At 34.9% G+C, this 57,671-nt stretch carries 50 protein-coding genes (1 of these 50 running past the window's edge); 24 read left to right on the forward strand and 26 right to left on the reverse strand.

Features of this window, described 5'->3' with window-relative positions:
• The 3 genes from H5V42_RS10045 to H5V42_RS10055 all read left to right on the forward strand — a co-directional run.
• Nucleotides 1-2,297 (forward strand): gliding motility-associated C-terminal domain-containing protein (locus H5V42_RS10045; RefSeq protein WP_185783039.1); only part of this gene is annotated, 2,297 nt, incomplete at its 5' end.
• 225 nt (nucleotides 2,298-2,522) lie between these two features.
• Nucleotides 2,523-3,428 (forward strand): PorP/SprF family type IX secretion system membrane protein, encoded by a 906-nt coding sequence (locus tag H5V42_RS10050; protein WP_185783040.1) that lies wholly within the window; start codon nucleotides 2,523-2,525, stop codon nucleotides 3,426-3,428.
• 10 nt (nucleotides 3,429-3,438) lie between these two features.
• Nucleotides 3,439-5,415, forward strand: a complete 1,977-nt coding sequence (locus H5V42_RS10055) for an OmpA family protein (protein WP_185783041.1) — start codon at nucleotides 3,439-3,441, stop codon at nucleotides 5,413-5,415.
• A gap of 29 nt (nucleotides 5,416-5,444) precedes the next feature.
• Here H5V42_RS10055 and H5V42_RS10060 read toward each other — a convergent pair whose 3' ends face one another.
• Genes H5V42_RS10060 through H5V42_RS10070 form a run of 3 tightly spaced genes read right to left on the reverse strand, consistent with a single transcriptional unit; the run spans nucleotide 5,445 to nucleotide 7,092 of the window.
• On the reverse strand, nucleotides 5,445-6,263 hold the full coding sequence (locus tag H5V42_RS10060; protein ID WP_185783042.1) for a mechanosensitive ion channel family protein: 819 nt from the start codon (nucleotides 6,261-6,263) through the stop codon (nucleotides 5,445-5,447).
• A 2-nt stretch (nucleotides 6,264-6,265) separates the two neighbouring features.
• Nucleotides 6,266-6,466, reverse strand: coding sequence for a hypothetical protein (locus H5V42_RS10065; RefSeq protein ID WP_185783043.1), 201 nt, complete (start codon nucleotides 6,464-6,466; stop codon nucleotides 6,266-6,268).
• The gene (locus H5V42_RS10070; RefSeq protein WP_185783044.1) at nucleotides 6,466-7,092 is read right to left on the reverse strand and encodes an RNA polymerase sigma factor; all 627 of its coding nucleotides are present in this window, start codon (nucleotides 7,090-7,092) and stop codon (nucleotides 6,466-6,468) included. Before H5V42_RS10070 ends, H5V42_RS10065 begins: the two co-directional genes overlap by 1 nt.
• Nucleotides 7,093-7,154: 62 nt before the next feature.
• Here H5V42_RS10070 and H5V42_RS10075 point away from each other — a divergent pair, with 62 nt between their 5' ends.
• Nucleotides 7,155-7,844, forward strand: a complete 690-nt coding sequence (locus H5V42_RS10075) for a hypothetical protein (RefSeq protein WP_185783045.1) — start codon at nucleotides 7,155-7,157, stop codon at nucleotides 7,842-7,844.
• Between the two features lie 2 nt (nucleotides 7,845-7,846).
• Here the strand turns inward: H5V42_RS10075 and H5V42_RS10080 are convergent, their stop codons facing one another.
• The 3 genes from H5V42_RS10080 to H5V42_RS10090 are packed head-to-tail and all read right to left on the reverse strand — an operon-like array spanning nucleotide 7,847 to nucleotide 10,755.
• Nucleotides 7,847-8,992 carry an MFS transporter gene (locus tag H5V42_RS10080; RefSeq protein ID WP_185783046.1) on the reverse strand — a complete coding sequence of 382 codons (1,146 nt, stop codon included), beginning with the start codon at nucleotides 8,990-8,992 and terminating at the stop codon, nucleotides 7,847-7,849.
• Nucleotides 8,993-8,995: 3 nt separating this feature from the next.
• A complete protein-coding gene (gene kynU, locus H5V42_RS10085) occupies nucleotides 8,996-10,267 on the reverse strand; it encodes a kynureninase (protein ID WP_185783047.1) in 1,272 nt (423 codons plus the stop codon).
• 2 nt (nucleotides 10,268-10,269) lie between these two features.
• Entirely contained in the window at nucleotides 10,270-10,755 is a 486-nt protein-coding gene (locus tag H5V42_RS10090; protein ID WP_229665688.1) for a GNAT family N-acetyltransferase, read from the reverse strand.
• Between the two features lie 28 nt (nucleotides 10,756-10,783).
• On the opposite strand from H5V42_RS10090, the gene H5V42_RS10095 reads away from it, so the two are divergent.
• Nucleotides 10,784-11,425 carry an O-methyltransferase gene (locus tag H5V42_RS10095; RefSeq protein ID WP_185783049.1) on the forward strand — a complete coding sequence of 214 codons (642 nt, stop codon included), beginning with the start codon at nucleotides 10,784-10,786 and terminating at the stop codon, nucleotides 11,423-11,425.
• Here H5V42_RS10095 and H5V42_RS10100 read toward each other — a convergent pair.
• The 6 genes from H5V42_RS10100 to H5V42_RS10125 all read right to left on the reverse strand — a co-directional run bounded on the left by H5V42_RS10100 (nucleotide 11,408) and on the right by H5V42_RS10125 (nucleotide 16,790).
• The gene (locus H5V42_RS10100; protein ID WP_185783050.1) at nucleotides 11,408-11,992 is read right to left on the reverse strand and encodes a phosphatase PAP2 family protein; all 585 of its coding nucleotides are present in this window, start codon (nucleotides 11,990-11,992) and stop codon (nucleotides 11,408-11,410) included. The genes H5V42_RS10095 and H5V42_RS10100 overlap by 18 nt on opposite strands.
• Before the next feature lie 7 nt (nucleotides 11,993-11,999).
• Nucleotides 12,000-12,278, reverse strand: coding sequence for a Sec-independent protein translocase subunit TatA/TatB (locus H5V42_RS10105; protein ID WP_185783051.1), 279 nt, complete (start codon nucleotides 12,276-12,278; stop codon nucleotides 12,000-12,002).
• A gap of 80 nt (nucleotides 12,279-12,358) precedes the next feature.
• Nucleotides 12,359-14,677, reverse strand: coding sequence for a M1 family metallopeptidase (locus H5V42_RS10110; RefSeq protein WP_185783052.1), 2,319 nt, complete (start codon nucleotides 14,675-14,677; stop codon nucleotides 12,359-12,361).
• 61 nt (nucleotides 14,678-14,738) lie between these two features.
• Entirely contained in the window at nucleotides 14,739-15,245 is a 507-nt protein-coding gene (locus tag H5V42_RS10115; protein WP_185783053.1) for a DUF6702 family protein, read from the reverse strand.
• Between the two features lie 29 nt (nucleotides 15,246-15,274).
• Nucleotides 15,275-16,117, reverse strand: coding sequence for a hypothetical protein (locus tag H5V42_RS10120; RefSeq protein WP_194336969.1), 843 nt, complete (start codon nucleotides 16,115-16,117; stop codon nucleotides 15,275-15,277).
• Nucleotides 16,050-16,790, reverse strand: a complete 741-nt coding sequence (locus H5V42_RS10125; protein WP_185783054.1) for a carboxypeptidase-like regulatory domain-containing protein — start codon at nucleotides 16,788-16,790, stop codon at nucleotides 16,050-16,052. The genes H5V42_RS10120 and H5V42_RS10125 overlap by 68 nt, the downstream gene beginning before the upstream one ends.
• A gap of 231 nt (nucleotides 16,791-17,021) precedes the next feature.
• On the opposite strand from H5V42_RS10125, the gene H5V42_RS10130 reads away from it, so the two are divergent.
• The 5 genes from H5V42_RS10130 to H5V42_RS10150 all read left to right on the forward strand — a co-directional run bounded on the left by H5V42_RS10130 (nucleotide 17,022) and on the right by H5V42_RS10150 (nucleotide 24,027).
• The gene (locus H5V42_RS10130; RefSeq protein WP_185783055.1) at nucleotides 17,022-20,987 is read left to right on the forward strand and encodes a hypothetical protein; all 3,966 of its coding nucleotides are present in this window, start codon (nucleotides 17,022-17,024) and stop codon (nucleotides 20,985-20,987) included.
• 3 nt (nucleotides 20,988-20,990) lie between these two features.
• Nucleotides 20,991-22,166 carry a T9SS type B sorting domain-containing protein gene (locus tag H5V42_RS15345; RefSeq protein ID WP_185783056.1) on the forward strand — a complete coding sequence of 392 codons (1,176 nt, stop codon included), beginning with the start codon at nucleotides 20,991-20,993 and terminating at the stop codon, nucleotides 22,164-22,166.
• Between the two features lie 48 nt (nucleotides 22,167-22,214).
• Entirely contained in the window at nucleotides 22,215-22,943 is a 729-nt protein-coding gene (locus tag H5V42_RS10140) for a M15 family metallopeptidase (RefSeq protein WP_185783057.1), read from the forward strand.
• Between the two features lie 42 nt (nucleotides 22,944-22,985).
• Nucleotides 22,986-23,756: a M48 family metalloprotease gene (locus tag H5V42_RS10145; protein ID WP_185783058.1), complete on the forward strand. Its 771-nt coding sequence runs from the start codon at nucleotides 22,986-22,988 to the stop codon at nucleotides 23,754-23,756.
• Nucleotides 23,757-23,832: 76 nt separating this feature from the next.
• Nucleotides 23,833-24,027, forward strand: coding sequence for a DUF6747 family protein (locus H5V42_RS10150; protein WP_185783333.1), 195 nt, complete (start codon nucleotides 23,833-23,835; stop codon nucleotides 24,025-24,027).
• Nucleotides 24,028-24,120: 93 nt separating this feature from the next.
• On the opposite strand, the gene H5V42_RS10155 is transcribed toward H5V42_RS10150, so the two are convergent.
• On the reverse strand, nucleotides 24,121-24,498 hold the full coding sequence (locus H5V42_RS10155; RefSeq protein WP_185783059.1) for an ankyrin repeat domain-containing protein: 378 nt from the start codon (nucleotides 24,496-24,498) through the stop codon (nucleotides 24,121-24,123).
• Between the two features lie 202 nt (nucleotides 24,499-24,700).
• Between H5V42_RS10155 and gpmI the strand changes: the two genes are divergently transcribed.
• The 5 genes from gpmI (at nucleotide 24,701) to H5V42_RS10180 (ending at nucleotide 35,397) form a co-directional block, all read left to right on the forward strand.
• A complete protein-coding gene (gpmI, locus tag H5V42_RS10160) occupies nucleotides 24,701-26,203 on the forward strand; it encodes a 2,3-bisphosphoglycerate-independent phosphoglycerate mutase (RefSeq protein ID WP_185783060.1) in 1,503 nt (500 codons plus the stop codon).
• A 43-nt stretch (nucleotides 26,204-26,246) separates the two neighbouring features.
• Nucleotides 26,247-27,062, forward strand: coding sequence for a type I methionyl aminopeptidase (map, locus tag H5V42_RS10165; protein WP_185783061.1), 816 nt, complete (start codon nucleotides 26,247-26,249; stop codon nucleotides 27,060-27,062).
• 2 nt (nucleotides 27,063-27,064) lie between these two features.
• Nucleotides 27,065-27,829, forward strand: a complete 765-nt coding sequence (locus H5V42_RS10170; protein ID WP_185783062.1) for a class I SAM-dependent methyltransferase — start codon at nucleotides 27,065-27,067, stop codon at nucleotides 27,827-27,829.
• A gap of 192 nt (nucleotides 27,830-28,021) precedes the next feature.
• Nucleotides 28,022-32,302: a T9SS type A sorting domain-containing protein gene (locus H5V42_RS10175; protein ID WP_185783063.1), complete on the forward strand. Its 4,281-nt coding sequence runs from the start codon at nucleotides 28,022-28,024 to the stop codon at nucleotides 32,300-32,302.
• A gap of 140 nt (nucleotides 32,303-32,442) precedes the next feature.
• Nucleotides 32,443-35,397 (forward strand): beta strand repeat-containing protein, encoded by a 2,955-nt coding sequence (locus H5V42_RS10180; protein WP_185783064.1) that lies wholly within the window; start codon nucleotides 32,443-32,445, stop codon nucleotides 35,395-35,397.
• Here the strand turns inward: H5V42_RS10180 and H5V42_RS10185 are convergent, their stop codons facing one another.
• The 8 genes from H5V42_RS10185 to H5V42_RS10220 form a co-directional block, all read right to left on the reverse strand.
• Nucleotides 35,398-36,414, reverse strand: coding sequence for an FAD:protein FMN transferase (locus H5V42_RS10185; protein WP_185783065.1), 1,017 nt, complete (start codon nucleotides 36,412-36,414; stop codon nucleotides 35,398-35,400). It lies immediately after the preceding gene.
• Entirely contained in the window at nucleotides 36,392-36,757 is a 366-nt protein-coding gene (locus tag H5V42_RS10190) for a Na(+)-translocating NADH-quinone reductase subunit F (RefSeq protein ID WP_185783066.1), read from the reverse strand. The genes H5V42_RS10185 and H5V42_RS10190 overlap by 23 nt, the downstream gene beginning before the upstream one ends.
• A gap of 82 nt (nucleotides 36,758-36,839) precedes the next feature.
• A complete protein-coding gene (nqrF, locus tag H5V42_RS10195; RefSeq protein ID WP_185783067.1) occupies nucleotides 36,840-38,147 on the reverse strand; it encodes an NADH:ubiquinone reductase (Na(+)-transporting) subunit F in 1,308 nt (435 codons plus the stop codon).
• A 2-nt stretch (nucleotides 38,148-38,149) separates the two neighbouring features.
• Entirely contained in the window at nucleotides 38,150-38,890 is a 741-nt protein-coding gene (nqrE, locus tag H5V42_RS10200) for an NADH:ubiquinone reductase (Na(+)-transporting) subunit E (protein ID WP_185783068.1), read from the reverse strand.
• Between the two features lie 11 nt (nucleotides 38,891-38,901).
• Nucleotides 38,902-39,549, reverse strand: coding sequence for an NADH:ubiquinone reductase (Na(+)-transporting) subunit D (locus H5V42_RS10205; protein ID WP_185783069.1), 648 nt, complete (start codon nucleotides 39,547-39,549; stop codon nucleotides 38,902-38,904).
• A gap of 2 nt (nucleotides 39,550-39,551) precedes the next feature.
• Entirely contained in the window at nucleotides 39,552-40,307 is a 756-nt protein-coding gene (locus H5V42_RS10210; RefSeq protein ID WP_185783070.1) for a Na(+)-translocating NADH-quinone reductase subunit C, read from the reverse strand.
• A 2-nt stretch (nucleotides 40,308-40,309) separates the two neighbouring features.
• Nucleotides 40,310-41,593 carry an NADH:ubiquinone reductase (Na(+)-transporting) subunit B gene (locus H5V42_RS10215; RefSeq protein WP_185783071.1) on the reverse strand — a complete coding sequence of 428 codons (1,284 nt, stop codon included), beginning with the start codon at nucleotides 41,591-41,593 and terminating at the stop codon, nucleotides 40,310-40,312.
• 3 nt (nucleotides 41,594-41,596) lie between these two features.
• Nucleotides 41,597-42,949 carry a Na(+)-translocating NADH-quinone reductase subunit A gene (locus tag H5V42_RS10220; RefSeq protein WP_185783072.1) on the reverse strand — a complete coding sequence of 451 codons (1,353 nt, stop codon included), beginning with the start codon at nucleotides 42,947-42,949 and terminating at the stop codon, nucleotides 41,597-41,599.
• 160 nt (nucleotides 42,950-43,109) lie between these two features.
• Here H5V42_RS10220 and H5V42_RS10225 point away from each other — a divergent pair, with 160 nt between their 5' ends.
• The 5 genes from H5V42_RS10225 to H5V42_RS10245 all read left to right on the forward strand — a co-directional run bounded on the left by H5V42_RS10225 (nucleotide 43,110) and on the right by H5V42_RS10245 (nucleotide 48,605).
• Complete coding sequence (locus tag H5V42_RS10225) at nucleotides 43,110-44,351, forward strand: type IX secretion system plug protein (protein WP_185783073.1); 1,242 nt, start codon at nucleotides 43,110-43,112, stop codon at nucleotides 44,349-44,351.
• Nucleotides 44,352-44,383: 32 nt separating this feature from the next.
• On the forward strand, nucleotides 44,384-45,577 hold the full coding sequence (locus tag H5V42_RS10230; RefSeq protein WP_185783074.1) for a DUF3667 domain-containing protein: 1,194 nt from the start codon (nucleotides 44,384-44,386) through the stop codon (nucleotides 45,575-45,577).
• A 3-nt stretch (nucleotides 45,578-45,580) separates the two neighbouring features.
• Nucleotides 45,581-45,967, forward strand: a complete 387-nt coding sequence (gene apaG / locus H5V42_RS10235) for a Co2+/Mg2+ efflux protein ApaG (RefSeq protein ID WP_185783075.1) — start codon at nucleotides 45,581-45,583, stop codon at nucleotides 45,965-45,967.
• Between the two features lie 80 nt (nucleotides 45,968-46,047).
• Complete coding sequence (gene pruA, locus H5V42_RS10240; RefSeq protein WP_185783076.1) at nucleotides 46,048-47,676, forward strand: L-glutamate gamma-semialdehyde dehydrogenase; 1,629 nt, start codon at nucleotides 46,048-46,050, stop codon at nucleotides 47,674-47,676.
• Between the two features lie 404 nt (nucleotides 47,677-48,080).
• Nucleotides 48,081-48,605, forward strand: a complete 525-nt coding sequence (locus H5V42_RS10245) for a DinB family protein (RefSeq protein ID WP_185783077.1) — start codon at nucleotides 48,081-48,083, stop codon at nucleotides 48,603-48,605.
• Between the two features lie 33 nt (nucleotides 48,606-48,638).
• On the opposite strand, the gene rsmG is transcribed toward H5V42_RS10245, so the two are convergent.
• Nucleotides 48,639-49,274: a 16S rRNA (guanine(527)-N(7))-methyltransferase RsmG gene (gene rsmG, locus H5V42_RS10250; RefSeq protein ID WP_185783078.1), complete on the reverse strand. Its 636-nt coding sequence runs from the start codon at nucleotides 49,272-49,274 to the stop codon at nucleotides 48,639-48,641.
• A gap of 91 nt (nucleotides 49,275-49,365) precedes the next feature.
• On the opposite strand from rsmG, the gene H5V42_RS10255 reads away from it, so the two are divergent.
• Complete coding sequence (locus tag H5V42_RS10255; protein ID WP_185783079.1) at nucleotides 49,366-50,466, forward strand: fatty acid desaturase family protein; 1,101 nt, start codon at nucleotides 49,366-49,368, stop codon at nucleotides 50,464-50,466.
• A gap of 12 nt (nucleotides 50,467-50,478) precedes the next feature.
• Complete coding sequence (locus tag H5V42_RS10260) at nucleotides 50,479-51,666, forward strand: pyridoxal phosphate-dependent aminotransferase (protein ID WP_185783080.1); 1,188 nt, start codon at nucleotides 50,479-50,481, stop codon at nucleotides 51,664-51,666.
• Between the two features lie 72 nt (nucleotides 51,667-51,738).
• Here the strand turns inward: H5V42_RS10260 and H5V42_RS10265 are convergent, their stop codons facing one another.
• From H5V42_RS10265 to trkA, 3 genes are read right to left on the reverse strand one after another with little or no spacing between them, the layout of a single operon-like run.
• Nucleotides 51,739-52,890, reverse strand: a complete 1,152-nt coding sequence (locus H5V42_RS10265) for a glycoside hydrolase family 5 protein (protein ID WP_185783081.1) — start codon at nucleotides 52,888-52,890, stop codon at nucleotides 51,739-51,741.
• A 37-nt stretch (nucleotides 52,891-52,927) separates the two neighbouring features.
• Complete coding sequence (locus tag H5V42_RS10270; protein WP_185783082.1) at nucleotides 52,928-54,418, reverse strand: TrkH family potassium uptake protein; 1,491 nt, start codon at nucleotides 54,416-54,418, stop codon at nucleotides 52,928-52,930.
• Complete coding sequence (trkA, locus tag H5V42_RS10275; protein WP_185783083.1) at nucleotides 54,418-55,767, reverse strand: Trk system potassium transporter TrkA; 1,350 nt, start codon at nucleotides 55,765-55,767, stop codon at nucleotides 54,418-54,420. Before trkA ends, H5V42_RS10270 begins: the two co-directional genes overlap by 1 nt.
• A gap of 171 nt (nucleotides 55,768-55,938) precedes the next feature.
• Between trkA and ubiE the strand changes: the two genes are divergently transcribed.
• Together ubiE and porT are read left to right on the forward strand one after the other, a co-directional pair.
• Nucleotides 55,939-56,667 carry a bifunctional demethylmenaquinone methyltransferase/2-methoxy-6-polyprenyl-1,4-benzoquinol methylase UbiE gene (gene ubiE, locus H5V42_RS10280; protein ID WP_185783084.1) on the forward strand — a complete coding sequence of 243 codons (729 nt, stop codon included), beginning with the start codon at nucleotides 55,939-55,941 and terminating at the stop codon, nucleotides 56,665-56,667.
• 4 nt (nucleotides 56,668-56,671) lie between these two features.
• On the forward strand, nucleotides 56,672-57,367 hold the full coding sequence (porT, locus tag H5V42_RS10285) for a type IX secretion/gliding motility protein PorT/SprT (protein WP_185783085.1): 696 nt from the start codon (nucleotides 56,672-56,674) through the stop codon (nucleotides 57,365-57,367).
• 43 nt (nucleotides 57,368-57,410) lie between these two features.
• Here the strand turns inward: porT and H5V42_RS10290 are convergent, their stop codons facing one another.
• A protein-coding gene (locus H5V42_RS10290; protein ID WP_185783086.1) for a TrmH family RNA methyltransferase crosses the window boundary here: on the reverse strand, nucleotides 57,411-57,671 show its final stretch. Its footprint extends 465 nt past the window's final position; only the last 261 of its 726 coding nucleotides appear in the window; the start codon falls outside the window, past its right edge — the gene reads right to left on this strand; the stop codon is at nucleotides 57,411-57,413.

Here is a 57,671-nt window from a genome sequence, read left to right on the forward strand (position 1 = left end):
AAATTCAGCCCATTACCGTTCCTATTACTGATGATGATATCATTGAAGCTACGGAACAGTTCTTCGTGGACTTGTCAAACCTTGTGACCAACACACCAATTACCATTACAGATAATCAGGCTACTGTTGATATCATTGATAATGACAATATCCCTGGGGTAACTGGTATCAGCTTTGATAATGATAGCGTGGTAGTCAATGAAGGTGATGGTACGGCTACTATAAATGTATTGTTGACAGGTAATGTGCAAGGTGGGGTAACTGTTGATTATACCACTACAGACAATACTGCTGAAGAGGCTTCGGATTATACCCTAACTACTGGTACACTAACCTTTGTGGGGACTGATGGAGAAATTCAGCCGATTACCGTTCCTATTACTGATGATGATATCATTGAAGCTACGGAACAGTTCTTCGTAGACTTGTCAAACCTTGTGACCAACACGCCAATTACCATTACAGATAATCAGGCTACTGTGGATATCCTTGATAATGACAATATCCCTGGGGTAACCGGTATCACAATTAATGATATTACCGTGAATGAAGAATCGGGTACGGCAACTTTAACTGCCACGCTAACCGGTAATGTTCAAGGTGGGGTAACTGTTGACTTCAATACTGTTGATGATACCGCATTCGCAGGTGAAGATTTTGAAGCAACAACAAGTTCTGTATCATTCATTGGAACAGATGGTGAAACACAAGAAGTTGTGATTCCTATCATAAACGATGTGTTATTAGAAGATGACGAAAGTTTCTTTGTGGTACTTTCCAACCTAGGTACCAATACACCAATCACCATTATTGATGATACTGGTATCATTACAATTATTGATGATGAATACGATACAGATGGTGATACCATACCAGATATTGTTGACTACGATGATGATAATGATGGTATACTCGATGAAGACGAAGATGATGGTAATACTGATACTGACAATGATGGATATGCAGATAGCATTGACATTGATTCTGACAATGATGGTATTCCTGATAACGTGGAAGCCCAATCAACTGCAGGATATATTCCACCAACTGGTAACGATTCTGACAATGATGGATTAGATGACGCTTACGAAGGAACAACTGGTAATGAAGGTATAACCCTTGTAGACACGGATAATGACGGCACATTTGACTTTAGAGACTTGGATTCTGACAATGATAATGTACCTGATAACAATGAAGGAAACGACTTCAACTTCGATGGTGAACCAGACCAATTCTTTACCGGAACAGATACTGACGGTGATGGATTAGACGACGGATATGAAGGTAGTGACGTAAACGATGGGTTTGATGTGAATGATGAAATTGACGACCCAGCTAACGACCTACCAGATACTGATGGTATTGACGATGTTAATTATAGAGATATCGATGATGATGGTGATGGTGTTCCAACAATTGATGAAGACCCTGATAATGATGGTGACCCAACAAATAATGATACCGATGGTGATGGTACGCCAGATTATCTTGACCCAGTTGACGATAGATTCAGAGATCCAAACTTTGAAGATATTACCATCATCTGTGGTGATGAGATACCAGCTATACCTGAACTAGGAGACGTTGGTGGATGTGATGATGAACCAACAGTAGTGTTTACAGAAGAAACCATCTTCTTTGATGACACTGCAGATTATATGATAGAGCGTACATGGGAGTTAAGTGATTCTTGTGGTAACACAGGCACATACACGCAAACCATCTTTATAATGCAAGAAGTTCTAGAAGAAATCTATTTAGAAATCTGTGTAGAAGATGACCCAATTGATTTGTATGAATTAATTCCAGAAGGTTACGACAACACAGGTACGTTCACCAGTATAACTCCTGGTACTTATCTAAACAACACTCAATTTGTTCCAAATGGTTTAGAACCTGGAGAATATAGAGTGGCGTACAGTGCAATTGACGGACCGTGTATTGATGAAGTAGAATTCATTGTTACCGTAGACAAAGACTGTGTAGATTGTGATAGAGATGCAATTCAAATTTCAAAAGTGGTAACACCAAACGGTGACTTTATTAATGATGTATTTGAAATCACTGGAACAGATTATTGCGACTTTACATTTGATGTGATGATATTCAATAGATGGGGAGATAAGGTTTATGAAGCCAAAGAATATCAAAATGATTGGGGTGGTGTAGCACCAGGTAACTCTTTCGGAACATCTGGAGTATTACCAGCAGGTACGTACTACTACATTATTACAATTGTAGGTGCGCAAATGGAACCATTAAATGGATACATCTACTTAAACACAGGTAATTAAAAAAAGAAATGGGTGGGTTACTTTATTGAAATCCACCCTATTAAAAAAATAAAAACCAAACCTACTTTTTAGGTGTTTTTAAATTCAATATAATCAATAGAACGATTTTTATTAAGATTTAGACGTTTAAAAAGCAACAAAAACACTAACTAATCGTTTCTTTGTTAAGGATTTAGTCCCCAAACTAATTCCTCCCAAATAAAAAGAAACTTAACTGAAATCAACATGAAACCACTACGTCTCATTGCTATGTGTAGTTTATTTTTTTGTGCCTGCTGCCTTCAGTCACAACAGCTACCACAGTTTACGCAGTACATGTTCAATACCACCTCTATTAATCCTGCATATGCCGGAAGTAGAGAAGCCTTGAATGTAACTGCATTACACAGAAATCAATGGGCAGGTATTGCTGAAAACCCCACAACAAGTACATTTTCATTTCATACACCAATGAACAATGAGCGTGTAGGGTTAGGTTTTTCTTATATCTCTGACCAATTAGGTTATGAGAACACCAATTTTGTTTATGGAGATTTCTCATATACCATTCCCGTTTCTTATGAAGCAAAATTATCATTTGGTTTAAAGGCAGGTTTTACCAACTACAGTAGAGAACTTATAGATGATAGAGATTTTGAAGCACAAGCTGTAAATACTTGGAATCCAAATTTTGGAGCAGGTGTATATTTATCAACCAATAGATGGTATGCTGGTTTTTCATCTCCACGAATACTTAATAATGGTTTAAGTCCAGACGGTATTGAAGCAGTAGAGCGTAATAGTTACTATGCCATTGCTGGTTTGGTATTAGATTTATCCTTAGATATTAAATTTAGACCATCGGTAATTTCAAAGTTTACCAATGGAGCTCCAATGTCTTATGATATTACCTCAGCATTTTTGTTCTACGAAAAATTTTGGTTAGGAGGTTCTTATCGATTTAATGATGCTAACAATTTTGGAGCTTTTATGGATTATCAATTATCAAATACTATACGTATTGGTTATGCATATGATTTACCTACAGGTGATGTTAGAGCATATACCGGAGGTACACATGAAGTAATCCTAATTTTTGAACCAAAATCATTATTTAAATCTAAGATTTATCGTTCCCCTAGATATTTCTAAAAAAACCTACATGAAAACAAAACTACTTCTCTTACTAGCTTTTTTTGGGTTAACTGTAATGAATGCCCAATCTAGAGTGCAAAAAGACGCTGATAAAATCTTCAACAATTTTGCTTTTGCTAAAGCTATACCGGCTTATGAAAAACTAATTGAAGAAGGTACAAATCCTGCTCATGCATATCAACGACTTGCAGAGTGTTATTTGTATATGAGAAAATTTGAGGAGGCAATACCTTACTTTAAAATGTTTATTAATGATGCAGGAACACCTTCTAATTACTATTTAGAATATGCTATGGCCTTGCGTAGTGCAGGTGATGAAGATGGTGCTTTAGATTGGATTAAACGTTATAAAAAATTTAATAAGAATGACCCCAAAGTAAAGCGTTTACTTAAAGATGGAGGTTTGGCTTCTGTGGTCTTTAATAGTAACGAAAAGTACGAGGTAGAACCTGTACATTTTAATACAGAATATAGCGAGTTTGGCGCTCATCAATTTGATGGTGATATTTATTTTAGTTCAAGTAGAATTGGTGAAGACTCAGACAATGAAAATTTATTTGATTGGAATGGCGAACCATGGCTAGATATTTTTGTGGTTCCAGCTGATAATAAATCAGCTAAACCAGAGCGTATGAAAGGGGAAATAAATTCTGAATTTCATGAAGGTTCACTAGCTTTTTCAACGAACTACAAAAACGATACTATATTATATTTTACTAGGAACAATTACTTTGACAATGAAGAATCATTTTTTGTAAAGAAAACAGAGGAAGCTGTTGAAAGTCATAGCAATCTAAAAATATTTATTGCTGAGAAAGAAGATGGTAAATGGAAAACTAGTAAAGAATTAGGAACAAATGCTGACCACTACTCTACTGGTCATCCGTCTGTAAACTCAAACCGTTCTTATATCTATTTTTCATCTGATAGACCAGGTGGCTACGGTGGCGCAGATATCTACTATGCTCAAATACACGAGCGTGGTGGTATAATGTCTATTAAAAATGCTGGACCCGTTGTAAATACACCAGGAGACGAGTTGTTTCCTTTTGTAAATAATGACGGACAGTTGTTTTTTGCTTCTGATGGTCATCCAGGATATGGAATGTTAGATGTTTTTGGAACAGTTCTCAATGATAACGAGGAAATCATCGATGTCATCAACCTTGGCAAACCCTTAAATAGCGAGAAAGATGATTTCGCTTATTTTGGTCTCGATAATGGTATAGACGGTTACATTAGTTCAAATAGAAAAGGTGGTAAAGGTGGAGATGATATTTACAAATTTAGATACTCACCAACCCTTACAGTTGAAGGCCAGGTTACAGATGCTATTAACTTTCAACCTTTAGATAGTGTTTCAATTTCATTAGTAAATAAGAGTACAGGTAATGTAATTGCTTCTACCATGACAGATGCTGAAGGCAACTACAATTTTTTTGTGAATAGAAATCGAAATTATAATCTAGTAGCTAATAGAAAAACGCATCCTGAAAAAACAGTACCGTTTTCAACCGTTGGTGTTGATAGGTCTACAAAACGCGTATCAAAAGATATTGTTTTAGAGCCCGTATTAGACGTAAAAATTCTAGCAGGTCTTAACAAAATTTACTTTGACTACGATAAAAGTAATATACGACCAGACGCCGCTAGAGAATTAGATAAGGTAATAAAGCTTTTAGTAGAAACGTATCCTGGTTTAGTTATAAGTTTAGAATCACACACTGACCCCGTTGGTGGAGATGATTATAATTTGGTCTTGTCAGAAGAAAGAGCCAGGTCAACTTATGAGTATTTAGTTGCAAATGGTGTACCAAGAAACCGAATTTTAGAATATAAAGGCTATGGAGAATCAAGACCTGTAAATGATTGTAAAACTAAGTTTGATTGTCCGCCAGAAATATTGGAGCTCAATCGTAGAACAGAGTTCCCAATTGTTAAATTTATAAGTAAAGAAACCGCAGAACTATCTGTAGATAATTAAAAAAAGCCCCGAAAATATCGGGGCTTTTTTTATTCTTTTATTTCAATTCGTTTGGTGACCACTTCATCTATAGGCACTACAAATTTGCCTTTCTTGGTTTTTAGTGTCATGCTTAAATTATCTATAGCTTCAATAGAACCTTCTAAATCATCAATTACAACTTTGTCACCAACCATAAACTTTTTTCTAGTGTAAAACATTTTTAGCACTGAAGCAAAAACCTCTCTAGACCCCAATCCAAAACCTAATGCAGCAGCAAACAAAAACGCACCTAATACTAGCGTAAAATTGCTGGTAATTATTTCGGTTTCAATTCCTGCTTGGTTAAGTGCAGTTATAGACACAAAAAATCCAATAAGATAAAATAGGGTATTACTAATAAATTTAGAACCGCCTATGCCCATAGACTCAAACAAAGCCAATGTTGCCTTTTTAACCAAAGAGGCTAAATACAACCCACCAGCCAAAATAAATAAAGCACTTAATAATGTTGGCAAATAGGCAAAGACAGAAACAATACCATCAGAAATTGCTGTAAGACCAAGAACTTGAGCAATAACAACCGTAAATAATAAAATTAATAGAAATTTTACGGCACCAAGTAGAATTTTGGTAATGTCTATTTTAATATCCTTATCACCAAAAAGTTTGGCATCTCTAATCTTATCACTTAACCTATCAACTTTTGCTGCTTTTAAAATACGTTTTAAGACAAACAAAATTATTTTTATCGCTAGCCAAGCAACGATAAGTCCAAGAATACCTAAAACAATTTTAGGTAAAAGTTGAATAGCTTTTGTAGCAATATCATTCAAGCTATTTTCTAAAACTTCTTTGTATTTATCCATGGTTATTGATTGTTTCTTTTAGTTTTTACAGTTTCAAAAAGACCAGATATGATAGATGAATAATTAGATGTAACTAGAACAGCCATATCTAAAATTAACTTGGCAATGGCTACATCATTCATAACTTTTTTGCGTAGCTCGGGCGGTACTTCACGTAGATTGGTATTTAATTGCTCAAATGGATTTGTATAATTTTCTTCCATTAATCTAAAGAATTATAGATATTGAGTAATTTACTTTTTGCCCTTTTTAGTCTCATTTTAACTGCACTCTCGCCTATTTCTAAAAATTCACTAAGCTCTTTTATAGAAGCCCCATCTTGATATTTTAGTAATAAGATTGACTTTTCTTCTGGTTCAATCATTTCTAATGATTTAGCCAGTTTAGCAGATTTCATTTCATAAATGGTTTCGTCAGAAACTTCTTCATCAGAAATCTTATATTCAGCGGTATCCATTGGAATGGAATTATCGCTCATTTTTCGTTGTTTATTTCGGTTTACATAATTTACACAAAAGTTATAGGTAAATGAATATAACCACGTGGTAAACTTTGATTTTCCTTTAAAGGAAGCCAACTTTACAAACAACATTAAAAAAATATCTTGCGTTAAGTCCTCTGCTTCATCAATAGACCGCGCAAAACCGTAACATTTGTTATAAACCATCTTTGCATGACGGTCATATAACACACCAAATAACAAGGTATCATTTTTGGCTACTATCTTTGCAACTAACTCTTCATCTGACAAATCTGCATATCCACCCCTAGATAAAGCCTCTTTACCTTGGTTAACTATAATAAGAAACAGACGTTTAAGAAAAGTCACAATTAAAAGTTTTGCGGCGGCAATTTACTTTAAATGCCCTTATCTTTGGTAAAAATGTTAAAATGAATTTCAAAAGAAACTGTTTAATTGTAGTAGTTATCACTGTATTTTGGGCTTGTAAAACTGATAAAAAATCAGAATCAACCAAAATTGAAGCATCTACGAAACCCTTAAATACAATTGAAAAAATTGCTAATGCTCACGGGTACGATCAATGGCAAGCAGTTGATTATTTAACGTTTACCTTTAATGTTGACAGAGCAGATAACCACTTTCAAAGAAGTTGGTATTGGGAACCCAAAACTAATGTGGTTAAATTATTTTCAGATACAGATACTATTGTTTACAACCGTAAACAACTAGATTCAATTACAGCAAAAACTGATGCCGGATTTACCAATGACAAATTTTGGTTACTTATGCCTTATCAATTGATTTGGGATCAAAATAATTATGATTTAACCGAAAGTGGAAAATCTACGGCACCAATAAGTGGGCTAGAATTAAATAAACTAACGGTAGTTTATGGTGCCGATGGTGGCTACACTCCGGGTGATGCTTACGACCTCTACTATTCTGATGACTATATTTTACAAGAGTGGGCTTACCGTAAAGAAAATCAAAAAGAACCAAATATGATTACCACTTGGGAAGATTATGAAACTATAAATGGTATCAAAATTTCAACATCTCATAAAATGGCTGAAGGTCCCTTTGAGTTGTACTTCGACGGATTAAAAGTAGCGAAGTAGTTTTATTTTTTTCGTTTTAATACGCCTGTCAATAAAAGCACAAAAACTGCGCAGAATAATAATACCCAAAAACTAGTTTTTAAGGTATACGCTTCAGCTAAATACCCCAAAAGTACAGGCCCTACTAAAAACCCAGAGTAACCGGTACCTGCAATAAATGCAACACCTTGGGCAGAATCTACATCTTTAACTTTACCCCCTATTCTGAACAGTTCTGGAACCATTACTGAAAAGCCTAAACCACTTAGTAAAAAACCAAAAATACTTAGGAGCGTATTTTCTGTAAGTACACATAAAAATCCTGCAATGGCTATTATACTACCTATTGCAATTACATTTACCGAGCCTACTTTTTGACTTACACCATCACCTAAAAACCTACCTAGAGTCATCGCAAACGAAAAAGCTAGAAAACCAGCCCCTATAAACGCCTCTGGGGCTAACGTTATTTCTTGAAGATATAGTGCACTCCAATCTACTATGGCCCCCTCACTACCCATACTTAGAAAACAAATAATACCTAATAAAAATAATGGTTTAAACAATTTTATATTAAATCCTTCACTTTGCTGTGCTTGAGCTTTTATATTAAGGTATTGATTTTTAAAGCTAAAATTGACTAAAAAAATCAAGCCCGTCATTAGTAACATATGTGTTACTGGACTATTAAAAATTGGAATTAAAAAACTTGTTAATCCAACAATAATTCCGCCCAAACTAAAAAAGCCATGAGCGGCGGACATAAAATTTTGCTGGTCTTTTTTTTCTATTTCTGTTACTAATGTATTCATGGCTATATCTGTTAAGCCCTGAGATAATCCAAATAAAAATAAACTTGCACAAAGTAAATAATAGTTTGGTGCTGCTAGGGGTAAAATAGAAACTATACTTCCTATTACTACGGCTATCCAAGTTGCTTTGCCCACTCCTAATTTGTTGATAATTTTTGAAGCCAAAGGAAACATGGCAAAAACTCCAAAAGACAAGAAAAAAATAGCAAAACCTAAGTCTGCCTTATCAATTTGTAATCTTTCTTTTACGGTAGGTATGTAGATAGCCCAAACTCCGAACCAAACATTAAGACTTGTAAAAACAAAAGCTGGTGCTAAATATTTTTTGTTGGTTAGGATTAATCGTAGTGATTTCAATCTTTATTTTTTGCTTAAAATTAATTCTTTTAGCAATTGACCAAATCTATACATATCTTCAAAAGAGCAGTAAAAAGGTACTGGTGCTAAACGTATTACATTAGGTTCTCTCCAATCTACAATAACACCTGCTTTCATTAATTTATCAAAGAGCTCTCTTCCTTCGCCATGTAAAAAGACAGATAGTTGGCAACCTCTTTCTTTTGGGGTAATAATTTCAAAAACCGTTTCAACCTCCTTATCAATTTCATTTAGAACAAATTCTAAATAACCCGTTAGCAATCGTTGTTTTTGAAGTAACGCAGGCATACCAACCTCTTCAAAAAGTTGTAAAGACGCTAAATATGGTGCTAAGGATAAAACTGGCGGATTACTAACTTGCCACGCATCAGCATTTACAGCTGGTTCAAACTCTGGTTTCATTAAAAAACGTGTTTCTTTTTTGGTTCCCCACCAACCTTCAAAACGAGGAATATCTTCTTTACCAAGATATTTTTCATTGATAAAAACGCCAGAAGCATTTCCAGGGCCACTGTTTGTATATTTATAACTACACCAAGCTGCAAAATCAACGTTCCATTTACTTAAGTTGAGTTCAACATTGCCAACTGCATGAGCCAAATCCCACCCTACAAATGCACCTTGAGCCTTACCTGCAGCTGTAATGGCTTCCATATCAAAAACCTGACCGTTATAATAATTAACACCACCTATTAAGACCAATGCTAACTCATCTCCTACTTCATTAATCTTGTTGAGAATATCTTCTGTTCTCCAAGAATGTTCACCTTCTCTTTTCTTTACTTCAACTATTGCTTCTTCAGGATTAAACCCATGAAATTTAACCTGACTATTGAACATATATTGGTCAGAAGGGAAAGCCTTTTCCTCACAAAGAATTTTAAATCTCTTTTTTGTAGGGCGATAAAAAGACACCATTAAAAAATGAAGGTTAACTGTTAACGTATTCATCACAGAAACCTCTTCTGGCTTTGCTCCTACAATTTTAGCTAATGGCTTAGCTAACCTTTCATGATAATCCCACCAAGGTTTTTCGGCATAAAAATGACCTTCAACAGCTAATTCTGCCCAATCTTTCATAACCTCATCCACATAATCTTTGGCAACTTTAGGTTGTAAACCAAGAGAATTGCCAGTAAAGTAAATTACATCTTTGCTATTTACTTGAGGGTATATAAATTTTTCTCGATAGCCTTTTAGGGCATCATTTTTATCCATTTCAACTGCAAAACTTAACGTGTTTTCAAAATTCATTCCTAATCATTTAATCGAATTCGCATTTCATTAATATGGCTCTTAAAACCACTTTTTTTATAAGCTTTGATAGCAGATAAATTATCTTGATATACCGTTAATCTAACTTCAGTCAAACCTTGGCCTAATGACCAAATTTTTAATTCTTCTATTAATTTTTGAATTATACCTTTTCCTCTAAACTCAGGTTTGCAATACATAAAACCTAAATACGAATAATCTTCGTGGTCTAGGTAATGTCTTGCCTTTTTTAGTAAAGCATATCCAGAAGCAACAATTTGGTCTTGAACTTGGGCTACCAAAACTTTTACTTCATTAGTAGCAATATAGGCTTCTAAATTATAGTAATTTACACGACCTTTTTTAATAGAAGGGTCAAAAGGTCTTTCCGCTTTTATGATTTCTTGTTCAAATTTTAAAAGTACATCCAAATCTGCTGCAACTGCATCACGAATGATAAGGTTTTCCATATCACGAAAATAACCCATATTTGAATTTTCTTTTTAATAATAACGAATGCATTTTTTATCCGCTGATTTAGAAAATTATATTGCTTTAAATTCTCAAGAGGAACCCGTGCTACTGCAAGAGCTAACCAGAGAAACGCATCTTAAAGTGGTGCAGCCTAGAATGATTACTGGTCATCATCAAGGTAGAGTTTTAAGTTTACTTTCAAAAATTCTAGCTCCTAAAAGAATATTAGAGATTGGCACCTACACAGGTTATTCTGCATTGTGTTTAGCTGAAGGATTGCCTAAAGACGGAAAATTGCATACTATCGACATCAACGAAGAACTTTTTGATATGCAACGTAACTATTTTGATAAAAGCCCTTTTGGTAAACAAATAATACAACATGTTGGCGATGCAGTAGATGTTATACCTGCACTAAATGAAACATTCAACTTAGTTTTTATTGATGCTAAAAAGGTAAACTATGATGCTTATTTTGAGGAGGCTATTAAAAAATGTACAACTGGTAGCATTATACTTTCAGATAATATTTTATGGTCAGGTAAAGTGGTTGAACCGTTGATTAAATCAGATAAAGCTACTGAAACCTTACTAGCTTATAACAAAAAACTAGCTACTGATAAGCGCTTAGAAACAGTAATTTTACCTATTAGAGATGGGTTAACCTTAAGTAGGGTCTTGTAACTCTTTTTGGTCTAAACGGTATTTGGCTACATAATTAAAAAGCATATAAATGCCAATTGCTGAAGCTATACCCACCAATGCGCCAACTATTAAATCCACAGGGTAATGTACGCCAACATATATTCTACTTAACGAAAAAATAAAAGGCCAAATAAAAATAGTAATAGACCATTTAAACTGTTTTCTCAAAAATAAATAGACTATTGTAGCTACCGCAAATGAACTAGAAGCATGACCAGAAAAGAAACTATAATCTGTTGGGGATTTAAGTATTCGAATTAAAGAATTTATATCTTCATTATTATTAGGTCTTAATCTTGCCACCCACTCTTTTACAACCATGGTTAATAGCATAATAAATACAACCAAAAAAACAACTACAATAACTCTATTAATTGCTTGATGGCGGGGAAACTTAATAAAGAAGAAAACAATGATAAAGATAAAAAGTGGAGTCCAAGTAGAAATCTCAGTGATTATAGACCAGAAAGAATCATATTCTTCAATACCAAGACTATTTAAATAAATAAACGCCTGTCTATCCCATTCTCTAAGGTCATCAAACATAGTGAACTTATTTTGCGCCGCGCTTGATTGTACCCGTAACTTCTTCTACATTTTTTTTAACATCATCAATTTCTTTTTTGATGTCTTTTGTGAAGTCAGTGTTCAACCCTTGCTTATCAGCGCTGTTTTGAATTTCTCTTTTAATATCATCTGTTGCATCTCTCAACTGTCTCATGCCCTTACCTAAACCTTTAGCAATACCCGGCAATTTATCTGCACCAAATACCATTACTACTATAAATAGTATAAAAAATATTTCTGCTCCACTGATAAATAAAAAATTCATACACAAATATAGCCTAAGTTAAAGTCAATAAAAAAACCCTAACAAAACTGTTAGGGTTTTTAACAAGATAAAGGTATGTATTATCCTTTCACTTTTTCTTTAAACTGGTCAAAATCTGATTTTTGTTCTTCTTTTGGCCAAGCATTATTTGTAGTATCAATATCTGCAGTTTCTAATTTAGGGTCAACTACGATACCAACTAATTCTTTTTCTGAAGAAACTACTCTTTTTACTTCGCTATCATTTTTTCTCCAAATTTCTGGAGGATAGGTAACACTTTCAGTTGAACCATCTGCATAGGTATATTCTACAATTAAAGGCATAGGAATACCGCCCGGTTTGTCGAAGGTAACTTCATAAAAATACTTTGGCTCTTTTACCTTAGCTCTTTCATCAGCAGACATATTATCCATCATAAATTCCTTTAAATTTTGAGAAACTTCTGAGGGTGATTTTCCTTTTAAATCTTCACTATAGTCTTCACTACCTTCTTCAGCTAAATATACCAATGGTGGTAAGTCAGCTTCCGTTAGGTTTCTAGCGGCCATATACTCTTCCATTTGCTTTGTTGGCTTGTTAGATACGTAATACTTTTTAACATCTTTTACGCCAATATCTACATAATCAGTAGTGTAAAACCAAGACCTCCAGAACCAATCTAAATCAACAGCTGATGCGTCTTCCATTGTTCTGAAGAAATCTTCTGGCGTTGGGTGTTTAAACATCCAACGCTGCGCATAGGTTTTAAAGGCATGGTCAAATAATTCTTTACCCATTACTGTTTCTCTTAAAATGTTTAGTGCAGTTGCCGGTTTACCATAGGCATTAGGACCTAAGCTGTAAACATTTTCTGGGTTAGACATAATAGGTGAAATATAATCTTGGTCACCAGACATGTAAGGAACAATTTTTGAAGGCTCTCCTCTTCTAGACGGGTACTTTTCGTTAGGCGCTATAGCCGCAGGAAAATTATCTCCGAATTCTTGCTCAGTTAGGAACTGCATAAAGGTATCTAAACCTTCATCCATCCATCCCCATTGACGCTCATCTGAATTCACAATCATTGGAAAATAGTTGTGACCAACTTCATGAATGATAACACTTATCATACCGTATTTCATTCTATCAGATACGGTGCCGTCTTCATTAGGTCTACCGTAGTTAAAGCAAATCATTGGATACTCCATACCAATTTGCTTAGCATTTACAGATATAGCTTTGTTGTACGGATAGTCAAAGGTGTATTTAGAATATGTTTGTAACGTTTGAACAACCGCTTTGGTTGAGAACTCTTCCCAAAGTGGGTTTCCTTCTTTTGGATATAAAGAAACTGCCATTACATCACGGTTACCCATTTTTACCGCTTGCGCATCCATAATATATTTTCTTGATGAAGCAAAAGCAAAATCACGAACAGGTGCGTTAGCTTCTGTTTTAAACTTCCAAGTTTTTTTCTTTTCTGAGAAAGAAGATTCTTTGGCTGTTGCCTCTTCTTGAGTTACGATAATAACAGGCTTGTCATAAGACTTAATGGCCTGCTCGTAACGCTTCATCATATCTTTGGTGAAAACGTCTTTTCTATTTTGTAAAACGCCTGTAGCATCAACAATATGGTCTGCGGGAACGGTGATGTTTACTTCATAATCACCAAATGGGAGCGCAAATTCTCCATTACCCCAAAATTGATGGTTTTGCCATCCTTCAACATCACTATAGTGTGCCATTCTTGGGAAAAACTGAGCAATGGTGTAGTCACGATTACCATCACCTGGGTAGTATTCATAACCAGAACGACCGCCATCATCTGGACGATTGTTAATGTTATACCACCATTTTACTGAGAAAGTAACACTTTCTTTACTCATTAATGGTTTTGGCAAATCTATACGCATCATTGTTTGATTGATGGTGTATGGTAAATTTTTACCATTAGCATCTTTAACCCACTCAATGTTAAATCCGCCATCAAAAGATTCGGTTACATAAGTTGTAGCAAAAGTGCTCGCTTGATAAGCAAAATTTACCCCATTACCATTACGTAGTGGCGACTTAGAATCTTTAGCTCGTACGTTTTGATCTAACTGTAACCAAAGAAATTCTAAGTTGTCAGGAGAATTATTGATATAGGTAATAGTTTCTTCTCCATATAATTTTGTGTTTTTATCATCCAACTCAATATCCATTTTATAATTGGCTTGTTGTTGGTAATAATCAGGACCAGGAGCACCAGAAGCCGAACGATACGTATTTGGCGTTGAAAACTCTTGATACATTTGCCTAAACTTACTTTGGTTGGTGTGGCCAGGTTTACGTTCTTCTTTCTGAGCTTCTTCTTGAGCATAACCCAGTGCAGCAAAGAGGAACAATACTGCTGCAAAGCAGGTAGATAATCTCTTCATTTTAAAATTGATTTTTTCGATTTAGCAAAATACCTTTTTTTAACGTAATGCTAACTTAGCGTTATAAGTTTAACATTCCTTTAGCATCGTTCTTTGTGAGTACAAAACTTCTTTTATTGTCACCCCATTTTAAATGAACAATATTCTTTTGTTCTTCGTACAAATCGGTCAGAATTTCATTTTGAATGCTAAGTGATTTGGCATTTTTAAATCCACTTTGTTCAAATTCTAGATAACAAATAACAACATCAACATCATACTTTTTACCTATGAAATTGAATGCAACAGGCTGACCATCAATACGTATTACAAATTTAGAGCGAAGATATTTTTCAATGTAGAAATCAGCTAGTTTTGCTTCATCTTTTGTATCTAATTGGGCTTCAATCTCGTAACGCTCTTTTAGCAAATCTTCTAAATCATCTATAAAAACTCTAGTTTTAACTTGTAACGCATCTGTCTCTTCAGCATAAGATATGTTAGTTACACTAACATAAAACTTGTGCGCTGCAAAACTTAACAAAAGTGGAAGTACAATAAATAGACTCCATTTTAAATTTCTTCTCATAATAGATTTTAAACAAGTATTATTCCAATTTAATCTAAACCGTTATTTTCTCGATACAATTTACTTTTATACATCAAAAATTCCCAAAGTTTTAATTCATCTTCTAACCTTACTAAACTCTGAAATTGCTGGTCAACCTCACAGTAATACATAAAATCATTAATTCTATCTTTTGGTATTTTTAATTCTGCTAAAAAAAGTGAATCTATAATTGCATTTTGTACTGCCAGGGTTTGTGCTGATTTTTTTTCTAAGGCAACTCGTTTTTTAAGCATTTTGGTTCTACCAGAAATGGCATTGATAATTGGGTTTAATCCAACTCGCAACGGATTTCTCAACGTATACATACCTGTAGCGGCCTCTTGTAGTTGACGCTCGCTCTGGGTAGGTATTTTTGCTTCTGCGTTTGGTAAACCTAAACTTTCTGCGGTTACAGGCTTAACGTTTAATTGTTGCATATCTGTACCTAAATTACCCGTGAGATTATAAGGTTGCACCACAACCTCTCTAAGCTCGTTGACAAAGGGTTGCATTGGAACAATGACAAAAGACAATTGATAGATTTCTTTACTTACCGGCAAGGTTTTGCGCCTTAATTGTACAGCAGAAAAGACCAGTGTATCACCAACGGCCACTTCTATAGAAAATTTACCTTCAAAATTGGTAATCGCGGCTTTTTCAGAACTAATATTCTGAACTGCTATCCCGGTAACATCTTCACCAGCAGCATCTACCCTACCATTTACTATTTTGGTTGGATTTTGTTGCGAAAAACTTACTGTTAGGGTAAAGCAAAGAAAACAACTAATCTTCCAATTCAGCCATGAAGTTTTTGCTTTCGGTAACCAAAAAATCAAGCAATTGGAACTCATTTTCTTTTTTCAACAAGGTTCTAGAAGGCACCCTTTCATCAACATAATATAAAAAGGCATCAATTTTATCTTGAGGTAATTTTAAATCTACCATAAAAAATTCATCGTCGTATACACTACGTAATACTTGGCTCACTTTTAAAGTAATTGTTTCCCCTTCAGCAGAATTTTGACCTTTAAATATGGCTTTAAAAATGTTCACAAAATTAATTCGCCCTTCAATACGCTCATTTTGCGAAAGTTGCGCAACATTTTTTACCTCGGTAGAACGGTCAATTTCATATTCAAATTCTTTAAATTCTTCATTTTTAACCTCCAAAAATTTTTCTTGATTTTCAGGGCTTACTACGACCTCATCCAGCTCCCTTACACGTTCTTCAACCTCAACAACTAATCTGTTATTTTTTAAAATCTCGGGAGTAATTTTAACCACTTTTAATTGGTAATTTACTGCTGCAAAAACAAGCTCATCACCCTCTTTAACCTCAATAGCAAACCTACCGTCTTCACCTGTAATGGTAGAAAGTTCAGCGGTTGAGTTCACCACATATTCGTTTGGTACATTGGTATTTCTGTAAAGCACTTGCCCTCTTAATAATTGCCGTTGTTCTGTTTGTGCAAAAACGGTTGAACAAGTGATTAAAAGAACAAGAAAAACGTAAAATTTTTGCATTTTTTTATAATGTATTCGTAAAGAAACTTGAACCCAAGCACTTAAAAAAGTAGTAGGGTTGTAAACTTTTGTTAATTATTCAAATAGTCTGATTTCAAAAATCGCACCAAATTAGTGTAAATACCCTTTCATTTCATCTAATCTGTTAGTCATTTTACCGTATAATGTTCGGTTTGTCAGGTGATAAAGTTACTTTTGTTTTTAGTGCGAAAATTTTTATACCGCCCTTTTATGAGAACATTTGCCCTTTGCCTAATTTTTGGTTTAGTTACCATAGGTTTATCTGCCCAAGTTAAAATTGGTGATAATCCGGAAACAATTTCTGCCAGCTCACTTTTAGAATTGGAGAGTGACTCTCGGGTTCTGGTTATTACAAGAATGAGTAACGTTGCCATGCTCGGTACAACACCGTTAAGAGGTGCATTAGTGTATAACAATGATGAAGAGTGTGTTTTTTACTTTGATGGTACTAATTGGCAAAACCTTTGTGCAGATACCAATACTACCAACGTTAGTTTAGAGTTAGACGGTTCCGAGTTAGTTCTAACCGATAGTGAGGGCAATACGGTTAGCGTAACTATTGAAAGTGCAGTTAACCAAACCTTTTCAACAGACCCCATTGTAAACTTTAGAGAATCTATTGTAATTACTGAAGATGGTAACAACTACAATTTTGAAGTGGGTGAAATTACTGGAGATAATGTTGTTAATGGCAGTTTAAATGGGGTTGACATACAAGATGACTCTATAACCAACAGGCAATTGTCTGCAAATTCTGTTGGTCAAGAAGAACTAGCTGAAAATTCGGTTACAGATATTGAAATAGACTATTCACAAGTAACGCTAAATGATTTCACCAATGATGCCGGATTCATAACCGATGCACAACAAATTAGCAATGACCCAGCAAATGATTTAGAATTACGTGACGGTATTTTTTATGATGATGCCCCATTGCAAACATTAATCACAGATAACACGGTTGCTATTGCAGAGCATATTGCGGCAGATAGTGATGTAGACCAACAGAACGAGCTAATTACCAATATTGAGCTACAAGGGCAAGACTTAATTTTTACTGAGGGTGGAAATCAAACATCTGTAAGTTTAGCAGGTGTAAGTTCTACAAATACAGATAACCAAACTCTAGCGGAAGTACTTACCGAAGGTAATAACGCTCAAGGTTCCAGAATTGTAAATTTAGGTGAACCCATAGATTTAGATGATGCTGTAACCAAGGATTATGTAGATAATGCTCTTGCTAATTTACCTGCTGGATCAGATAGTCAAAATTTAACCGGTGCAGTATTAAATACAACAACAAATGAATTAACCATTTCTATTGAAAACGGAAACCCGGCAACGGTTGACTTATCACCCCTAGCAGGTGGTGCGGAAGCTGACGGGGATGAAACAATAATTCAACAAGGTACCAATATTACTATAACAGGAGTTGGAACTTCTGGTGACCCTTATATTATAAACTCAACTGGTGGCGGTGGAACTGCGGATGGTAATATAAGTAATGTTCAATTTACAAGTCCAAACCTTGAATTTACGGGAGCAAACGGTGGCTTTAATGGTAACGTAGATTTATCTCCACTATTAAATACTGATAATCAAAATGCGGCAGCAGTTGAATTTACGCCATACCTTTCTTTGGAGTCAATAGATTCACAAGCGGCAATAGAAGAATTAAAAGATGAAGTTGATGCTATTGTAGTGGCAGGGGGTAGTAATCCGAACGATGAATTAATTAGTTCGTTTGAAGTAAATGGTGGTAACCTAGAACTTGTGGAAGCAGGTACTACGTTTCAAGTTCCATTGGCTGATATTGGAACCAGTGGTACAGACGACCAAAATCTAGCAGAAGTTTTAACCGAAGGAGCTGATGCTGGGGGCACTATTATTAATAACATTGGACTACCAGCGGCAGATAATGACGCTGCAAGCAAAATATATGTAGATGACGCTATTTCAAATATAACAGCGGGCACTGATAATCAAAACGCTAGTGAAGTTCCGGTAGTAGCTACGCCAACAAATTATACTCCTGCAGCTGCTAACGTAGAAGCACACTTAGCTGCCATTGATGGTATTCTTGGTAATACTGGCGAGGATAATCAAAACGCTAGTGAAGTTCCGGTAGTAGCTACGCCAACAAATTATACTCCTGCAGCTGCTAACGTAGAAGCGCACTTAGCAGCAATAGATGCAGCTATTGCAACTTCGGGTAATATAGTTGTAAGTGAAAATATTGGAAATCTTTTAGTAGAAGGAACAGATGGAGGTGCTTTTCTTGCAACGGTTGATGATGGAGATGCAGACGATACCAATGAAATAGAATTACCAGTTGGGGGAAATCCTAATCAAGTATTGTCTACTGATGGTGCAGGTAATTACTCATGGGTAGATCAAAACACAAGTGCAACCATTGTTTCTGGAAATCTAAATAATCTAATAACGGCAGGAACAGATGGAGGTGCCTTATTAACTGATGCTAATTTAGATGCAACATTTGTAACCGAAACTGAATTATCAACCTACAATTTTGATGATGATGATGCAAGTCCGACTAATGAGATAGAATTACCAGCTGGAGGAAATAACGGACAAATTTTATCGACAGATGGCTTAGGTAATTATGCTTGGGTAGATGATGAAACTTCAACAACTCAAATAGTAAGTGATGATGCTGATAATTTAATTACTGCTGGTAGTGATCAAGGTGCGTTTTTAAACATAAATACGCTTGACGCCGTATTTGCAACTAATGCTGATTTAGCAAATTTAGATGTAGATGATAACGATGCTAATCCAAATAATGAAATTGAATTACCACCTGGTGGAAACAATGGTCAAATTCTTTCAACGGACGGAAATGGGTTGTATACCTGGGTAGATGATCAAACTACGGCTGGAACGATTGTTAGTGCTGATAATCCTAATTTAATTGGAGTTGGAACCGATGGGGGGGCACTACTTTTATCTATCGAAGGTCAGGATATTGGCCAAATGGGAGCTACTGATGGAGAAGTTCTTACCTGGAATAATAGTTCGGGGGCTTGGGTGCCAGATGCTATCCCAAATCCACAGGCATCAGACGTAGTTTTCACACCCACTGCGAATACAACTAGTGATACTGTTCAAGATGCAATTGAAGAATTACAAACTGAAATTGATGGATTGTCAACAAATGCAACAGCCATCAATAGTAGTACATCCATTACCATTAATGGTAATGGAACTACTGGAAACCCCTACATTCCATCTATTACTCCAAATTCTATTCAGGGAAGTTTTAATGGAGGAGGAAATCCTAGTATGATAATTACTAATACTATTGGTCAGGCTGACATTGCAGATGGTGCTATTGGAGGCGCAGAAATACAATCCAACGCCGTTTCCTCAGATGAAATAGATGACTTATCAATCCAAAATATTGACATTGCAAATACAACAATTACAGCAGGCAAATTAGCTCCTTCAGCGAATGCAAATGATGTATTAACTACGGTCGGCGGTGTAGTTGTTTGGGCTGCCCCATCAGGGGGCGGTTCCATCTATACTGGAGGAACTGGTATAAGTATTGATGGAGCAAATAGTATTTCAATTGACCAATCTGAACTAGTCAATAGTCTAGGATCAAATCTAATTACTGATGGCACCATATTAGATGTAGATATTTCAACAACGGCAGCAATAGCAGGGTCTAAAATAGACCCTGATTTTGGAGCACAAAATATTGTAACAACTGGAACTATTACAAGTGGAGATATTACAAGTGGAGCTATAAATACCACTGGAAATTTAACAGTTAATGGTGACGTTACATTTACGGGAACGCACCAAGGAATCCCTGATTACGTTTTCCAAAACTACTTTGACGGTTTTTCTAATCTTAAAGAAAACTATCAATTTAAAGAATTAGCTGAAGTAGAGCATTTTATTAAAACATACAAACATTTACCTGGTATTACATCTGCAAAACAAGCCAAAGAGCAAGGATTTTGGAATTTGAGTCAATCGAATCTTCAAAACCTTGAAAAAATAGAAGAACTCTTTTTACATACCATAGCACAAGAGAAAAAGATTGATGCTTTAGAAGCTGAAAACAAAGACTTAGCAGATAAGGTTGACACCCTCTCTAAAGAAATTGAAGCCATTAAAGCCATGTTATTGGAAAACCAAAAGTAAGCCGTGAAAAAGTACAAATACATAGTTGCCTTACTCCTATTTCCCTTTCAATTTTTTGGGCAATCAGCGGAACTTAATAACGCCGCCAATCTTTACTTGCACTCAGGTGCCACGGTTGGCATGCATATTAATCTTTTCAATCAAGGGGAATTTAATGCCGATGAAAATTCTTTAATGGGTTTTTATGGCGAAATACCTAACATCATCGATGGTGTTGAACCCATAAATTTATATGATGTAGAATTTGGTAATGATGTAGGTACATTTTTACGCGTTCGTATGAACGTGCGCAATAATGTAAATTTTATTTCTGGAAACATAGTTACACCCATAAACATTAGTACCATCTTCCTAAATTTTGAAGAGAATGCTTTTTACACCGGCGCAAATGATGATGGTAAACTTATAGGTTTTGGTGCTATGACCAATACCAACGAATTTATTTTCCCTGTTGGCGATAGAGATGAACTTCGCCCCTTAGTTTTAAACACCAATAGTCCACAAGGTACTACCGCTGCAACTTATTTAAGAGAAAACGCAAGCAATACCACGACCTTAAATAGAACTTTTAATACCGAACAAAAAGTTAGAGATGTTGGTGAAATTTCTAGTAATGAATTCTGGGTTATAGATAGTAATCTTTCGAGTGCAACTATAACCTTAAACTGGAATTTTAGAAGTACTATTTCTGTTATTGCTCAAGATGTTTCAGAAGTTATTATTGTAGGGTGGAACAAAGCAGTAAATCAATGGCTACCGCTAAGTGGTACAACTGCGGTTGGTGATTTGGAACAAGGTATTATAACATCTGATAGTTTTAATCCAAACGAATATGATGCGGTAACTTTTGCCGCACTACCACTACCTTTTGACACCTTTGCCGTTGATAATCCAAGTTTAGGGGAATATTTTTTATCTCCTAATAACGATGGTATTAATGATGCCTTGGTGTTTGATGATTTAGAGGGCACCGGAGAAAACTTAGTTCAGATTTATGATAAGTTTGGGCGCTTGGTATTTAAACAAGCTAATTACACTAATGAATTTAGAGGTGTTGCCAATACTGGTAGTTTTATTTTAAAACAAGAAATAGGATTACCAGCAGGAATATATTACTACACAATTTCTTTACCAGAATTGCAGTTAAACTATCAAGGCTATTTCTTTATAGACAGGTAAGCAATATAAATTGTTGCTACCTTTATAAACCAAATTAGACGGTAGTATATGCAGCGTAGACAATTTATAAAAGGCACAGCAATTTCATCTTTAGGGTTAATTACCTTACCTCAATTTCAATTTCAAGACCAAGAGTTTTCCACAGAAGAATTAATGGGTAAAGCAGAATTGGAACTATTCGGAGAGGATATCAATCTTAGAGAGCAAGCTTATGAAGCTTTTTTAAAAATGAAAAAAGCAGCCTACACCGCAGGTTTTGACATAAAAATGATTTCTAGCTTTAGGTCTTTTGATAGGCAAAAAGCCATCTTTGAGCGCAAGTTCATTAGATTTACAGAAGAAGGTTTAAAGCCGATGGAAGCTATCGAAAAAATTGTAGAATATTCTACCATACCAGGTACAAGTCGCCATCATTGGGGAACAGATATTGATATTATTGATGGTTATCCTAAAAGTTCTGGTGATGTACTAGTTCCAGAAAAATTTGAAGATGAAGGCCCATTTGCTCCATTTAAAAAATGGTTAGATGAAAATTCAGAGAAATTTGGTTTCTATTTAGTGTATACAGATAATTACTTTAGAAGAGGCTTTAAATATGAACCTTGGCATTATAGTTATGCACCACTTTCCATACCCATGCTAAAACAATTTAGAAAACGTAATATTTTCAGACTTATTCAGAACGAAGATTTTGAGGGTTGTGAACATTTTACCACTGCCTTTTTAAAAGGATATATTCACGACAATATTTTAGATATCAACCCCGAATTGCTATAGGCATATTTTTGTATCTTTCTTGCCCTATATAACACTAAACCAATGAGAAGCAGAGGAAGTTGGAAAATCAGAATTTTAATTGGTCTTGCCATAGTAGCGTTTGCCTACTTTAACAAATGCAGCAATACCGAAACAAATCCGTATACCGGAAGAGAACAACATATAACCATGAATCCAGAGCAAGAAATTGCAATTGGTCTTCAAAGTGCACCAGAAATGGCGCAACAACATGGAGGTTTATACCCAGATGAGCGTTTACAAACATTTGTTGATGCTGTAGGTAATAAATTGGTTCAAAACTCTATCGCAAGAGAAACCCCCTACCAATACGATTTTCATTTATTAGCTGATGATAGAACAATTAATGCATTTGCCTTACCTGGCGGTCAATGCTTTATCACCTATGCCTTATTTAAGCAATTAAACGAAGCGCAATTAGCAGGTGTAATGGGTCATGAAATTGGTCATGTTATTGGCCGACACTCCGCTGAGCGTATTGCAGAAAGTCAGTTTTGGCAACAAACTATGATGGGAGCCACGGTAGGTGCAGGAGATTTAGGGAGCGTAGTTGGTGCTATTGGTCAAAACACACTACTTAAGAACGGAAGAGGTGATGAGTTAGAAAGTGACGATTTAGGTGTGCTTTTAATGATTCAATCTGGTTACGACCCAAATGAAATGGTTGAAGTAATGCAAATCTTAAAATCAGCCGCAGGTCCTAACCGAGTGCCAGAGTTTCAAAGTACGCATCCAGACCCAGAAAATCGTATTGAAAAGATTAAAGAAAGCATAAGAAAGTATCAAGGTCGATAATAATTGCTCGTTTAACGATTAATAACTACCATCTATCTACATTTTTCTACCTTTAGACTATTCAAACATGTGTTGAATGGTTCAACCCCCAAAAGTGAATGGTATGGAAATGATAGTAAACTTTAAAAATCTTTATTTAGAAGCGTTCAGAAACTGCAGACCAAATTATTTGGTAATGTTTTTAAAAGCATACTCAGTTTTCAGCGCTGCTATGATTTTAATGGCGGTATATGTATTAGTATATCGTGCAGTGACCGGATTTGAGTTTTAAACTTAAATATATTTCGTCCTAAATCAATAGGAATCAAAAAACCCATCTTGTTTTAAGATGGGTTTTTTGATTGATGAAATAACTCCTTCTCTCTTATTTCATAGCATTTATAACAGCTAAAGCATCTTTAGCATTTGATAGTTCTGCATACTTTTTAACGGTGTAACCTTGTTTGCATCTTTTCTCAAGATTAGCGCCATTCTTAATTAACACTTTTAAAATTTCAGCTCGGTTGTAACGTGCAGCGTAATGAGACGGTGTCATTCCTAAAGAACGTTTGTTTACATCTTCACCTTGTTCTAGTAACGCAACAACCATATCAATATCACCACTAATTATGGCATTACACAATTGATTTGGTTTAGCAAACTCAATTAAATTTTTAATTGGCAAGGGTCGATTAGCTTCTTTTGCACTTAGCCCTACAGCTAAAAATAGGGTGACAACGGTCATTAACATTGTTTTTCTCATGATGTTTTGTTTTTGATTAATAGAATTGATTGATATAAATATAGACTGAATTTATAGTTGGTTGTTACATGATTAACAGACATATAACCAAACTTTAACATCATAATTAAGAAACCCCTATTGTTATAGCATTAACAAAATCTTTTAACCTTTAATTGGGTATGCCCAGACAATCATTCTATTTTTGATGCAAACTACAGTTATGAACAAAAAAGTAATCTTGATGATTTTAGATGGTTGGGGAAAATCTCCTGACCCTAAAGTTTCAGCTATAGAAAATGCAAACACCCCATTTGTAGATTCACTTTACAATAATTATCCAAATGCTGATTTATTAACAGATGGTATGAATGTAGGTCTACCAGAGGGGCAAATGGGTAATAGTGAGGTGGGCCATATGAATTTGGGGGCTGGAAGAATTGTTTATCAAGACCTTGCTAAAATCAATATTGCAGTTGCAGAAGATAAGTTGAAGGATGAAAAAGTTTTACAAGAAGCGTTTTCCTATGCTAAAGAAAATCACAAAAAAGTACATTTTTTAGGGTTAGTTAGTAATGGTGGTGTACATAGTCATATCAATCACTTAAAAGCTTTAATTAAAGCCGCTGATGATTCTGGAGTAATTAATAGCTATGTGCATGCTTTTACAGACGGTAGAGATGTTGACCCTAAAAGTGGTAAAGGATTTTTAACTAGTATAGAAGACTATTGTGAAGATAAGAACTGTAGTTTAACTTCTGTAATTGGACGTTATTTTGCTATGGACCGTGATAAACGTTGGGAACGGGTACAAAAAGCATATGACTTATTAGTAAATGGTATCGGAACTTCAGCTACTAATTTAGCAGAAACCATTCAAACAAGTTATGATAACGGTGTTACAGATGAGTTTATTGAACCTATTGCTTTAAATCCTAATGGTGTAATTACAACAGGTGACGTAATTATCTTTTTTAATTTTAGAACAGACAGAGGTAGAGAACTTACAGAAGTTTTAAGTCAAAAAGATTTTCCTGAATATGGAATGAAAAAATTAGACCTTTATTACGTAACTATGACCAATTATGATGATTCTTTTAAAGGAGTTAAGGTTGTATACGATAAAGAAAATATTAAAGATACTTTAGGAGAAGTATTGGCCAAAGCAGGTAAAAAGCAAATTCGAATTGCAGAAACAGAAAAATACCCACATGTTACCTTTTTCTTTAACGGTGGTAGAGAAGAACCTTTTGATGGTGAAGAGCGAATCTTGTGCCCGTCTCCAAAAGTAGCTACGTACGACCTAAAGCCAGAAATGAGTGCTTATGAAATTAGAGATGCTATTATACCAGAGCTTCAAAAAGGCGATGTTGATTTTGTGTGCTTAAATTTTGCCAATCCAGATATGGTTGGTCATACTGGTGATATGCAAGCAGCGATAAAAGCGTGCGAAACCGTTGACGAATGTGCTAAAGATGTAATAACTGCAGCAAATGAAAACGGGTATTCCACTATTGTGATTGCAGACCATGGCAATTGTGATACTATGATAAATCCAGACGGGAGTCCAAATACTGCCCACACTACAAATCCGGTACCGCTAATTCTAGTGGATAAAGACATCAACAAAATTAATGATGGTGTGTTAGGTGACATAGCTCCGACCATATTAGAAATGATTGGTGTTGAACAACCAAAAGCAATGACTCAAAAGTCATTACTGTAAAACCATTGGGTGCATATTTACAAATCAAACTATATTTGCACCCATGGTTAAACTAAAATCGCTAGAAGAGATAGAAATAATGCGCGAGAGCGCATTAGTAGTTTCACGTACTTTAGGAATGTTAGCATCAGAGATTAAGCCTGGGGCTAATCCGCTTAAGCTAGACAAAATGGCTGAAGAATTTATACGTGAACAAGGTGCTGAACCTGGGTTTTTAGGTATGTACGATTTTCCTAACACGCTTAATTGGAGTCCAAATTCTCAAGTTGTTCATGGCATTCCAACAAATGAAGAATTAAAAGAAGGTGATATTATTTCGGTAGATTGTGGTGCTTTAAAAAATGGGTATTACGGTGACCACGCCTACACTTTTCAGGTTGGGGAGGTTGAAGAAAAAACTAAGACTTTACTCCAAATTACAAAAGAATCTCTTTACATAGGTATCAGAGAATTTAAAGAAGGAAATCGCGTAGGCGATGTTGGTTATGCAATTCAGAAATACTGCGAAGCCCAAGGGTACGGCGTAGTACGAGAGCTTGTTGGGCACGGTTTAGGTAAAGATTTGCATGAAGACCCTCAAATGCCAAACTACGGTAAAAGAGGTAGAGGTAAAAAATTTGCTAATGGCATGGTTGTAGCCATTGAGCCCATGATTAATATGGGTACCAAAAGAATTAAGCAACTAAAAGATGGTTGGACAATTTTGACCGCAGATGGTCAACCAAGTGCACATTTTGAGCATAATGTAGCCTTAATCGATGGTAAACCAGAGTTATTATCAACTTTCCAATACATTTATGATGCTTTAGGTATTTCCTCAACTGAGGAAGAAGAATTTAGAAGCAAGAAGACCGCATAACCGTGTCAAGTATTTTCAAATTTTTCCTGAATTTGTTACCACGACCTTTACTTATTAAATTAAGTTATGGTATTCGACCAATTTTGGCATTATGGTATTCCGGAAAAACATATGTTGATCCTATAGACGGCAAAAGCTTTAGGTCTTTTTTACCGTATGGATACGAAAACTCAAGAGAAAATGTGCTATCCCCTTCTACCCTATCGTTAGAACGCCATAGGTTACTTTGGCTTTTTTTAAAAAACAAAACCAACTTTTTTACGCAAGAATTAAAAGTGCTTCATTTTGCGCCTGAACAAGCCTTTTATAATCGCTTCAAAAAAATGAAGAATTTAGACTATGTTACAACCGATTTAAATTCGCCGCTTGCAGATGTAAAAGCAGATATTTGTAACCTACCTTTTACAGATAATTCTTTTGATGTAATTCTATGTAATCATGTATTGGAACATATACCAGACGACAAAAAAGCAATGCAAGAGCTCTATCGGGTTTTAAAATTAGGAGGTTGGGGTATATTTCAAATTCCACAAGATATATCTAGAGCTTCGACATTTGAAGACAATTCTATTACAGACAAAAAAGAACGGGCAAGAATATTTGGCCAATATGACCATGTTAGAGTATACGGTAGAGACTATTTTAAAAGACTAGAGAATGTTGGTTTTCAAGTATTTGCGGAGGATTACACCAAAGAATTTACACCGGAAGAACAAGAAAAATACCGACTTGCAAAAGGAGAAATCATTCCTTTAGTAAAAAAATAAACTTTTAATTATCTACACTTTTTTACCATTCATATACAGTAGTTTATATCTAAACTATTACGCATCAGCTTTTTAAGATTTTATGTCGCTATTTGTAGACTTATACTACAATTGATAAGATTTTTATTAATAATTAATACTATTTTTCTTACAATTTAGTTTACTAGGTACCCAATCTTATAAAATTAAGCCATGCGAAAAATTACTTTCCATCAATTAAAGCATTACTTCTTATCAAGTTTTCTTTTAGGTGCTATTGGATTATTTACAAATAAATTGAAAGCACAAGATACCTTTTCTTGTGATAGTGACCTTTACCAAGTTGTTAATGGTAGAGATTTAAAAAAATTAAACCCTGCCACTGGTAATTATGAACATATTGGAACGTCATCCATTTCTTATAACGGTGCTGGTTTTAACGTAGAAGACGGCTATATATATGGTATGAGCGGTACTAATTTAATCCGAGTTAATAATCTAGGAGAGGCCACTTTGGTAGGACCTGTAGTTGGATTTAGTGCGCTCAGTTATTCTGGTGATTTTGATTCAGAGGGTAATTGGTACTCTTTTAAAGATATAGGTGGTTCATTTATGATGAATGTTATAGATGTGAGCGAGTCTACAACATTAATTGCTGAAGAGAAAATAATACTAGAATTACCAGGTGAAGGCAAATTAGGAAGTTGTGCAGATGTTGCTTATAACACCTTAACTAATAAGTTTTATGGTATGCGAGCTGGTGTAATTCACGAGTACGACCATATTAACCAGACAGTTACACCTGTTGCAGATTATTCAGGGTCAATAGATGGTGGAAGCGCATTTGGAGCTGTTTGGACAGATAACGAAGGAAACGTTTATTTTTTTAATAATCAAACAGGTAATATTTATAAGGCAAGTTTTAATGCAAATGGTAGTATAGCCGATTTTTCTTTTGCAGCAACTAGTGAACCAAACGGAAGTAATGATGGTATGGCCTGTGCTAACGCAGCTCCACCGGTATTCCCAGAAATTTGTGATAACGGTATTGATGATGATGGAGATGGCCTTATAGATTGTGAAGATGATGACTGTACAGCCAGTGAAGCCTGTAAAATAGAAGGTAGCATATTAGCAACAACCACATCTACAGAGAACGGTTTTGTAACCTATCAAGTATTTTTAAACAATAACACCAACACTAATAAAACTTTTACTGCATATGATACACTACCAAGCGGTTTTGCATTTGTTCAAGATACGTTAGCCTTTGACCAAAACGGTTTCTCAGACTTTACCATAAATCCAGTAGAAAATGATAGAAATACAATTAGCTGGGGAGAAATAACGCTAGAAGCAGGTGAAACTTTACGCCTTGCATATGATTGTTTAGTTCCTACAGGAATTCAGCCAGACAACTATTCCAATGCGTTTTCCTTATCTAATGAAACACTTAAAGAAGGAACCTTAAGTGCCGCTGTGGAAATAATAGACAATTATGTTGAAGAGGTGTATAGCTGCGAGCCAGCGTTTTATCAGGTATACAAAAAACCGGGTAAAAAACAACCAAACATGTACGGTAGATTAAACCCCTTAACAGGTGATTATGACCCAATTGCTATAGCTTCAGATTACGCAAACGGCCTGGGATTTGACAACAATACTGGATTAGTTTTTGGTGCTTCGGGCAAGAAATTTATTCAACTAGACGCAGAAGGAACCGTAATTTACAAAGGCATTACATTTAACAAAAAAATATACCGGGGAGACATCAATAATAATAGCGAATGGTATGGGGTAGATGGTAATGACATGGTAGTTGTAGATGTCAGCGGAGAGCCAACTATAACAGCCCGTTATGTAAATGAAGGGTTAAACGGTTGGGATATTGCCTACAATCAAGATGGCCATTTTTATTCAGTTCATAATAATATTTTATACAAGTTTGATACTAACACCAACACCAAGTCTACCCTTGGTACATTAATTGGTAACGGTTTACCTAATACTGGTTATGGTGCACAATGGACAGGTTCTGATGGTAACTTATATATTTCTAATAACACAACAGGTAAAATAATCAGAGTAAATATTACCACCAGAGAAGCTAGAGTAGTTTCATTTTCAATTGATGGCTTATCTAAGAATGATGGTTTCTCATGCCCAATATCGATACCCGCAGTATATGCGTTAGATTATGGAGATAATGTTTATTTACCAGAAGTATCTATGTGGACCTATGCCAACGATGTAGACCAAGATAACTTACCAGATTATCCGTTAACCTGGTTGGGTAGCACTATCTCAGTTGATGAGTCAAACCTCTCTAACAGCGCTGCAGACGGAGACTTAGATGATGGTATTTACATAGCTGACCAAGTGGCTAGTAATCGTTTAAAATTAACACTAAATCTGAACTCTAATTTTGAAACAACTACTTATTATTTAATTGGTGTTGATTGGGATGATGATGGAAATTTCGACACTGAAATCGCAAGTAATGTACAGTTAAATGGTGCTCAGTCTGTAACCGAATTTGTTGATGTACCAACCAATTACTCCACAAGAGAGGTAAATTTTAGGTTTATGGTTTCAGAATCACCGTTACAAATTTCAGAATTAGCTGGAACTCTTGATAAACTTGGTGAAGTAGAAGATTACAGAAAAGCAATAGCCATTAAAGAAATTTGTGATAATGGAATAGATGATGACCTAGATGGTTTATTTGATTGTGATGATGACGATTGTGCAAATTTTGGTAACTGTACCACAACCCCAACTAGTGGTGGTAATAATGGAGGTTTAGAAAGTAATAACAGACTTTCTGAAAAAATTGCCAAAAGAAACTATGAACGTTACAAAAACAACAAACAAAACATTAAAGTAAACACCCAAGAACGTTCATTTGAGACTTTCAAAAAGGTTAAAAACTTTTCAAAATCTCAAGGTAATATCAATTCGTTTGGTTTAATAGACCTAATTCCTACAAGTGGTATTCCCAACACTTCAGTCTATAATAGTACGCCAACAGATTTAATTGGAATTACCAATGCTATTGAAACACTATCTGTAGATTATTTTGATGGTGAACTTAGAAAAGGGGCTATTCTTGGTACCGTTTCAGAAAATGGAGTTTACGAGCATACCAAAGCAGTTTGTGACCGTGTTACTGGAACTTCAGTAATTAACATCTGGAAAGTTAAAATGTTAAATGAAATCTCATTTATAGTGACCAAACTAGAAAATGCAGAAGGTCTAATTGAATATAGCGCAACCTTTTCATTCTATATTAGTGACAACAGTGTAATCAATATTGAAAATCATTGGAATATTTCAGAATATACTTTTAATGACAGGTATTATAATTTACAGGTTTGGGCAGATAACATGCATAACTTAAAATTATTAGTTAACGGTGTATTAGGACAAATTCAAAATTTAAACGCTTCTCAGGTAAACTATAGATTAGGAAATATACCCGAAGTATTTGTTAGAAATTTTGATTATAGAAACAATAAACTTTTCATCAATGTGGTAAATCCTAAAGGAATACCAGCAATATCAGTCAAGGGTATATTAGCAGAAACAGAATCAGATAGTGACCGCCCATTTTATGACTTTTTTACGTTATCCGGTGAAATTGAAGACCAAATTGTATTTGACACAGACGGTGTGTATACCATTGGTTTTACAATAAATGATGATGAAAATGCCGTGGCTGATAATATTTTCTTTGCAGATGGTGTGTGGGGTTATGATGTTGATGAGAACAAAGAAGACATTTCAACATTTGCTACATTTCAAGATTTTCAAAATGAAAATGATGATGACCTTTATGTAGAAAGAGGTGCAAAAATTAGAGGAACCATCAACGAAAAATTTGTTCTTTATAGATCAATTGAAGCTAAATTTGGGGTAAAAGACATTTCAGAATTTAAAGGAATCGCTTTTGAAGCTGAGGCTAATAAAGTTAGAGAGATGGATATTATACTTATAAATCCAGACTTGTCCTACGAGGAGCAATTAAAAGCTAAAATAGTATTAAATACAGAGCGCGAAGATTACTTCATCGATTTTGAAAGTTTTACTGGTAACCCAGAACATCTAGATAACATATCAATGGTGATTTTTGAAGCATTAAACTGGACTTATGAACCTACTCATTTTGCTTTAGAACTTTCTAGATTACGACTTACGCAAGAAGGCAACGCGGATAAATCAGGAAAAAACAGCGGTAAAGAAGTTTTAAATCGTGTATACCCTAACCCAATTTCTTCAGTATCTACATTAGCATTCGAAAGTCAAAAATCTGACCATTACGAATTGTACATATACAACTTAGCAGGAGCTATTGTATACGCAAAACAAGGTGAGGTAAGTTCAGGTGTCAATAGAGTTGAAATTATGAGAGGTAATCAGCCTTCTGGTAACTATTCTTATCAGCTTATATTAAATAATGAAGACAACCTATCTGGAAAAGTATTGTTTGAATAGACTGTTTAATTTGAATTTTAAAGCCAGCAAATGCTGGCTTTTTTTATGGTTTCCAACAACTTACAACCCATTCACAACATACTTTTCAAAATTATTTTTTAATAAAATATTTTTACTACATATATAGTAAGAATATACTTATGTTTTCTAATAATAGAATTTTCGTTTTCCTCAGTGTTTTATTAATTATTGGCTCTTGTTCTAAAGATGGTAGTGAAGCCCCTTTAAATCCAGATGATACCATAGCCATAAGTTGTAATGACGGTATTCAAAATGGAGATGAAACCGGTGTAGATTGTGGTGGTTCATGTACTAACAGTTGTATTACAAACAATGAAGACAGTCGAATACTAAATGGCACTATAAGCGAAGAAAAAATTCTAGATGCTTCAATAACCTACCAACTTAATGGCACTTTAAACGTGCAATCTGGTGGTGTTTTAATCATTCCCTCTGGTACAAAAATAGAGGCTTCCGCTGGAATATCTAGTCAAATAATAATTGAGCAAGGAGCTGACATTGTTATTAATGGTACAGAAAACAATCCTGTAATCATGGAATTGAAATCAGGTGAAATTGAAAACTGGGGTGGCATTGTAATTGCAGGAAATGCCCCTTCAACCGCTGGACAAAATAGTACAATAGGTGATTCAAGTGTTACTTATGCTGGCAGTGAACCTGCTGACAATTCTGGCAGTATTTCTTATTTAGTTATTAAAAATGCTGGTGTAGCCTCAGCTACTAACCAATTTGGTAATGCTGCTCTTTCTTTACTAGGGGTTGGCACTGCTACCACTATAGACCATGTGGCTATTTTTAATTCAGACCAAGATGCTTTAGCTATCCACGGAGGTATCTTTACTTTAGAAAATTTATATGTAGAAAACGCTTCAAATACTTCTATTAATTGGACAGAAGGTTGGGCGGGTACATTAACCAATACATTAGTGGTAAATAATGAGGACTTTAACCAAATTGTATCAGCAAAGGGAACTAATGGTTATCCCAATCTATCTAACTTCACAGCTATTTCTGAAGAAAAAAATACAGCCTTTAATTTTAATGATGACACTGGAGCAAACATATCTGGTTTAGCTTTAATGGGTTTTAAAAATTCCTTTTTATTAGCAAATTCTGTTACTACAGACAACATTAAAATCGATGGCAATACAGTGGAACCTACCCTACCCTATATCGGAAATTCCAATATTGAACAATCTGCATTTTCTTGGGCAGGTGATTTGTCAGCAATCAACTTCTTATCTGTTTCAGGAGAAATAACTACAGATATTACTTTCGAAACTGAAGTAACTTACTTTCTTTCTGGAACATTAAGTATAAAAAACGGCGCAACCTTAACCATAAATCCGGGCACCAAAATTATTGCTGATGTAGAAAGTGGTAATTCCACCTCAACGTATATCGTAGTTCGTCAAGGTGGAGATATAAATATCAATGGAACGGCTGCAATGCCAGTTGTGATGGAATCTTCTTTAGGTAATTCTGGTGATTGGGGCGGTTTAGTTATAGCAGGAAAAGCTACAACCACTGCGGGAACAGTTGCAATAGCCGAAATTGGCGACATCACTTATGGTGGGTCAGAAGACACCGATTCTTCGGGTAACATTAACCATCTCATTATTAAAAATGCTGGTGCTAAAATAGATACAGATTCTGAATATAACGGTCTAAGCCTTTACGGAGTTGGTTCTGGAACAGTTATAAATAACATAGCTATTATAGATGGCTTAGATGACGGAATTGAATTTTTTGGTGGTACTGTTGATGTTTCAAACATTTACTTAGAAAACAATCTAGATGACGCTATTGACTATACTGAAGGTTGGAATGGTAAAATTACCAATGCGTTAATAGTGAACACAATTGATAATTTTTCTTCTGCTATAGAAGCCGATGGTGATAACGGGTTTCCAGAATTTGAAAATATTCATTGTATTTCTGAAACAGGTGGTACTGCAATAATTGGTAAAAATAATTCTGGAGCTTCATTTAATAAATTGGCATTATTAGGTTTTGATGCTTCATTTGATTTTACAGAAAGTGGTAACAACACTAATTTTATGGTTGATAGTGAAATAGCCAACAGTGCTATTCCTTACATAGCAAGTTCAACTGTGGATTCATCGGACTTTGATTGGGTCGAAAACAAGCAATTGATTAATTCAGTGGTTATCCATGGAAGCATAAATTCAAATTTTATGTTAGATGCTGATATCACCTATTATTTAGATGGTCCACTGAGTGTTGAGGCAAATGCAGATTTAACCATCCCTGCAGGCACCACAATTATTGCAGATGTAGAAGAAGGTGATGAGACTAACACCTATATTGTGGTACAACAAAATGCTACCATTCATATAGAAGGTACGGCGCAAAATCCGGTTGTAATGACCTCAGCAAATAATACTCCAGGTGATTGGGGAGGTTTAATTTTAGCTGGAAATGGAGTAACTGCTTTGGGAGAAAATAGTTTGGCCGAAATTGGCAATATCAGTTATGGCGGTACTAATAATTTAGACTCATCTGGAAGCATAACTTACTTGAAACTTGAAAATACAGGTGCCCAAATTACAGCAGAATCGCAATATAACGGCTTAAGTTTATATGCGGTAGGCGCTAATACTACACTTGAAAATATTGCAATACTTAATGGAAATGATGATGGCGTAGAAATTTTTGGGGGAGCAGCTACAATTCAAAACTTATATTTAAAAAACAATGCAGATGATGCTATAGATTGGATTGAAGAATGGGAAGGTAGTATTACAAATGCGTATGTAGAAATTAATAATAGATTTTCTAGTGTTATAGAAGCGGAAGGAGATGCAACTTCTCCTACAATTACTAACCTAACCGCGGTATCCTCTGATGGTGGAAGTGCTTTAGTGTTCAGAAGACAATCTGGGGCAACTATTGACGGCATTTCCTTAAACGGTTTTGAAAATAGTTTGATTATGGTAGATAATGCACCATTGTCTAACGTAATACTAAACGGTGCAATTAGTGACCCTAATAATAATTATGAATTACCCTCATCGATTGACCCCTCTCTGTTCAATTGGGTAACGGAATAACTAATTAATTTCAATGGATTTAAAACCTTTTGTTTTAAAATTTTGAATAGTACCATCTTTAGCTACATAAATTAGAAAAGCATCCAGGTCTGATTGCGTATTAAGATATTCTATCGCTTTTTCAATACCCATAGCCATAAATGCTGTTGCAAAAGCATCTGCTATAGCGCAATTATCAGCTACAACCGTAGCAGCTAATAAAGATGAATTTTTAGTAAACCCAGTTTTAGGATTTATGGTATGCACATATTTTTCTCCGGTAATGGAATCTACTCTATACTTTCGGTAATTACCAGAAGATGCTAATGCTTTATCTTGTAATTGTACAATTGCTGCTCTTCCTCGATCTTCTATATTTAAAGGGTCATCAACACCAACAGTCCAGGGTTTATCAGTTAGGCTATTCTTACCTTTTGCTAGAATCTCACCACCTACCTCAACCAAATAATTTTGATAACCCCTATTCGATAATAATACTCCAAGTCTATCAATTGCGTAGCCTTTTGCCACAGCGTTAAAATCAAATCGTATAGAAGAATTTTGTTTTTTTATACGATTTTCTGAAGTTAAGTTTACTTTATTAAAACCTACATAACGTAATAAACTGTCTACTTTTACACTGTCTAATGGTACCTGATCACCAGGACCAAATCCCCAAGCATCAACCAGAATTCCAATTGTTGGGTCAAAATAGCCATTTGTAGCTTCAAATACTTTTTTAGATGTAGCAAATACCTCTTCAAACATTTTGTCTACTATGATAGTAGTATCTCCATTATTGATTTTTGAGATATCAGAATCAGGTATATAAGTAGACATTGATTTGTTAACTACATTAAACAATGAATCTATAGATGGTTGTAAATCTACCTGTTCTTTAGAAATATAAGTAATAGCATAAGTGGTTCCTAAGGCTTCACCGTACACCACATTTTTACCGTAGTTTGAAGTCTTGGTACAAGACCAAAAAATAACACCAATAGATAATAAAATATTAAACTTGAATAAGACCTTCATATGCTGCAATATATTCTTCGTTTAAATAAACAGGTTCTTCTTGATTGGCAGCGTTATATAAACCAACGCCAGCATAATAGGTTTTAGCTTCAAATTTTACGGCATGATTACTCATTTTAGTAAGTAGTTCTTCGTCAAATTGTTTTGGGTTTTCTGGAAAAGGAACATGCTGTACTATAATAAAATGTAAGATTTTATCTTTTAGACAAACAAATTGGGGATGCTTTTTAGGTTTACTATTTACAGCCATGAATTCATAGCCATCTTGTTCTAGTTGTCTACCAACTATGTTCATGGCTAAATTATGTAGCTCTTGTGCTGTAAGTGGTCTTCTTTCTTCCATAATTAAAAAAACCGATGCAAGGCATCGGTTTGTTAGTTATACCTCTACTACTATTGAGGTGAAATTTTAAGATAAACTATACTTATCCTCCAAAATCATCAAAACGTATATTCTCATCTGGGATACCAAAATCTTCTCCCATCTTTTGAACGGCTTGGTTCATTAAAGGTGGGCCACAGAAATACAATTCTATATCTTCAGGTGAATCATGATGATTTAAATAATTGTCTATAACACAATTATGAATAAATCCTACGAATCCGTCACCATCCTCATCATTAATATCTTTTTTAACCTTCCAATTGTCCTCTTCTAAAGGCTCAGATAGGGCCAAGTAAAACTTGAAGTTTGGAAACTCCTTTTCTAAAGCTCTAAAGTGTTCTAGATAAAAAAGCTCTCGCTTAGATCTACCACCATACCAATAGGTAACCTTACGATTTGTTTTTAAGGTTTTGAATAAGTGATATAAATGTGAACGCATTGGCGCCATACCAGCACCACCACCAACGTAAAGCATCTCTGCTTCTGATTCGTTTATAAAGAATTCACCAAACGGTCCAGAGATCGTTACTGGGTCTCCTGGTTTTAGGCCAAAGATATAAGATGAAGCCACACCTGGGTTTACATCCATCCAACCGTTTTTGGAACGATCCCATGGTGGAGTAGCAATACGAACATTTAACATAATTTCACGCCCTTCAGCAGGGTAAGAAGCCATAGAATACGCACGTTCTACCAACTCTGGGTTTTTCATTGTTAACGGCCATAGGTTAAACTTATCCCACTCAGCTTGAAATTTATCAGGAGTTTCGTGTTCCTCTGGATGTGCAGTAATGTCAATATCAGCATATTTTACTTCACATGGTGGTACTTCAATTTGAATGTATCCACCAGCTTTGTAATTCATGTCTTCCGGAATCTCAACAACGAACTCTTTAATAAAAGAAGCAACGTTGTAGTTACGAACCACTTTTGCATCCCACTTTTTAATACCAAAAACCTCTTCTGGAATAGTAATTTCCATGTCTTGCTTTACCTTAACTTGGCAAGCTAAACGGGCTCCATGGTTTAATTCTTTCTTAGAAAAGTGAGGAGTTTCAGTAGGTAATGCTTCACCTCCACCTTCTAATACGTGGCATTCACATTGAATACATGTACCACCTCCACCACAAGCAGAGGGTAAAAAGATTTTTTGGTTACCTAAAGTGGTAAGTAATGAGCTACCTGAATCAACTTCAATTTCCTTTTCGCCATTAATTTTAATGGTAACCGGACCCGAAGGAGATAATTTTTCTTTAGTAAATAATAATAATGAAACTAATAACAGTAATAATATTAAAAATGAAATTACTGTAATAGCTATTGTACCGCCTGTTGTTGCTAAAATCATATTTATCTATTTAAAGCATCGTTAAACGAAATGGCATCACCATCTTCTTCAATTTCTTCCTCAATCACAGATTGTTCTTGGTTTTCTGCCGTTGTGGTAGTTTCTTCTGCCGGTGGATCATTATCACCAGTTAACATACCTCCAAAGCTTTGGAAACCAATTCCCATAAGACCTGTAATAATAAACGTTATACCCAAACCTCTTAAAGGAGCAGGTACATTAGAATATCTAATTTTTTCGCGTATTGCGGCAATAGCTAGAATAGCTAAAAACCAACCTATACCAGAACTTATACCATAGTTAAACGCAAGGCCTAAAGTTTCGATTTCACGTGCCTGCATAAATAAGGAACCCCCTAAAATTGCACAGTTAACCGCAATTAATGGTAAAAAGATTCCTAATGAATTGTACAGCGAAGGTGAAAATTTTTCAACTACAATTTCTACCAACTGTACCATGGTTGCAATAGTCGCAATAAATAGAATGAAGGATAAGAATCCTAAATTATAGTCTGCATATTCTGGGCCTAACCAAGCTAACGCTCCATCTTTTAATAAGTATTGGTCTAACAACCAGTTTAAAGGTACTGTTACGCCCAGTACAAATATTACAGCCGCTCCTAAACCAACAGCAGTACTAACTTTTTTAGATACTGCTAAGTAAGAACACATTCCTAAGAACACGGCAAAAACCATGTTATCTATAAAAATGGACTTAAAAAATAATTCTAAATGTTCTAACATAATTCTTTTTCTTAAGCTTCTTCTATTAATGCTTTATTTCTAGAGCGTTGCACCCAAATAATAATACCAACTACAATAAGAGCTGCAGGTGGAATAATCATAAAACCGTTATTCTCATATCCTGTGGCATATAACCCGGTTTTCTCTATAGGGTCACCAAGAACTGGGAAACCAAATAACGTTCCAGAACCTAATAACTCTCTAAAAAATCCGACAATGATTAGGATAACACCATAACCTAAAGCGTTACCAATACCGTCTAAGAAAGATTTCCAAGGACCGTTACCTAAAGCAAAAGCTTCAAAACGCCCCATTATAATACAGTTAGTAATAATTAATCCGACAAAAACGGACAGCGTTTTACTTAACTCATAAGCAAAAGCTTTTAGTACTTGGTCAACTATAATTACCAAAGTGGCAACTACTATTAATTGTACTATAATTCTAATTTTTGATGGAATTATATTTCGCATTAAAGAAATAACAACGTTACCTACTCCTAAAACGAATATTACCGCAATAGACATTACAACAGAAGCTTTTAATTCTGCGGTAATTGCCAATGCAGAACAAATACCCAATACTTGAATGGTAATAGGATTGTTATCTGCTAATGGGTCTAGTATAAGATTTGCATCTTTTTTTGAAAGTAACGCCATATCTAATTGGTTCTAATTTTATCTAAATAAGGTTTATACAGATTAAGACTCTCTTTGATCATAGCTGTAATACCGTTTCCAGTAATTGTTGCCCCAGCAAGGGCATCAACCTGATGGTCATCTTTATCGTTATTTAATGGGTCGTTATTACCTTTTGCAACGGCAATACCGGTATAGTTATTACCGTCCATTACGCGTTCTCCTTCAAAATCATCCATAAAGAAGCGCATTTTAATGTTGGCACCTAAACCAGGTGTTTCGCCCTTATGGTCAAAATATACACCTTGTACTTCCATATCGCTACTTAAAGAAACAAATCCCCAAATAGCATCCCAAAGACCTTTACCATACATAGGTAAAATGTAAAATGTTTCACCGTCTTTTTCTCCAACAAATAATGGAAGACTTTCATCGTTACCAGATTTAATCGCAGCTAACTGCTTTTTCATATCTGTTAAATAAGCTTCACCGCTTTCCATGGTTTCACCAGTATTGGTATTTACCATAAATTGCTTGGTAATGTATTTTGAAAAGTCTTCTTCTACTTCAGTAGTAGGAATGAAAGCTACATCTCCTTCACCTTCATTATTATTAACACCCATTGCGTACAGGATGTTTTGTTGTTTTTCAAAGCGCTCATTTTCATCAATCTTTGGCTTAAGACCTGTTGCCATAGATGCTAGAATTGCACCAACAATAACTACCATTACTATTGCGAAAACAACCGTATATGAATTTTTATCTGTTTTAACTGCCATGACTAAACGGTTTCTGCTTTAAGTTCTTCTGCACTACCTTCTGTTGTCTTAGGATAAATTGTTGCGTTTTTTAAACGCTTCATTCTCTTTTTAACGTTGCCTTGAACCACATAATGGTCAATTGTAGGTGCAAAAACATTCATTAATAAAATTGCTAAGAATACGCCTTCTGGATATCCTGGGTTAAATACACGGATCATAACTGAAATAAAACCGATTAAAAAACCATAAATCCATTTGCCTTTGTTTGTTTGAGATCCCGTAACAGGGTCTGTAGCCATAAATACAATACCAAATGCCAAGCCACCAACAATTAGGTGTTTCCAGAAATCAAATCGCATTAATTCGTAGAACTTACTGTAGTCTTGAATCCAACCTGCTTCAACTACGCCATTAAAAATCAATCCCATAGCAAGTGCACCTACTACAGCACTTAACATTATTCTCCAACTTGCAATTTTAGTGAAGATTAAAAATAATCCACCTAACAATATTAAAAGCGTTGAAGTTTCACCTACAGAACCTGGTATAAACCCATAGAACATTTCAGCCAAATCAAATTTTGCATACATTTCTTGGGTATTACCTTGAGCTAAAAATCCTAACACGGTTTCACCAGAAATTGCATCGAGGTTTGCACCCGCAGCAATTTCGTTGGAACGCTCAACTGCTCCATGAACCCAAACTTTGTCTCCACTCATCCAAGTTGGGTAAGCAAAGAATAAAAAAGCTCTGATGGTAAGCGCTGGGTTCAAAATATTCATACCAGTACCTCCAAAAACTTCTTTACCAATAACTACTCCAAAAACTACAGCAATAGCAAGCATCCATAGTGGTGTATCTACTGGAACAATAAGTGGAACAAGCATACCAGTTACTAAGTAACCTTCTTCAACCTCATGGCCTTTAATTACGGCAAAAATAAATTCTACAATAAGCCCTATCCCGTAAGAAACTATAACTAGTGGTAATACCGTAGTTGCACCAAGAATAAAATTATCCCAGTTTATAAAGTGTTCAAAAAGAGAGAAATTTTCTGGAAAACCATTTAAGGCAGAATAATGTTGATAACCTGCGTTGAATATTCCAAAAATTAAACATGGCACTAGTGCCATGATAACTGTATTCATGGTACGCTTTAAATCATCAACTGCTTTAACGTGCGTACCACCATGTGTTGTTTCATCTGGAGTGAATAAGAAAGTATGGAAAGCGTTAAAGGCTGGCGCCATTTTTTTGCCCTGATACTTCAGTTTCAACTCATGCATTTTTTGTTTCAATCCCATAGCTTATCCAATTTCTTGATACAATAAATCGAGTCCTTCTCTAATAATTTTTTGGTGTGGTTGCTTCGAAATACAGATAAATTCTGTTAACGAAAAATCTTCAGGAGCAACCTCATATAACCCAAGTTGTTCCATTTCATCTAAATCTTTAACCATACAAGCTTTAAGTAACTGTAATGGATAAATATCTAATGGAAAAACTTCTTCATACCTACCAGTAACCACAAAAGCTCTGTGTTCACCGTTAGTATTGGTATCTAAATTGTACTTTTTGTTTTTGTTCAACCATGAAAATGTTAATGCTCTGGTTGAAGAAACCTTATTAAAAACAGGTTTATTCCATCCAAATAACTCATAATCATCACCTTCTGGAATAGCACAAACCGTAGTATTATAAAAACCTAGATAACCATCTGGTTTAACGGTTGAGCCCGTAAGTACGTCACCGTTAATTAGTCTGAAATTATCATCGTTTACGCCACTTGCGTATAAAAAAGTAGAAATTTCAGCACCAATTTTAGTGGTGTAGTATTTTGGCTTTTTAACACAAGAGCCTGCTAAAGCAACCGTTCGTTCTGCATTAAATTTACCTGTTAATAATAACTCTCCAATTATAACAAGGTCTTGCGGACTAATTGTCCAAACAGTTTCACCTTTATTAATTGGGTTTATTTTATTAATCTGAGTTCCAACTAATCCGGCAGGATGCGGCCCTGAAACCATGTTCTTTTCCACACCTTCAATTCCAGAAAAAACAGAACTTTGAGCATTAGACACTCCAACATGTATTTTACCAGGGGTAAACTTAGCTAGAGCATTGATTGCCGCTTGCAATTCTTTCTCTTTTCCTTTTAATTGATAATCAACGTCAGCAGCCAGTGGTGAAGTTGAGAAGCCAGAAATAAAAATGGCTTTGGGAGTAGCATCAGGATTGGCGATTACGTCGTAAGGACGTTGCTTAATAAAAGGCCAACAGCCAGAAACTAATAATAACTTTTTAATATCAGCAGCCTCTGCGCTACTCAAATCAAAAGTTTTATGCTCTAGGTATTGTTGCTCTTTATCTGCAAGAATTTTAATAGTTAAAATTCTTCTTCTAGCGCCACGTACTATCTCAACCAACTCTCCACTAACTGGAGAAACAAAAAGCATTTCTTCATTGCCTTTGTTATAAAAAAGAGGCTCACCAGCTTTTACCTCACCGCCCTCTCTAACTAGCATCTTTGGCGTTATACCATGAAAATCATCAAGGTACAATGCATAAACATTGCTAGAAACTGATTTGGTGGTAGTCTGTTCTGCAGCCCCGACAAGGTTTAAATTTAAACCCTTCTTAATTCGGATGTCTTTTGACATATTTGTGTAGACCTTAGATTAATAAAAATCGAGTGCAAATTTACCACATAGAATACAAATAATACAAGATATGGACAAGAAAAAATAGGGTTTCAACGAACTAAATTTTCTAGGCATGCTTTTTGTTTACCTTTGAACTTATTTTTTGCATTAAACTCGCATGAAGATTAAACAATCAATTTTATTACTTTTCTTTTCTCCATTATTGTTTTCACAGGTAATGATAGAAATTGAACCTCCAGAAAATATAAAAACAATAATCTTTAAAGGTGAAACTCAAGACCAGTTTCCCATAGTTCGGCTAGGAGAAGCCATAAACTTAACTTTTGATGATTTATCTGCAAGTGAGCAAGATTACTACTATAAGATTGTACATTGCGATTATGATTGGACACCAAGTCAACTTTTGAAATCACAATTTTTAGACGGCATTGACAATCAACGAATAATTGATTACGAGAATAGCTACACTACCCTTCAGCCCTATTCTAATTATAGATTAACAATACCTAATAATGAAGTAAGACTTAAAGTTACTGGCAATTATGTATTAGAAATTTACAATAGTTACGGGGACTTACAATTTTCTAGACGATTTGTAGTCTATAAAGACGCGGTTTCTGTAGGAGGCACGGCAAAAAGAGCACGTGACTTTGACTTTTTAAATGAAAAACAAAGTGTTCAATTCACCATTAATACAGCAGGATTTAGAGTAGTAAATCCAAAATCTGAAATAAAAATTGCCTTACTCCAAAACTACTATTGGCCTAGTGCCATTTATAATATAAAACCACAGTTTACCCTTGGTCAAGAATTGGTGTACAAGTACGATAAAGAAACTAGCTTTTTTGGTGGCAATGAATTTCTAAATTTTGACACTAAAGATTTGCGTGTGGCCACCTTTGCCATTTCAAAAGTAGAATTACTAGACCTCTATCATCATATACTTTTTACCAACGATTTTAGAAATGATAGACCTTACACGTATTTCCCAGATATTAATGGCGACTTTGAAGTTAGAACTATGCAAGGAGATGATGTTGACCGTGAAGCAGAATATACTATCGTTCATTTTAGCTTACCCTATTCTCCACAAATAGGATTAAATAACGTTTATGTTTTAGGTAAGTTTAATAATTATGCCATAGCTGAAGAAAATAAAATGCAATATAATGAGGCATCTGGAAATTTTGAACTAACCTACCCATTTAAGCAAGGTTTCTATAACTACAAATATGTAGTAGAAAACGAAGACGGCACTTTAGATTTTAATTTAGTAAGTGGTGATTTTCATTTTACTGAAAACAACTACACAATTTTGGTATACTACAGAGATTTTGGTGATTTATATGATAGTATAATTGGAATTGGTAGTATAAATTCAAGAACTATAACTAATTAATTAAATTTACCCACCAATCAATCAAACTACAAGTGGGTAAAAATAAGGAGTTAATAACCAAAGGAAGGTTTGAATTAAAATATAGAGGTACCGCCTGTCTCAATTGCGGCCAACCTCTAGATATTACAGATAAATATTGTCCTAATTGCTCTCAGCTTAATAGTACTAAAAAGGTAGTTTTAAAAGATTTTATTAATGAATTTCTTTCAGGATTAATTAATTACGATTCTAAGTTAATCCGCACCCTATATACCATGATATTAAAACCTGGTACAATTACCAAGGATTATATCAACGGAAAAAGAATACGTTATACAAACCCTTTTAGATTCTTGTTTAGCCTTGCTTTTTTATACTTTTTAATGTTCACCTTAACCAACAATTTCAAAAGTTTTAATGATCTAAAACTTACCGAAAAAATAGAGGATTCAGATGCTATGAATTTTAGGTTTAATGATGAAGGCTTAGTTCTAGGTGATAGCACAGGTACAGGTGAAAAGAAAATAATTGATTTTAGTCAAATAGATTCTGTTGCTAAAGAGGAAGCTCAACTAAAGAAAAACCTACAAGCCTTAGACACCCTTGATTCGTTTATTCAAAAAGGAATAGAAAATCAACGCTTACAAGATTCACTTTTAGACGCAAACCCTAAACTGTATTTTGAACAATTAGAAGATGATAAAAAGGGGTTTACCAGTAAAATGGATTTTTTCACCAAAATGCTAAGAAGAGATTCCATTTCTTCATTCGCCAATGCCCAAGAAAAATTCGGAGTTAAAAACACTTGGAAAAATGAATATAGCTTTAATGCCTCTAAGAGTTTATTACGAGCTTTAGCCCGACCAGGAGATTGGCTAAACGATACCATTTCTCGATTGCCTTTTGTAATATTTTTGTTTTTGCCTGTGTTTACAATTTTCATTTTTTTGGCGTACATCCGAAATAATTACACCTATACCGATCATTTAATCTTCAGTTTTCACAACCAATCATTATTATTTATCTTGCTCATCCTTAGCTGGGTAGTTGATACCATTTTTGGCACCGTTTCAGCAGGTTTATTTTTAACATTGTTTTCAATTTACCTGTTTCAAGCCATGCGAAAATTTTACGGCCAAGGCGTGTTTAAAACAATTATTAAATATTTGTTCTTAAATTCAGTATTTACAATTTTAGCCCTAATTACCGTTGTAATGCTGTCTATAGGAAGTGTTTTTACCTATTAAGCTATGTTTACCCAAGTTACCAAAGGAATTAAAATTACCGTTGAAACTTCTTTTGAAGGCACCTTCTTTAAAAACTATAAAATGCATTATGCATTTGGTTATACTATTTCAATAGAGAATCAGACTAATGAAGCTGTTCAACTTACCGCTCGCCATTGGGATATTTTTGATTCACTAAAAGATACAGAAACTATAGATGGTGAAGGTGTAATTGGCAAGAAACCAGTAATTCAGCCAGGAAAATCACACACCTATAGTTCAGGTTGTTTGTTAGCATCACCAATTGGCGCAATGCGTGGTTTTTACAATATGGTTAATCTTTCATCTACAGAAAACTTTGAAGTAGAAGTACCAACATTTAAGTTGGCTGCACCTTTTGTACTTAATTAAGGTTTAAATTTTTATCGATTTAATTATCGGAAATACGTTCCGTACCTTTGTGAGAAGTCTAAATTTAAATAAGTCTCACAATGGCAAAAGGTTTTTTTCAAGTTCCTACAGCAATTAACGAACCTGTAAAAAGTTACGCTCCAGGCACTCCTGAGCGTGAAGAAGTCTTAAAACAATACAAAGCATATTACAATGGTTCTGTCGATGTACCTTTATATATAGGTGCTGAAGAAATCAGAACGGGTAACACCAAAAAAATTACTCCTCCTCATGACCACAAACATGTTGTTGGTCAGTACCACACGGCAGAAAAGAAACACGTAGAACAGGCAATTCAAAACTGCTTAGAGTCTCGTAAGAAATGGGCAGCCCTTACATGGGAGCAACGTGCCGCTATATTCTTAAAGGCCGCAGAATTAATCGCAGGCCCTTACAGACAAAAAATGAATGCCGCTACAATGATGGTACAATCTAAAAATGTGTTTCAAGCAGAAATTGATGCAGCATGCGAAATTATTGATTTCTTAAGGTTCAATGTTGAATACATGAGTCAAATCTATATGGAGCAGCCAGATTCTGCAGAAGGTATTTGGAACCGAGTTGAGTATAGGCCATTAGAAGGTTTTATCTACGCTATTACTCCTTTTAATTTTACGGCAATTGCTGGCAACTTACCTGCAAGTGCAGCAATGATGGGTAATGTTGTAGTTTGGAAACCAAGTGATAGTCAAGTGTTTTCTGCGAAAGTAATCATGGATGTTTTTAAAGAAGCTGGCTTACCAGATGGTGTTATTAATATGGTAACTGGTGACCCAGTTATGATTACCAATACCATTCTAGATAACGCAGATTTTTCAGGTATACACTTTACTGGGTCAACAACCGTCTTTAAAAACCTTTGGAAACAGATTGGCACTAATATTGAAAAATACAAAACCTATCCTAGAATTGTTGGTGAAACTGGTGGTAAAGATTTTATTATTGCTCACCCATCAGCAAAGGTTGAACAAGTAGCCACAGCCATTACTAGAGGAGCGTTCGAATTTCAAGGTCAAAAATGTAGTGCTGCATCTAGGGTGTACCTACCAAAATCTACAGCCACCGAAATTTTAAAATTGGTTAAAAAAGACGTTGAAAGCTTCAACAAACCAGGTTCACCAGAAGATTTTAGCAACTTTATTACCGCGGTTATTCACGAAGGTGCGTTTGATAAATTAGCTGGTTATATAGACCAAGCTAAAACAGATGCTGATGCGGAAATAGTAGTTGGCGGAGGGTATGATAAATCTGTTGGTTATTTTATTGAGCCAACTGTTATTTTAACTACCAATCCAAAATATGTAACCATGGAGACTGAATTATTCGGACCGGTTGTTACGGTATATATATATGAAGATGCTGATTGGTCAGAAACACTTCAACTTGTTGACAATACTAGCATTTATGCCTTAACTGGAGCTGTTTTAGCAAGCGACCGTTACGCCATTGATGAAGCTACAAAAGCTTTAGAAAATTGTGCTGGTAATTTTTACATTAATGACAAACCAACAGGAGCGGTTGTAGGTCAGCAACCATTTGGAGGTGCAAGAGCTTCGGGTACTAACGATAAAGCTGGATCAGCACAAAATCTTTTACGCTGGGTTTCTCCAAGGCTTATCAAAGAAACTTTTGTAACCCCAGAAAATTATAGATATCCTTTTTTAGGGTAGCATAAAAATTTTGAAGGGCGGAAATCCGCCCTTTATTATATTTTGAATGTAAATTTAACGTTAATTTATTGTATATTTAATGTTTGTAATTTTACATTAGTGGTATGAAAAATTATTTTTTAAAAAAAATTCTTCAATTTGTAACCTATAAAAATCACCTGTGGGAGCAACTGAAATTATATGCACTTAAGTGTCGTAATTTCTATGCAGACATGCATACTCTTTAAAATAACAGCATATCCCAAGTTATTTTAAGTTATTTCTGTAAGTTTTGGTTTTTCTATAGACCTATTAACCGTTTATTTTTAATAATTAATTTAAATTCTATTCATCACTTAGAGTCATAAAATTGATTACCTTAGAAGTAACTGAAAATCAATAAGTAAAAACACAAAACATTTAAAATGAAAAAATTAGTTGTAGTGGCATTATGCCTATTGTCTTTTGCAGGATTTGCACAAGAAGACATGACAGTTCAAAAATCTGTACAAGGCATGGTAGCTCAAGTACAATCACAATTAGTACAATTGGCAGAGGCTTTTGATGAGTCACAGTACGATTGGAGACCATCAGAAGGTGTGCGTTCTGTAAGAGAGGCCATTTTACATACAGCAGCAGCCAATTATTTTTTAGCTACGAAAATGGGATATGCTTCTCCTGAAGATGTTGACTGGATGAATATGGAATCTAGCATAAAAGGAAAAGAAAATGTAATTGCAGCTTTAAAGGCTTCAAATGAATTTATTTTAGCGAAAATAACTGAAGAGAAAGCCGCTACATTTGACAAAGAAGTAGACTTTGGTTTTATGAAATTAAATCGCTTAAGTGGTTTACTAGTAGTTTTGGACCATAACGCAGAACACAAAGGCCAATTAATTGCCTATGCGCGATCAAACAACGTTACGCCGCCATGGAGCCAAGTAAATTAAAGTAAAAAAAGCCTCGATTAGTCGAGGCTTTTTTTATCCTTTATACTTCATAGGTAGGTAAACTACCTTTTTTGTTTCGAAAAATGGTTCCTCAAAATAATCTTCTAAATCAAATATTTGTGCTGTTGTATAAGTAGACAATTCTTCGGTTAGGTCTCCTCCTTTTAAATACAAAATTCCGTTTCTTCTTTCATGAACTGAATCTTTCTTGATTTTGCCTTTCACCCAATGCACAAAAGTTGGCATTGCAGCTACTGCTCGGCTAACAATAAAATCAAATGTTCCAGGTAAATCTTCAACTCTAGAATGGTAAGATTTTACATTTTGCAACTGCAAACCTTCAACTACTTCATTCACCACCTTTATTTTTTTACCAATTGCATCTACTAACACAAAGTTTGTATTGGGATGCAAAATTGCTAACGGTATACCAGGAAAACCGCCACCAGTACCCACATCTAAAATATCAGCATTTTCATTAAACTGTTGAATCTTAGCAATACCTAAAGAATGTAAAACATGTCTAAGATAAAGCTCGTCAATATCTTTACGAGAAACCACATTAATTTTTTGATTCCAGTCCTGGTACAGCATTTCAAGTGCTGTAAATTTTGAAATTTGCGCTTCTGATAATGAGGGAAAGTACTTTAAAATGGTTTCAACATTCATTGATTCTTGTTAATTTGTTCAAAAATAAGCCATTTCACAGGTCATTACCTTATTTTTACCATCCAGATATTTAACTGGGATAATATAGATTATGAATATAGATACAGTAAAATTTTCGAGAAGAGACTCAGCTCAATTCTTTAGAACACTTAACAAAAGAGTCAATAATTACTTTAAAGAACAAAACATTAAGAAAACAGGCAACTGGAAACTTCACTTAAAAACAATAGTGATGTTTAGCATGTTTTTAGCGCCTTATTTTTTGGTTTTAACGTTAAACCTGCCTACTTGGGCGCAATTCTTGTTAACCATTGTCATGGGAATTGGAATGGCAGGAGTTGGTATGAATGTTATGCACGATGCAAACCACGGTTCCTATTCTGATAAAAAATGGGTAAATAAGTTATTAGGTAGCAGTATGTATTTGCTAGCGGGCAACGTATACAATTGGCAAGTTCAACACAATGTACTTCACCATACATATACCAATATTCAAGACCATGATGAAGATTTAGATGCTGGTAGAGTGTTACGATTTTCTAAAAATGCAGAGTGGAAAAAACATCATAAATTTCAGCATTGGTACTCCATCTTTCTTTATGGTTTACTTACTTTCAATTGGTCAATCACTACAGATTTTAAGCAAATGTACAGGTACACTAAACGTAAGTTATCTTACGGAAAGCTACCAAAACCGGCATTAAATTGGACTATTTTGGGAATTACTAAAGCCTTATATTTTACTGTTTGGATAGTATTACCTATTGTAATTTTAGACATTCCTTGGTGGCATATTTTAATTGGCTTCTTTATTATGCATTATGTGGCAGGCTTAATTTTAAGCGTAGTTTTTCAATTGGCACATATTGGTGAAGATGCAGAAACTCCATTACCAGATGAAGCTGGAAATATGAAAAACACATGGGCAATTCATCAACTTTTCACTACCATTAATTTTGGAACTAGAAACAGAATTGTTAACTGGTTTACGGGTGGACTAAATCACCAAGTTGAACATCATATTTTTCCTCATATTAGTCATATACACTACACAAAAATTGCCAAAATTGTGAAAGAAACAGCAAGGGAGTTTAATTTGCCTTACAACGAATATCAAACTACCAGAAAAGCTATAATTTCACACTTTAAACATCTTAAAGAATTGGGCAAAGAGCCTACTTTACAATACTAGGTAAATTACATTATGAGCAATCAACTTTCTGACCGCATTAATAATTTAGTGCCATCAGCAACTTTAGCAATGGCTGCAAAAGCCCGTGAACTTAGAGCTGAAGGAAAAGATATTATTGGCCTAAGTTTGGGAGAACCAGATTTTAATACACCAGATTATATTAAAGAAGCTGCTAAACAAGCAATCGATGAAAATTACAACTCTTACACCCCGGTTGATGGTTATGTAGAGTTAAAATCTGCCATCATTACAAAGTTTAAAAGAGATAACGGTTTAACTTATGAACCTTCTCAAATTGTAGTGTCTACAGGTGCCAAGCAAGCGCTGTATAATGTTGCACAAGCTTGTTTAAATAAAGGTGACGAAGTTATTTTACCCTGCCCATATTGGGTTAGTTATGCAGATATTGTAAAATTAGCAGAAGGTGTGCCAATAGAAGTTAAAACTTCCATTGAGAGTGATTTTAAAATGACCCCAGAGCAATTAGAAGCTGCTATTACACCTAAAACCAAAATGCTTTGGTACAGTTCACCATGTAATCCGAGTGGTTCTATCTACAGTAAAGCTGAACTTAGAGCATTAGCTGACGTTTTACAGAAACATCCGCAAATTGTTGTTGTGAGCGATGAAATCTACGAACATATAAATTATGGCGTAACTGAGCATGCTTCAATGGCTAGCTTTGAAGACATGTATGACCGAACGGTTACGGTTAATGGTGTAGCTAAAGCGTTTGCAATGACAGGTTGGAGAATAGGTTACATCGGAGCTCCAAGTTATATTGCCAGAGCATGTAACAAACTACAAGGACAGGTAACTAGTGGGGCAAATTGTATTGCGCAAAGAGCTGTCATTACTGCTCTTGAAGAATCTCCTGAGCGTATAAAGTACATGGTTGATGAGTTTAAAAACCGAAGAAAATTAATTCTTGAATTACTTAATGAAATTGATGGCTTTGAATGTAATGAACCAGAAGGTGCTTTTTATGTGTTCCCTAATATTTCTTCTTTCTTCGGAAAAGAATTAAATGGCGTTAAAATCAACAATGCTAGCGACTTTGCAATTTATATTCTAGAACATGCAAATGTTGCAACTGTTACCGGCGATGCTTTTGGTAACGGTAACGGCATTAGAATTTCATATGCGGCTTCTGTGGAACAAATAAAAGAAGCCATTTCTAGAATTAAGGCGGTAGTTTAATATTTAAACGTAAAATACCAAAATCTAATAGCTTTTTAAGGAAACTTAAAAAGCTATTTTTTTGTTCAAAAATTAAGGATTGGTAATAGCATCCACGATTTCTGAATATTGCCATGAAATGGTATTTCTATTCTGTAGTCTAAAATTACCGCCATCATCCCAGACTATTGGTATAAAACCATATTGTAGCGCTAACTGGGTGTAATTGGTTGCATATGCTACGCGGTCTTCTAAATTGTTTTTATTTCTAGAACCCCATTCTCCAAGAATTACGTTTCTATTTTCAGAAACCACCCATTTTTGATAAATTTTCTCCATTTCATTTTTTAGCGCTTCTTTTTCAGCTTCACTACCCCATTCAGAAGGTCCGTTTTCTTCGCCTGCAAACGACCATGGAAAATAGGAATGAAGTGATATTAGAATATTCTCATCACTATTTGGAATAATCAAATCATTCATAACCTCATCAATTGTACTTGCTGCGTATGTAGACACCATTAGTACTCTATTTGCATTAAAACCCTCAACAGCTCTAATAGCTTCAACACCTGCCTTATGATATTCATTTAAAATAGCTCTACTTTCAGCATTACCACCGTTCCACTCCAAAGGGGTTCCCTTTAATCGAGGTTCATTTAAAATTTCAAAAATCAATCGATTATCATAAGCTTTAAAACGTGTTGCTACTTGAGTCCAGAGCGAAGATAATCTAGCAATAACATCATCTTTTTTGTCGGCTTCAAGTTTTACCCAATCATCATCATGATGCACATTGATAATTACAATTAATTGATTTTCTAAAGCAATATCAACAACATCTTGCACCCTATTTAAATAATCTGGTTCTATTGCATACGGACTATTTTCGTCTTGATGATACCCCCATGTTACAGGAATTCTCAACGTATTAAAACCAGAATTTGCCACCAAATCAATCATCGCCTTTGTGGGAAGAGGATTACCCCATGCTGTCTTATCTCTAGATTCAACGTCAAAACTATTGCCTAAGTTCCAACCAACCCCCATTTTAAGAACTAATTCATTCGGAGAAATATAGCCTTCGGCATCAAAATCTTGCGTATTAGTATCTTCTGTTTGTTCTTCATTAACACTTTCTTCAACGCCCAACTCAGATGAATTAGCACTATCGGTTGAACTGCATGCTAGCCACAAAAAAACAGAAAAGAGTAAAGTGGCACTAAGAAAATAGAATTTTGTTTTCATCCGCTTTTTTGTAAAAGATACTAAAAAGCAAAGAAGATTAGGTTTTTCTCCAAAAAACAGGAGTTAATAAAATAAGTACTGTAAATAATTCTAACCTCCCTAAAAGCATTAAAAATCCGCACCACCACTTACCAAAAGGGGGTAAACTGCTAAAATTAACCACAGGATTTAAATCACCCAAAGCTGGACCAACATTACCTAGAGAAGAAGCTGCACCACCAACAGCAGATTCAAAATCTAATCCTAAATAACCTAACACCAAAGCTCCAATTATAAAAAGCAACATGTACAGTACAAAGAAGCCGATAACGTTGTATACAATATGTTCACTAACAGATTTATTATTAAGTCGAACAGGAATTATAGCATTACTATGCAGTGTTCTTTTAAACTCTAAAATTCCGTTTTTAATAATTAGTAAATGTCTAACAACTTTTATACCACCACTTGTGGAACCTGCCGAACCACCTAAAAACATTAATCCAAAAAAGAAAACGGTTAAAAAAGGCGTCCAATTAGTAAAGTCTGCGGTCACAAAACCAGTTGTAGTTACAACAGCCAAAACTTGAAATAAGCCGTGTCTAAATGCACTTTCAAACTTACCCCAAACCATAGGATGATATTCTGAGATTTCAACACTTGCTTGAAAATAAACAATTAATGCTGCAACTACAGTAAAAGCTATAATGAACAAGGAGTAAGACTTAAACTCTTCATCTTTAAATACTCTTTGTACCTGACCCGTAAACGCAAAATAGCTAATTACAAAATTGGTGCCCGCCAAAAACATGAATATAATTATGATGTATTCAATCCAAGGGTTACCATTCCAATGCGCAACACTAAGATTTTTAGTAGAAAAGCCTCCTGTTGACAGTGTAGACAATGCATGATTAATTGCATCGAAAAAAGACATTCCTGCAATTTGAAGCAAAATGGTTTCAATTACCGTGTAACCCACATATATATACCAAAGCCTTTTGGCTGTATCTGTAATTCTAGGATGCAATTTGTCACCCCCTGGCCCAGGTGCTTCTGCCGTAAATAATTGCATACCCCCAATACCCAACAATGGCAATATGGCTATGGCTAAAACAATTATACCCATACCACCAATCCAATGAGTTAGACTTCTCCAAAAAAGCACGCCTTCTGGCAAAGCTTCTATATCTGCTAAAATCGAAGCTCCAGTAGTTGTATAACCAGATATGGTTTCAAAAAAAGCGTTTGTAATATTGGGTATCGCACCTGAAAAAATATAAGGCAGCACACCAGAAATAGACATAATTAACCATCCGAAGGTTACAATTATATAGCCTTCTTTTGGTTTTACCTCTTTACGGTGCCCCCGTGTGTAAAACATGGCCATAACCCCAACCAACATGGTTACAATAGCAGCCATGGCTAATTCTAAAGTTACCCCATCTTTATAGACTGCACTCATTACTGTTGCAAGAATCATAAATGACCCGTTGCAAAGTAACAGCAAGCCCATAATGTGTAATATAATTCGAAAATTGAGACCCATTAGAGAAACATTTTTTCGATTTTGGCAATGGCTTTAGGTAGTGTACAAACTACAACTTTATCTCCTGCTTGAATTCTAAAATCACCAAGTGCAATTATTCCTTTTTTATCTCTAATTACCCCTCCAATGATAGCTTCTCTCGGAAAGTCTAATTCTTTAATCAACTCGCCATTTACTAACGAATTTGGTTTTACCTCAAATTCTAAAAGCTCTGCATTCAAATTATTTAAACGTGTAAGTGCCAATACCTCTCCTCTTCTTACATGTCTAAAAATATTGTTAGCTGCTAATAGTTTTTTATTGATTAAAGTATCTATACCAATAGACTGAGAAAGTGAGAAATAATCCATATTCTCAACAAGTGCAATGGTCTTTTTTATCTTTTTTGACTTAGCCACCAAGCAAGACATGATGTTGGTTTCAGAATTACCGGTTACTGCCACAAAAGCATCCATAGAGTCTAAACTTTCTTCTTCTAAAAGTTCAACATTTCTTCCATCACCATTTATGACTAAAGCATTAGGTATTTCATCTGCAATATCGTAAGCCTTCTGTTTATTCTTTTCAATTAAGCGTACATTGAATTTTTTACTACAAAGGTCGCGTGCGGTTTTATATCCAACTTTACTTCCACCAAGAATCATTACATTCTTGATTTCTTTTTTCTTCATTCCCGTAAGATTATAAAGCTCATCTACACCTTCTGCGGAAGTAATAAAATAGACTTGGTCGCCTTCTTTAAAAACGGTATCACCACGAGGAATTAACGTAAATTGAGTTCCTTTTCTACGCATGGCAATAGGCATAAAATGCAGTTCTGGAAATATTTTAGCCGCTTCTTTTACCATTTTACCAACAAAAGGTGCCGTTTTAGGTATAAACATACCCGCCATAGTAAGTAACCCACCTTCAAACTCGTAAGTATCAATAAAAGCAGACTGATTTAATAGCAATTGAATTTCTGATGCTGCTAATTTTTCAGGAGAAATGAGCTCATCTATACCCAGTTCACTAAATTTTAGTGTTTCTCTGTTATCTATAAATTCGGTGTTAGAAATACGAGCAATGGTTCTTTTACAACCCAATTGTTTAGCAAGTAAACAAAGGGTAAGGTTTGTGGTTTCTGATGCGGTAACACCAATTACCAAATCGGCATCTTCAACATTAGCTTCATTTAAAATTGATATGGATGTAGCATCTCCTCTCACTACTTTAATATCTAAGTGGTTATCCGCATAATTTAAACGTTCTTTGTGTGTATCTATTAATACAATCTGTTGCGCTTCATAAGACAATAATTTAGCCAAATGAAAACCTACCTCACCAGCACCAGCAATGACTATACGCATCTAAATTTGTTTCTTGAATTAGTAAAGAACTCCATTAATTTGTAGATCAGATGGAGCATAAATTATTGTAAGCAAACATTTTACCATAAAAGTGGTTACTCAAAGACACAGCAAAATTACATAATTAATTGGTACAAATGCTTCATGTATCTTTGCATTCAAAAAATATATATGACCAGCGGGGTAAAGCCATATAAAAACTCTGAAAAAGGCAAGAAAGAACAGGTAACACAAATGTTTGATACCATCTCTAAAAATTATGATGGATTAAATCGTGTAATTTCTTTGGGTATTGACAAATCTTGGAGAAAAAAAGTGGTAAAGATAGCTGCTCAAACCAATCCAAAAACTGTTCTTGATATTGCTACAGGTACAGGAGATTTAGCTATTGCATTAATAGACACCGGTGCTAAAGAAATTGTGGGTTTAGATATTTCTCCTGGTATGCTAGAAATTGGCAAAGAAAAAGTTGAAGAGCAAAAGCTAAATAAGACCATTTCAATGGTGATTGGAGATAGCGAAAATTTAGCTTACCAGGATAATTTCTTTGATGTGATTACCGTCTCTTTCGGGGTAAGAAATTTTGAAAATTTAGACAAAGGACTTCAAGAAATTAACAGAGTACTTAAACCTGGAGGCAAGTTTTTGGTACTAGAGACCTCTGTACCCACAAAATTTCCTTTCAAACAAGGTTATCATTTTTATTCCAAATATATTTTGCCGACTATTGGTAAAGTGTTTTCAAAAGATAAGGTGGCCTATAATTACTTATCAGAATCAGCATCTGTTTTTCCTTATGGGAACGAATTCAACAATATTTTACGCAAAAATGGGTTTATAGAGGTAGAACACAGACCCCAGACATTAGGGGTTGCCACAATTTATGTTGCCTCAAAATAGCTAAATGAAAAAAATATTTTTTGCACTAGGCATGCTGCTTTGTATACAAGCAAGTGCTCAATTTTTTGGTAGGGATCCCATTTTAAATCTACAGACCGAAGACAAGAAATTGTTGAATTGGGGTTATTACCTAGGATTTAATCAATACGATTTTCAATTTGAATACAAGAATAACTTAGACCAAGACATAATTGTTGATAAGAGTTTTGGTTTTAATGTTGGCCTCATTGGTGAGATGCGCATAAATGAGTTTGTTGACATCAGATTTGAACCAGGTTTATTGTATACCTCTAGATTATTAGGTTTTCCTGGCTTTACCAACGAGCAAGATGCAATAAGAGAAGTACGTTCAACTTATATTAGATTTCCGTTATTAGCAAAGCTAAGTACCAGAAGATTAGGCAACATTAAACCCTTTATAACAGTTGGTGGTTATACTGCTATCAATTTAGGAAGTAATGAAGAAAGCCTAGATGACAATAGTAGTGGCCAGTTTAGAATGAAAAAAAACATTTACGGTTATGAACTAGGTTTTGGTATAGATATGTATACTGAGTATTTTAAGTTTACGCCTTCTATTAGAGGGGTTTTTGCGTTAACAGATGAACTAGTGCCAGATGAAGACCCTAATAGCCCATGGACAGGAAACATTGCAGGTATGAGAACCAGAGGTATTTTTATCAACTTTACTTTTGAATAAGACCTTAAATTCTATTGTAAACAACCAATAACTATTAACGTAATTATCCCCTACGAATCTCGTTGAGTAAGATTCCGGTAGCCATAGCAACATTTAAGCTTTCCGCAGTTTGCTTACCAAATTGAGGAATAGTTATTTTTTGAGTAATTAGCTTTTCTAGTTCTTTTGAAATTCCGTTAGCCTCATTACCCATTACTAAAATTCCTGCTGAAGTAAAATCTTGCGTATATACAGATTGCCCTTTCATAAATGCGCCAAAAACTGGCAGCTTGGTTTTACTTAGAAAAACACTCAAATCAACATA

This window comes from Croceivirga lutea (genome assembly GCF_014235875.1).
Lineage (GTDB): Bacteria > Bacteroidota > Bacteroidia > Flavobacteriales > Flavobacteriaceae > Croceivirga > Croceivirga lutea.

What these genes read in the sequence shown, in the direction of transcription:
- H5V42_RS10050 (WP_185783040.1), top strand. Translation starts at nt 2,523, where the DNA reads ATGAAACCACTACGTCTCATTGCTATGTGTAGTTTATTTTTTTGTGCC.
- H5V42_RS10055 (WP_185783041.1), top strand. Translation starts at nt 3,439, where the DNA reads ATGAAAACAAAACTACTTCTCTTACTAGCTTTTTTTGGGTTAACTGTA.
- H5V42_RS10060 (WP_185783042.1), bottom strand. Translation starts at nt 6,263, where the DNA reads ATGGATAAATACAAAGAAGTTTTAGAAAATAGCTTGAATGATATTGCT.
- H5V42_RS10065 (WP_185783043.1), bottom strand. Translation starts at nt 6,466, where the DNA reads ATGGAAGAAAATTATACAAATCCATTTGAGCAATTAAATACCAATCTA.
- H5V42_RS10075 (WP_185783045.1), top strand. Translation starts at nt 7,155, where the DNA reads ATGAATTTCAAAAGAAACTGTTTAATTGTAGTAGTTATCACTGTATTT.
- kynU (WP_185783047.1), bottom strand. Translation starts at nt 10,267, where the DNA reads ATGAATTTTGAAAACACGTTAAGTTTTGCAGTTGAAATGGATAAAAAT.
- H5V42_RS10090 (WP_229665688.1), bottom strand. Translation starts at nt 10,755, where the DNA reads ATGGGTTATTTTCGTGATATGGAAAACCTTATCATTCGTGATGCAGTT.
- H5V42_RS10095 (WP_185783049.1), top strand. Translation starts at nt 10,784, where the DNA reads ATGCATTTTTTATCCGCTGATTTAGAAAATTATATTGCTTTAAATTCT.
- H5V42_RS10100 (WP_185783050.1), bottom strand. Translation starts at nt 11,992, where the DNA reads ATGTTTGATGACCTTAGAGAATGGGATAGACAGGCGTTTATTTATTTA.
- H5V42_RS10105 (WP_185783051.1), bottom strand. Translation starts at nt 12,278, where the DNA reads ATGAATTTTTTATTTATCAGTGGAGCAGAAATATTTTTTATACTATTT.
- H5V42_RS10110 (WP_185783052.1), bottom strand. Translation starts at nt 14,677, where the DNA reads ATGAAGAGATTATCTACCTGCTTTGCAGCAGTATTGTTCCTCTTTGCT.
- H5V42_RS10115 (WP_185783053.1), bottom strand. Translation starts at nt 15,245, where the DNA reads ATGAGAAGAAATTTAAAATGGAGTCTATTTATTGTACTTCCACTTTTG.
- H5V42_RS10120 (WP_194336969.1), bottom strand. Translation starts at nt 16,117, where the DNA reads ATGAGTTCCAATTGCTTGATTTTTTGGTTACCGAAAGCAAAAACTTCA.
- H5V42_RS10125 (WP_185783054.1), bottom strand. Translation starts at nt 16,790, where the DNA reads ATGCAAAAATTTTACGTTTTTCTTGTTCTTTTAATCACTTGTTCAACC.
- H5V42_RS10130 (WP_185783055.1), top strand. Translation starts at nt 17,022, where the DNA reads ATGAGAACATTTGCCCTTTGCCTAATTTTTGGTTTAGTTACCATAGGT.
- H5V42_RS10140 (WP_185783057.1), top strand. Translation starts at nt 22,215, where the DNA reads ATGCAGCGTAGACAATTTATAAAAGGCACAGCAATTTCATCTTTAGGG.
- H5V42_RS10145 (WP_185783058.1), top strand. Translation starts at nt 22,986, where the DNA reads ATGAGAAGCAGAGGAAGTTGGAAAATCAGAATTTTAATTGGTCTTGCC.
- H5V42_RS10150 (WP_185783333.1), top strand. Translation starts at nt 23,833, where the DNA reads ATGGTTCAACCCCCAAAAGTGAATGGTATGGAAATGATAGTAAACTTT.
- H5V42_RS10155 (WP_185783059.1), bottom strand. Translation starts at nt 24,498, where the DNA reads ATGAGAAAAACAATGTTAATGACCGTTGTCACCCTATTTTTAGCTGTA.
- gpmI (WP_185783060.1), top strand. Translation starts at nt 24,701, where the DNA reads ATGAACAAAAAAGTAATCTTGATGATTTTAGATGGTTGGGGAAAATCT.
- map (WP_185783061.1), top strand. Translation starts at nt 26,247, where the DNA reads ATGGTTAAACTAAAATCGCTAGAAGAGATAGAAATAATGCGCGAGAGC.
- H5V42_RS10175 (WP_185783063.1), top strand. Translation starts at nt 28,022, where the DNA reads ATGCGAAAAATTACTTTCCATCAATTAAAGCATTACTTCTTATCAAGT.
- H5V42_RS10180 (WP_185783064.1), top strand. Translation starts at nt 32,443, where the DNA reads ATGTTTTCTAATAATAGAATTTTCGTTTTCCTCAGTGTTTTATTAATT.
- H5V42_RS10185 (WP_185783065.1), bottom strand. Translation starts at nt 36,414, where the DNA reads ATGAAGGTCTTATTCAAGTTTAATATTTTATTATCTATTGGTGTTATT.
- H5V42_RS10190 (WP_185783066.1), bottom strand. Translation starts at nt 36,757, where the DNA reads ATGGAAGAAAGAAGACCACTTACAGCACAAGAGCTACATAATTTAGCC.
- nqrF (WP_185783067.1), bottom strand. Translation starts at nt 38,147, where the DNA reads ATGATTTTAGCAACAACAGGCGGTACAATAGCTATTACAGTAATTTCA.
- nqrE (WP_185783068.1), bottom strand. Translation starts at nt 38,890, where the DNA reads ATGTTAGAACATTTAGAATTATTTTTTAAGTCCATTTTTATAGATAAC.
- H5V42_RS10205 (WP_185783069.1), bottom strand. Translation starts at nt 39,549, where the DNA reads ATGGCGTTACTTTCAAAAAAAGATGCAAATCTTATACTAGACCCATTA.
- H5V42_RS10210 (WP_185783070.1), bottom strand. Translation starts at nt 40,307, where the DNA reads ATGGCAGTTAAAACAGATAAAAATTCATATACGGTTGTTTTCGCAATA.
- H5V42_RS10215 (WP_185783071.1), bottom strand. Translation starts at nt 41,593, where the DNA reads ATGGGATTGAAACAAAAAATGCATGAGTTGAAACTGAAGTATCAGGGC.
- H5V42_RS10220 (WP_185783072.1), bottom strand. Translation starts at nt 42,949, where the DNA reads ATGTCAAAAGACATCCGAATTAAGAAGGGTTTAAATTTAAACCTTGTC.
- H5V42_RS10225 (WP_185783073.1), top strand. Translation starts at nt 43,110, where the DNA reads ATGAAGATTAAACAATCAATTTTATTACTTTTCTTTTCTCCATTATTG.
- apaG (WP_185783075.1), top strand. Translation starts at nt 45,581, where the DNA reads ATGTTTACCCAAGTTACCAAAGGAATTAAAATTACCGTTGAAACTTCT.
- pruA (WP_185783076.1), top strand. Translation starts at nt 46,048, where the DNA reads ATGGCAAAAGGTTTTTTTCAAGTTCCTACAGCAATTAACGAACCTGTA.
- H5V42_RS10245 (WP_185783077.1), top strand. Translation starts at nt 48,081, where the DNA reads ATGAAAAAATTAGTTGTAGTGGCATTATGCCTATTGTCTTTTGCAGGA.
- rsmG (WP_185783078.1), bottom strand. Translation starts at nt 49,274, where the DNA reads ATGAATGTTGAAACCATTTTAAAGTACTTTCCCTCATTATCAGAAGCG.
- H5V42_RS10255 (WP_185783079.1), top strand. Translation starts at nt 49,366, where the DNA reads ATGAATATAGATACAGTAAAATTTTCGAGAAGAGACTCAGCTCAATTC.
- H5V42_RS10260 (WP_185783080.1), top strand. Translation starts at nt 50,479, where the DNA reads ATGAGCAATCAACTTTCTGACCGCATTAATAATTTAGTGCCATCAGCA.
- H5V42_RS10265 (WP_185783081.1), bottom strand. Translation starts at nt 52,890, where the DNA reads ATGAAAACAAAATTCTATTTTCTTAGTGCCACTTTACTCTTTTCTGTT.
- H5V42_RS10270 (WP_185783082.1), bottom strand. Translation starts at nt 54,418, where the DNA reads ATGGGTCTCAATTTTCGAATTATATTACACATTATGGGCTTGCTGTTA.
- trkA (WP_185783083.1), bottom strand. Translation starts at nt 55,767, where the DNA reads ATGCGTATAGTCATTGCTGGTGCTGGTGAGGTAGGTTTTCATTTGGCT.
- ubiE (WP_185783084.1), top strand. Translation starts at nt 55,939, where the DNA reads ATGACCAGCGGGGTAAAGCCATATAAAAACTCTGAAAAAGGCAAGAAA.
- porT (WP_185783085.1), top strand. Translation starts at nt 56,672, where the DNA reads ATGAAAAAAATATTTTTTGCACTAGGCATGCTGCTTTGTATACAAGCA.